At 63.9% G+C, this 57671-nt stretch carries 47 protein-coding genes and 2 pseudogenes (2 of these 49 cut by a window edge); 33 read left to right on the top strand and 16 right to left on the bottom strand.

The features are described 5' to 3' along the window. A protein-coding gene (locus OZ911_RS03215; protein WP_016484772.1) for a CoA-acylating methylmalonate-semialdehyde dehydrogenase crosses the window boundary here: on the bottom strand, nucleotides 1-965 show its 5' portion. It extends 529 nt beyond the left edge of the window; the window shows 965 of its 1494 coding nt (coding positions 1-965); its start codon is at nucleotides 963-965; its stop codon lies off the left edge, out of view. Between the two features lie 73 nt (nucleotides 966-1038). Then, a complete protein-coding gene (gene aptA, locus OZ911_RS03210; RefSeq protein WP_016484771.1) occupies nucleotides 1039-2385 on the bottom strand; it encodes an omega-aminotransferase AptA in 1347 nt (448 codons plus the stop codon). 115 nt (nucleotides 2386-2500) lie between these two features. Here aptA and OZ911_RS03205 point away from each other — a divergent pair, with 115 nt between their 5' ends. The 5 genes from OZ911_RS03205 to OZ911_RS03185 all read left to right on the top strand — a co-directional run bounded on the left by OZ911_RS03205 (nucleotide 2501) and on the right by OZ911_RS03185 (nucleotide 6859). Further along, nucleotides 2501-3421 (top strand): LysR family transcriptional regulator, encoded by a 921-nt coding sequence (locus tag OZ911_RS03205; protein WP_024717596.1) that lies wholly within the window; start codon nucleotides 2501-2503, stop codon nucleotides 3419-3421. A 90-nt stretch (nucleotides 3422-3511) separates the two neighbouring features. Next, entirely contained in the window at nucleotides 3512-4174 is a 663-nt protein-coding gene (locus tag OZ911_RS03200; protein ID WP_016484769.1) for a TetR/AcrR family transcriptional regulator, read from the top strand. A gap of 9 nt (nucleotides 4175-4183) precedes the next feature. After that, nucleotides 4184-4768, top strand: coding sequence for an IMPACT family protein (locus OZ911_RS03195; protein ID WP_016484768.1), 585 nt, complete (start codon nucleotides 4184-4186; stop codon nucleotides 4766-4768). 370 nt (nucleotides 4769-5138) lie between these two features. Continuing rightward, complete coding sequence (locus tag OZ911_RS03190; protein WP_023049035.1) at nucleotides 5139-5825, top strand: SDR family oxidoreductase; 687 nt, start codon at nucleotides 5139-5141, stop codon at nucleotides 5823-5825. A gap of 86 nt (nucleotides 5826-5911) precedes the next feature. Next, a complete protein-coding gene (locus tag OZ911_RS03185) occupies nucleotides 5912-6859 on the top strand; it encodes an adenosine deaminase (protein ID WP_016484766.1) in 948 nt (315 codons plus the stop codon). 19 nt (nucleotides 6860-6878) lie between these two features. Here the strand turns inward: OZ911_RS03185 and OZ911_RS03180 are convergent, their stop codons facing one another. After that, a complete protein-coding gene (locus OZ911_RS03180) occupies nucleotides 6879-7592 on the bottom strand; it encodes an ArsR/SmtB family transcription factor (RefSeq protein WP_016484765.1) in 714 nt (237 codons plus the stop codon). Between the two features lie 488 nt (nucleotides 7593-8080). Here OZ911_RS03180 and OZ911_RS03175 point away from each other — a divergent pair, with 488 nt between their 5' ends. Continuing rightward, nucleotides 8081-8278, top strand: coding sequence for a hypothetical protein (locus OZ911_RS03175; protein WP_080640992.1), 198 nt, complete (start codon nucleotides 8081-8083; stop codon nucleotides 8276-8278). On the opposite strand, the gene OZ911_RS03170 is transcribed toward OZ911_RS03175, so the two are convergent. Together OZ911_RS03170 and OZ911_RS03165 are read right to left on the bottom strand one after the other, a co-directional pair. After that, complete coding sequence (locus OZ911_RS03170) at nucleotides 8229-9410, bottom strand: multidrug effflux MFS transporter (RefSeq protein ID WP_016484764.1); 1182 nt, start codon at nucleotides 9408-9410, stop codon at nucleotides 8229-8231. The two genes, OZ911_RS03175 and OZ911_RS03170, sit on opposite strands and share 50 nt — an antisense overlap. Before the next feature lie 244 nt (nucleotides 9411-9654). Then, nucleotides 9655-9852, bottom strand: coding sequence for a heavy-metal-associated domain-containing protein (locus OZ911_RS03165; RefSeq protein WP_016484763.1), 198 nt, complete (start codon nucleotides 9850-9852; stop codon nucleotides 9655-9657). A gap of 145 nt (nucleotides 9853-9997) precedes the next feature. Here OZ911_RS03165 and OZ911_RS03160 point away from each other — a divergent pair, with 145 nt between their 5' ends. The 5 genes and pseudogenes from OZ911_RS03160 (at nucleotide 9998) to OZ911_RS28910 (ending at nucleotide 15353) form a co-directional block, all read left to right on the top strand. Beyond that, a complete protein-coding gene (locus OZ911_RS03160) occupies nucleotides 9998-10384 on the top strand; it encodes a hypothetical protein (protein WP_016484762.1) in 387 nt (128 codons plus the stop codon). Nucleotides 10385-10436: 52 nt separating this feature from the next. After that, entirely contained in the window at nucleotides 10437-12836 is a 2400-nt protein-coding gene (locus tag OZ911_RS03155) for a heavy metal translocating P-type ATPase (RefSeq protein WP_016484761.1), read from the top strand. Continuing rightward, nucleotides 12833-13243 (top strand): Cu(I)-responsive transcriptional regulator, encoded by a 411-nt coding sequence (gene cueR / locus OZ911_RS03150; RefSeq protein ID WP_016484760.1) that lies wholly within the window; start codon nucleotides 12833-12835, stop codon nucleotides 13241-13243. The genes OZ911_RS03155 and cueR overlap by 4 nt, the downstream gene beginning before the upstream one ends. A gap of 166 nt (nucleotides 13244-13409) precedes the next feature. Beyond that, a pseudogene (locus OZ911_RS28915) lies at nucleotides 13410-14447 on the top strand (cache domain-containing protein); the annotation flags it as partial. Between the two features lie 138 nt (nucleotides 14448-14585). Beyond that, entirely contained in the window at nucleotides 14586-15353 is a 768-nt protein-coding gene (locus OZ911_RS28910) for a methyl-accepting chemotaxis protein (protein ID WP_371855233.1), read from the top strand. Nucleotides 15354-15483: 130 nt separating this feature from the next. Here OZ911_RS28910 and OZ911_RS03140 read toward each other — a convergent pair whose 3' ends face one another. Both OZ911_RS03140 and OZ911_RS03135 read right to left on the bottom strand, forming a co-directional pair. Beyond that, the gene (locus OZ911_RS03140; RefSeq protein ID WP_016484758.1) at nucleotides 15484-16263 is read right to left on the bottom strand and encodes an AraC family transcriptional regulator; all 780 of its coding nucleotides are present in this window, start codon (nucleotides 16261-16263) and stop codon (nucleotides 15484-15486) included. Between the two features lie 118 nt (nucleotides 16264-16381). Further along, nucleotides 16382-17659, bottom strand: coding sequence for an acetyl-CoA C-acetyltransferase (locus OZ911_RS03135; RefSeq protein ID WP_070086866.1), 1278 nt, complete (start codon nucleotides 17657-17659; stop codon nucleotides 16382-16384). Between the two features lie 118 nt (nucleotides 17660-17777). On the opposite strand from OZ911_RS03135, the gene OZ911_RS03130 reads away from it, so the two are divergent. From OZ911_RS03130 to OZ911_RS03095, 8 genes are all read left to right on the top strand, one after another. Then, complete coding sequence (locus tag OZ911_RS03130) at nucleotides 17778-19130, top strand: 3-oxoacyl-ACP reductase (protein ID WP_070086863.1); 1353 nt, start codon at nucleotides 17778-17780, stop codon at nucleotides 19128-19130. 2 nt (nucleotides 19131-19132) lie between these two features. After that, on the top strand, nucleotides 19133-19984 hold the full coding sequence (locus OZ911_RS03125) for a MaoC family dehydratase (RefSeq protein WP_070086864.1): 852 nt from the start codon (nucleotides 19133-19135) through the stop codon (nucleotides 19982-19984). Nucleotides 19985-20048: 64 nt separating this feature from the next. Beyond that, on the top strand, nucleotides 20049-20354 hold the full coding sequence (locus OZ911_RS03120) for a MazG-like family protein (protein WP_016484754.1): 306 nt from the start codon (nucleotides 20049-20051) through the stop codon (nucleotides 20352-20354). Next, entirely contained in the window at nucleotides 20351-21100 is a 750-nt protein-coding gene (locus OZ911_RS03115; protein WP_016484753.1) for a methyltransferase, read from the top strand. The genes OZ911_RS03120 and OZ911_RS03115 overlap by 4 nt, the downstream gene beginning before the upstream one ends. Before the next feature lie 20 nt (nucleotides 21101-21120). Further along, nucleotides 21121-21756 (top strand): DUF4136 domain-containing protein, encoded by a 636-nt coding sequence (locus OZ911_RS03110; RefSeq protein WP_070086865.1) that lies wholly within the window; start codon nucleotides 21121-21123, stop codon nucleotides 21754-21756. 19 nt (nucleotides 21757-21775) lie between these two features. Beyond that, on the top strand, nucleotides 21776-22345 hold the full coding sequence (locus OZ911_RS03105; RefSeq protein ID WP_023048318.1) for a DUF4136 domain-containing protein: 570 nt from the start codon (nucleotides 21776-21778) through the stop codon (nucleotides 22343-22345). 317 nt (nucleotides 22346-22662) lie between these two features. After that, a complete protein-coding gene (locus tag OZ911_RS03100) occupies nucleotides 22663-23133 on the top strand; it encodes an A24 family peptidase (RefSeq protein WP_016484750.1) in 471 nt (156 codons plus the stop codon). A 119-nt stretch (nucleotides 23134-23252) separates the two neighbouring features. Then, on the top strand, nucleotides 23253-24029 hold the full coding sequence (locus OZ911_RS03095; protein ID WP_031312056.1) for a response regulator transcription factor: 777 nt from the start codon (nucleotides 23253-23255) through the stop codon (nucleotides 24027-24029). 141 nt (nucleotides 24030-24170) lie between these two features. On the opposite strand, the gene OZ911_RS03090 is transcribed toward OZ911_RS03095, so the two are convergent. Both OZ911_RS03090 and pbpC read right to left on the bottom strand, forming a co-directional pair. After that, nucleotides 24171-25835 carry a ShlB/FhaC/HecB family hemolysin secretion/activation protein gene (locus OZ911_RS03090; protein WP_023048316.1) on the bottom strand — a complete coding sequence of 555 codons (1665 nt, stop codon included), beginning with the start codon at nucleotides 25833-25835 and terminating at the stop codon, nucleotides 24171-24173. A 92-nt stretch (nucleotides 25836-25927) separates the two neighbouring features. Next, nucleotides 25928-28270 (bottom strand): peptidoglycan glycosyltransferase PbpC, encoded by a 2343-nt coding sequence (gene pbpC / locus OZ911_RS03085; RefSeq protein WP_060519225.1) that lies wholly within the window; start codon nucleotides 28268-28270, stop codon nucleotides 25928-25930. 77 nt (nucleotides 28271-28347) lie between these two features. On the opposite strand from pbpC, the gene OZ911_RS03080 reads away from it, so the two are divergent. Further along, nucleotides 28348-28641, top strand: a complete 294-nt coding sequence (locus OZ911_RS03080) for a hypothetical protein (RefSeq protein ID WP_016484746.1) — start codon at nucleotides 28348-28350, stop codon at nucleotides 28639-28641. Between the two features lie 164 nt (nucleotides 28642-28805). Here OZ911_RS03080 and OZ911_RS03075 read toward each other — a convergent pair whose 3' ends face one another. Continuing rightward, complete coding sequence (locus OZ911_RS03075; RefSeq protein ID WP_023047817.1) at nucleotides 28806-33707, bottom strand: alpha-2-macroglobulin family protein; 4902 nt, start codon at nucleotides 33705-33707, stop codon at nucleotides 28806-28808. Between the two features lie 278 nt (nucleotides 33708-33985). Between OZ911_RS03075 and OZ911_RS03070 the strand changes: the two genes are divergently transcribed. After that, nucleotides 33986-35323 carry an MATE family efflux transporter gene (locus OZ911_RS03070; protein ID WP_023047816.1) on the top strand — a complete coding sequence of 446 codons (1338 nt, stop codon included), beginning with the start codon at nucleotides 33986-33988 and terminating at the stop codon, nucleotides 35321-35323. 122 nt (nucleotides 35324-35445) lie between these two features. On the opposite strand, the gene OZ911_RS03065 is transcribed toward OZ911_RS03070, so the two are convergent. From OZ911_RS03065 to OZ911_RS03055, 3 genes are all read right to left on the bottom strand, one after another. After that, on the bottom strand, nucleotides 35446-35901 hold the full coding sequence (locus tag OZ911_RS03065; RefSeq protein ID WP_023047815.1) for an REP-associated tyrosine transposase: 456 nt from the start codon (nucleotides 35899-35901) through the stop codon (nucleotides 35446-35448). A gap of 166 nt (nucleotides 35902-36067) precedes the next feature. After that, entirely contained in the window at nucleotides 36068-37981 is a 1914-nt protein-coding gene (gene speA, locus OZ911_RS03060; RefSeq protein ID WP_016484742.1) for an arginine decarboxylase, read from the bottom strand. 151 nt (nucleotides 37982-38132) lie between these two features. Beyond that, a complete protein-coding gene (locus tag OZ911_RS03055) occupies nucleotides 38133-38504 on the bottom strand; it encodes a translation initiation factor Sui1 (protein WP_012270332.1) in 372 nt (123 codons plus the stop codon). A gap of 252 nt (nucleotides 38505-38756) precedes the next feature. On the opposite strand from OZ911_RS03055, the gene OZ911_RS03050 reads away from it, so the two are divergent. Beyond that, nucleotides 38757-39368, top strand: coding sequence for an LbetaH domain-containing protein (locus tag OZ911_RS03050; RefSeq protein WP_023047814.1), 612 nt, complete (start codon nucleotides 38757-38759; stop codon nucleotides 39366-39368). Here the strand turns inward: OZ911_RS03050 and OZ911_RS03045 are convergent. Continuing rightward, complete coding sequence (locus OZ911_RS03045; protein WP_016484740.1) at nucleotides 39359-39895, bottom strand: NUDIX hydrolase; 537 nt, start codon at nucleotides 39893-39895, stop codon at nucleotides 39359-39361. The two genes, OZ911_RS03050 and OZ911_RS03045, sit on opposite strands and share 10 nt — an antisense overlap. A 2-nt stretch (nucleotides 39896-39897) precedes the next feature. Next, nucleotides 39898-40965 (bottom strand): DUF2333 family protein, encoded by a 1068-nt coding sequence (locus tag OZ911_RS03040; RefSeq protein WP_016484739.1) that lies wholly within the window; start codon nucleotides 40963-40965, stop codon nucleotides 39898-39900. 248 nt (nucleotides 40966-41213) lie between these two features. On the opposite strand from OZ911_RS03040, the gene OZ911_RS03035 reads away from it, so the two are divergent. The 6 genes from OZ911_RS03035 to accC all read left to right on the top strand — a co-directional run bounded on the left by OZ911_RS03035 (nucleotide 41214) and on the right by accC (nucleotide 49370). Continuing rightward, nucleotides 41214-42572, top strand: coding sequence for a diguanylate cyclase (locus tag OZ911_RS03035; RefSeq protein WP_016484738.1), 1359 nt, complete (start codon nucleotides 41214-41216; stop codon nucleotides 42570-42572). Between the two features lie 154 nt (nucleotides 42573-42726). Then, nucleotides 42727-44688 (top strand): methyl-accepting chemotaxis protein, encoded by a 1962-nt coding sequence (locus tag OZ911_RS03030; protein WP_095116997.1) that lies wholly within the window; start codon nucleotides 42727-42729, stop codon nucleotides 44686-44688. A gap of 341 nt (nucleotides 44689-45029) precedes the next feature. Beyond that, nucleotides 45030-46802 carry a protein-disulfide reductase DsbD gene (locus OZ911_RS03025; RefSeq protein WP_268968571.1) on the top strand — a complete coding sequence of 591 codons (1773 nt, stop codon included), beginning with the start codon at nucleotides 45030-45032 and terminating at the stop codon, nucleotides 46800-46802. Between the two features lie 179 nt (nucleotides 46803-46981). Then, a complete protein-coding gene (gene aroQ / locus OZ911_RS03020) occupies nucleotides 46982-47437 on the top strand; it encodes a type II 3-dehydroquinate dehydratase (protein ID WP_003255330.1) in 456 nt (151 codons plus the stop codon). Between the two features lie 98 nt (nucleotides 47438-47535). Further along, complete coding sequence (accB, locus tag OZ911_RS03015) at nucleotides 47536-47997, top strand: acetyl-CoA carboxylase biotin carboxyl carrier protein (protein WP_016484735.1); 462 nt, start codon at nucleotides 47536-47538, stop codon at nucleotides 47995-47997. Between the two features lie 17 nt (nucleotides 47998-48014). Next, complete coding sequence (gene accC, locus OZ911_RS03010; protein WP_016484734.1) at nucleotides 48015-49370, top strand: acetyl-CoA carboxylase biotin carboxylase subunit; 1356 nt, start codon at nucleotides 48015-48017, stop codon at nucleotides 49368-49370. A 64-nt stretch (nucleotides 49371-49434) separates the two neighbouring features. On the opposite strand, the gene OZ911_RS03005 is transcribed toward accC, so the two are convergent. Next, nucleotides 49435-51288, bottom strand: coding sequence for a sigma-54-dependent Fis family transcriptional regulator (locus tag OZ911_RS03005; RefSeq protein ID WP_016484733.1), 1854 nt, complete (start codon nucleotides 51286-51288; stop codon nucleotides 49435-49437). Nucleotides 51289-51571: 283 nt separating this feature from the next. On the opposite strand from OZ911_RS03005, the gene OZ911_RS03000 reads away from it, so the two are divergent. The 5 genes and pseudogenes from OZ911_RS03000 to OZ911_RS02980 all read left to right on the top strand — a co-directional run. Continuing rightward, nucleotides 51572-52627 carry an ATP-NAD kinase family protein gene (locus OZ911_RS03000; protein WP_023049488.1) on the top strand — a complete coding sequence of 352 codons (1056 nt, stop codon included), beginning with the start codon at nucleotides 51572-51574 and terminating at the stop codon, nucleotides 52625-52627. A gap of 22 nt (nucleotides 52628-52649) precedes the next feature. Continuing rightward, nucleotides 52650-53627, top strand: a pseudogene (locus OZ911_RS02995) (thiamine pyrophosphate-dependent dehydrogenase E1 component subunit alpha). Nucleotides 53628-53660: 33 nt separating this feature from the next. Next, nucleotides 53661-54683, top strand: a complete 1023-nt coding sequence (locus OZ911_RS02990; RefSeq protein WP_013970705.1) for an alpha-ketoacid dehydrogenase subunit beta — start codon at nucleotides 53661-53663, stop codon at nucleotides 54681-54683. Continuing rightward, nucleotides 54680-55786: an acetoin dehydrogenase dihydrolipoyllysine-residue acetyltransferase subunit gene (locus OZ911_RS02985; protein ID WP_070086844.1), complete on the top strand. Its 1107-nt coding sequence runs from the start codon at nucleotides 54680-54682 to the stop codon at nucleotides 55784-55786. The genes OZ911_RS02990 and OZ911_RS02985 overlap by 4 nt, the downstream gene beginning before the upstream one ends. A gap of 457 nt (nucleotides 55787-56243) precedes the next feature. Beyond that, nucleotides 56244-57671 carry the 5' portion of a C13 family peptidase gene (locus tag OZ911_RS02980; RefSeq protein WP_016484728.1) on the top strand. Its footprint extends 306 nt past the window's final position, so only the first 1428 of its 1734 coding nucleotides appear in the window; its start codon is at nucleotides 56244-56246; its stop codon lies off the right edge, out of view.

Genomic DNA, 57671 nt, shown 5'->3' with positions numbered 1-57671 from the left:
GGGCCCATGTCCAGGCCACACGAGGTGCCGGCACCAATCTTCAGTGCCTTGATCTGCGGCTCCAGTTTGGCAATCAGGGCATCGGCCACCTGATCGCCCACGCAGACCGCCACCGAAATAGCCATGCAACGCTCGCCGCACGAACCGTAGGCGGCACCCATCAGTGCGCTGACGGCGTTGTCCAGGTCGGCATCCGGCATCAGTACTGCGTGGTTCTTCGCGCCACCCAAGGCTTGTACGCGCTTGCCGCGCTTGGTGCCTTCGGCATAGATGTATTCGGCGATCGGCGTTGAACCGACGAAGCTCAGTGCTTTTACTTCAGGCGCTTCGATCAGCGCATCCACCGCTTCCTTGTCGCCGTGCACCACGTTCAGGATGCCCTTCGGCAGGCCGGCTTCCAGCAGCAGCTGGGCGATGTACAGGGTCGAGCTCGGGTCACGCTCGGAAGGCTTGAGGATGAAAGCGTTGCCGCAGGCGATAGCCAGGGGGTACATCCACAGCGGCACCATGGCCGGGAAGTTGAACGGGGTGATGCCAGCGACCACGCCCAACGGTTGGAAGTCGGACCAGGCATCGATGTTCGGGCCGACGTTGCGGCTGTACTCGCCCTTCAACACTTCTGGTGCTGCGCAGGCGAACTCAACGTTCTCGATACCGCGCTTCAGTTCGCCGGCTGCGTCTTCCAGGGTCTTGCCATGCTCTTCGCTGATCATCTGCGAAATCTTGGCTTCGTTCTGCTCCAGCAATTGCTTGAAGCGGAACATCACCTGGGCGCGCTTGGCCGGCGGGGTGTTGCGCCAGGCCGGGAAGGCCGCTTTGGCGGAGTCGATCGCTTCTTGCACGGTCGCGCGGCTGGCCAATTCGACCTTGCGCACAGCCTGGCCGGTGGACGGGTTGAAGACATCGGCGGTGCGCTCACCCTTGGAAACCAGCTCGCCATGGATCAGGTGCTGAACAATGCTCATGCAAAACTCCAGATAAAGAAGGTAAATGCAGGCGCGGGACACGTGCACGCGCCTGGCATCAAAATCGGAAAGATCAGTCGATCAGGTTCAGGTTTTCGCCAACGGCGTCGAACAGGCGATCCAGTTGCTGCGGCGTGGTGTTGAATGTTGGGCCGAACTGCAGGGTGTCGCCACCGAAGCGTACATAGAAGCCTGCCTTCCACAACTTCATCGCCACTTCGTAAGGGCGGACAATGGCATCACCGTCACGGGCGGCGATCTGAATGGCGCCGGCCAAGCCGTAGTTACGGATATCAACGACGTTTTTGGTGCCTTTCACGCCGTGCAGCAGCTTCTCGAAGTGCGGCGCCAGCTCGGCGGCGGACTGCACCAGGTTTTCCTTCTGCAACAGGTCCAGCGCGGCGATACCGGCGGCGCAGGCTACCGGGTGAGCCGAATAGGTGTAGCCGTGCGGGAATTCTACGGCGTATTCAGGGGTCGGCTGGTTCATGAAAGTCTGATAGATCTCGCTGCTGGCAATCACCGCGCCCATCGGGATGGCGCCGTTGGTTACCTGCTTGGCGATGCACATCAGGTCCGGGGTCACGCCGAACGCTTCGGCGCCGGTCATCGCCCCCATGCGGCCGAAGCCGGTGATCACTTCGTCGAAGATCAGCAGGATGTTGTGCTGGGTGCAGATTTCACGCAGGCGCTTCAGGTAACCCTTCGGCGGCGGCAGTACACCGGCCGAGCCGGCCAGCGGCTCAACGATCACCGCAGCGATGTTGGAGGCATCGTGCAGCTCGATCAGCTTGAGCATTTCGTCCGCCAGGGCAATACCGCCCTCTTCTGGCAGCCCCTTGGAGAAGGCGTTCACCGGCAGTACGGTGTGAGGCAGGTGGTCGACATCAAGCAACTGGCCGAACATCTTGCGGTTACCGTTGACGCCACCCAGGCTGGTACCAGCGATGTTCACGCCGTGATAGCCACGGGCACGGCCAATGATCTTGGTCTTGGTCGCCTGGCCTTTCAGGCGCCAGTAGGCACGGACCATCTTCAGCGCGGTATCGGCGCACTCGGAACCGGAGTTGGTATAAAAGACGTGATTCAGTTCACCAGGGGTCAGCTGGGTGATCTTCTCGGCCAGCTGGAACGACAGCGGGTGGCCAAACTGAAACGCCGGAGAGTAATCCAGAGTACTCAGCTGGCGGGTCACCGCGTCGGTGATTTCCTTGCGGGTGTGCCCGGCGCCGCAAGTCCACAGACCCGACAGGGCATCAAAGATCTTGCGCCCTTGGTCATCGACCAAATAGTTGCCTTCGGCCGCCACGATCAACCGTGGGTCACGGTGGAAGTTGCGGTTGGCGGTGTAGGGCATCCAGTGGGCATCCAGCTTGAGCTGGCTGGCGATACCGACGGTAGCGGTTTCGGGCATGTTCATCGGCGGTTCCTCGAAAGACGATTAGGCAACGATGGATGTTGTTGCAGCTAAATTGGCACGGCGATAAAGTCTGAAAAAGCCAACATTTCTAATCTTCAGACAGGCCGTGACTAAACTGATGAGCCGACGCCCCGATCCACTCGCCCAAGTCAGCGATTTCGACATCCGCTTGCTGAAGATCTACCGCAGCGTGGTCGAATGCGGCGGCTTCTCGGCCGCCGAAAACGTGCTGGGCATTGGCCGCTCGGCCATCAGCCAGCAAATGAACGACCTTGAGCAACGCCTGGGGTTGCGCCTGTGCCAGCGCGGCCGCGCCGGTTTCTCGCTGACCGAGGAAGGCCGCGAGGTCTACCATTCGGCACTGCAACTGCTAAGCGCCCTGGAAAGCTTTCGCACCGAGGTAAACGGCCTGCACCAGCACTTGCGTGGCGAATTGAACATTGGCCTTACCGATAACCTGGTCACCCTGCCGCACATGCGCATCACCCATGCCCTGGCCGAACTCAAGGACCGTGGGCCCGAGGTGCGTATCCAGATCCGCATGATCGCCCCCAGCCAGGTCGAACATGGCGTGCTCGACGGCAGCCTGCATGTCGGTGTGGTACCCCAGACCAGCCCGCTGTCGGGCCTTGAGTACCAACCGTTGTACAGCGAACGCTCGCTGTTGTACTGCGCCGTTGGGCACCCGCTGTTCTATGCCGATGACCAGCAGGTCGACGACGACCGCCTCAACAGCCAGGAAGCCATTACCCCCACCTTCCGCCTGCCAGCCGACATCCAGGCCCATTACCAGGCGTTGAACTGCACGGCCAGTGCTTCGGACCGCGAAGGCATGGCGTTTCTGATCCTCACCGGGCGCTACATCGGCTACCTGCCCGACCACTACGCCACGTTCTGGGTGCAGCAAGGCCGCTTGCGTGCCCTCAAACCCCAACAGCGCTTCTATGACCTGAGCCTGAGCTGGGTAACCCGCAAGGGCCGGCGGCCGAACCTGGTCCTGGAAAGCTTCCTGGAGAGCCTGGCTGCGACACGTTGATGCCAGTCTCTGCCGCAAACGCTTGTCACTTCGGCGCAGGCAGGTAATCTTGTCCGACAGCCGCAGCCACTGACCCGTACGGAATCGTCCATGACCCTAGAAGTCCCTGCGCACCGCCTCTCCGCCTCGGGCAAGCCCGCGGGCCGAATCCGCCAGAAAAACGAACAGGCCATTATCCAGGCAGCCGAAGACGAGTTCGCTCGCCATGGGTTCAAGGGCACCAGCATGAACACCATCGCCCTCAAGGCGGAACTGCCCAAGGCCAACCTGCACTACTACTTCACCAACAAGCTGGGCCTGTACATTGCCGTGCTCAGCAACATCATCGAATTGTGGGACAGCACCTTCAACGCCTTGAGCGTCGATGACGACCCGGGGGAAGCCCTGAGCCAGTACATCCGCACCAAGATGGAGTTCTCCCGGCGCAACCCACAGGCTTCGCGGATTTTCGCCATGGAAGTGATCAGCGGCGGCACCTGCCTGACCGAATACTTCAGTGCCGACTACCGCGAGTGGTTCCGTGGCCGGGCTGCCGTGTTCCAGGCGTGGATCGATGCGGGCAAGATGGACCCGGTCGATCCGGTGCACCTGATCTTCCTGCTGTGGGGCAGTACCCAGCACTACGCCGACTTCGCCACCCAGATCTGCCAGGTCACCGGCCGCAGCCGCCTGACCAAGCAGGACATGGAAGAGGCGAGCAACAACCTTATCCACATCATTCTGAAGGGCTGCGGCATCAAGCCGGCTGTGTAACCGTCATTTATGCCTTCTACCCTGCTCGACCTCTGCGAATACCGCGAGGAAATACGCAAAAGCCGCTTCATCACCCTTGCCGGGCCGATCAGCAGTGCTGCCGATGCGATGAGTTTCATCGAACGCCACAGCGACCTGGCTGCCACTCACAACTGCTGGGCCTGGAAGCTCGGCGCGCAGTACCGCAGCAGCGATGACGGCGAACCCGGCGGGACCGCAGGCAGGCCGATCCTGGCTGCTATCGAAGCGCAGGACTGCGACCAGGTCGTTGTGCTGGTGATCCGCTGGTACGGCGGCATCCAGCTGGGCACTGGTGGCCTGGCCAGGGCCTATGGCGGCGGCGCCAACAAGTGCCTGCAACAGGCGCCCAAGCGGCTGCTGGTGCAGCGCAGCGAATTCACCTGCAGCTGCAGTTTCAGCGAACTTGCGCTGGTAAAACTTCGGCTGGCGGAGGTCGACGGCCTGGTACTGGATGAACAGTTCACTGCCAATGGCGTCGACCTGCTGATTGCACTCGGCGACGCCCACCTGGCGCCGCTGCAGCAGCAACTGGCTGACCTGAGCCGCGGGCGCATCCTGCTCGAAGCACGCTGAACATTGCCCACAACAACTGTGGGCCCGCCTGTGGATAAGCTTGGGGCAATCGCTTGCAGGCTACAGTTTTCATAGCCTGCAGAGCTTTGATCATATTTTGATCACCGTTTGATGACAGCCGCAAAGTGCTGAAAGCCCAAGAGTTATCCCCAGTACGCAACCCGACGGGCGGGCCTGCACCGCCCTGAGCTTGCACACAATAACTGTGGACCAGCTTGTGGATAACCCGTGCGCCAACAGGCGCAACGCCCGGCCAGGCAAGGCCCGGGGGCAGCTGATCACTTTTTATACAGCCATTGGCAAGGCAGTGACTGCCGCTGTGCATTATCCTCAATACCTTTCCTTACCACCGACCATGGAGCGCGTTCACATGGCTAACGCAAAAACCGCACTTATCATTGGCGCCTCGCGCGGGCTTGGCCTTGGCCTGGTGCAGCGCCTGAACGAAGACGGCTGGAACATCACCGCCACCGTGCGCAACCCGCAGCAACCCGGCGCCCTGGCAGACGTGCCTGGCGTGCGCATCGAACAGCTGGAAATGAACGACACCGCCCAGCTCGATGGCTTGCAACAACGCCTGCATGGCCAAGTGTTCGATCTGGTGTTCGTTAACGCGGGCGTCATGGGGCCCCTGCCGCAAAACCTGGAAACGGTACAGCGCAGCGACATCGGCGACTTGTTCATGACCAATGCCGTGGCCCCGATCCGCGTGGCCCGTCGCCTGGTGGGCCAGGTACGCGAAGGCAGCGGCGTGCTGGCCTTCATGAGTTCGATCCTGGGCAGCGTGACCATCCCCGACGGTGGTGAAATCTGCCTGTACAAGGCCAGCAAGGCAGCGCTGAACTCAATGATCAACAGCTTCGTGGTCGAGCAACAGCGCCCCGACCTGTGCGTACTGGCCATGCACCCAGGCTGGGTGAAAACCGACATGGGTGGCGAAAACGCCGAAATTGACGTGTTCACCAGCACCCGCGGCATGCTCGACCAGATCAATGCACAAAGCGGCACCGGCGGCCTGCGCTTCATCAACTACAAGGGCGAACCCTTGGTCTGGTGATTCACCGGGTCGCAGCCTGGCCGGGCGCAATGCCCGGCCAGGCCCTGTAGAATGGCGGCAACCGTACCTGATTGAGATGATCCACTATGTATGACTGGTTGAACGCCCTGCCCAAGGCCGAACTGCACCTGCACCTGGAGGGCTCGCTGGAGCCTGAGTTGCTGTTCGCCCTGGCCGAGCGCAACAAGATTGCCCTGCCCTGGGCCGATGTGGAGACCTTGCGCGGTGCCTATGCCTTCAACAACCTGCAGGAGTTCCTCGACCTGTATTACCAAGGCGCAGATGTGCTGCGTACCGAGCAGGACTTTTACGACCTGACCTGGGCCTACCTGCAACGCTGCAAAGCCCAGAACGTGATCCACACCGAACCGTTCTTCGACCCGCAAACACACACCGACCGCGGCATCCCCTTCGAGGTGGTGCTCAATGGCATCAACCAGGCGCTGAAGGATGGCCGCAAGCAGCTGGGCATCAGCAGTGGCCTGATCCTCAGTTTCCTGCGCCACCTCAGTGAAGAGGAAGCGCAAAAAACCCTCGACCAGGCCCTGCCGTTCCGCGAAGCGTTCATTGCCGTTGGCCTGGACAGCTCGGAAATGGGCCACCCGCCGAGCAAATTCCAGCGCGTTTTCGACCGTGCCCGCAACGAAGGCTTTGTTGCCGTCGCCCATGCCGGCGAAGAAGGCCCGCCCGAGTACATCTGGGAAGCGCTGGACCTGCTGCAAATCAAGCGTATCGACCACGGCGTACGCGCCATCGAAGACGAGCGCCTGATGCAACGCATCATCGATGAGCAGATCCCGCTCACAGTGTGCCCGCTGTCCAACACCAAGCTTTGCGTGTTCGACCATATGAGCCAGCACAACATCCTGGACATGCTGGAGCGCGGCGTGAAGGTCACGGTGAACTCGGACGACCCGGCCTACTTCGGCGGCTACGTGACGGAAAACTTCCACGCCCTGCACACCCATCTGGGCATGACTGAAGACCAGGCCCGTCGCCTGGCGCAGAACAGCCTGGATGCCCGGCTGGTCTGATTGCACGACGGCGTTGCGCTTACCCAACCTGCAACGTTGCCACGCGGGCTATGCGATTGATCTGCTGGATGCCCAGCGCCGAGATATGCAATGCCCGCGTGTCCTCGGCCTCACGCATCCAGCCCGATTGCAGGAATAGCCTGAACAGTGCCTGGCCCAGCACACCGCCCAAGTGCGGGGCCTGGTCGTCCCACTCGGTGCAACGGCAAATCACGCAACCACGTTGCTGGTGGGGCGCCAAGGCATCGATGTAGACCCCGACCGAGGCCAACTGTAAACGCCCCTCGTCACTGACCATCAACTGTCGACCGCTACCTTCCAGCCAGCCGGCCACCACCAGTCGATGGTACAGCTCGCTGGCCAGTTCCCCGCCAAGGTGATCGCCACAACGGCGCGCCCGGCGCATCGACATGGGCAGCGGTGAGACCGGCGCCTTGGCACGCGCCCCTCTGGCGCTCTCCAACTGAACGCTGGCCAGGGCCTCCACGGCTGCCCCCACCTGCGGTGTCGCCAGGCGAAAATATCGCTTGCGGCCCCGCGCTTCATGCCTGAGCAAACCGGCCGACGACAGTAACGAAAGGTGCGCGCACGCCGATGACGAGGTCAGGCCGGTCATTATGGCGAGCTCATTGGCCAGCCGCGGCGTACCATCGATCAGTGCCCACAACATGGCACTACGCTTGGGGTCGGCCATCAGGCTGGCAATCTGGCTGATACTGCTGGCTGCGTTCATATCCCTGTAACTCCCTGCAAGTTCACTGTGTGGATGCGATGGCCAACTCTGGCAGGGCAGCGCCTCTCGCTGTCACTGGCCCGGGTCGCCAGTATAGGCCGCAGAAAACGCCGTTCAGGCGACCAGGTACCGACGCACCTACGGCGTAAAGCCACTGGGTATGCCTACCCATGGCAACCAGTGAAACGGCCTTGCAAAACTGCCCGAAGCCCGGTCAGTCAACGCTCTCACATACGCTCGCAATGGGGCTGAAATATCTTGATAAAAACAGACGCCCTGCAATTTCAGATACGGCCTACAGCGATGTTCCACAAATAGCGCGAAACGAAGCGAAGGTTCTGCAGATTTGCGGGCATTACGCCCAAAGCAGGAAACGTGGTGTGGAAAATGCGCCTGTCGACCGTCAGTCAGGACACGGATACAGCTCGTGGCAGGCTAGAGGGGCAGCGCTACACTTGAGCGGCTCCCCCTTCTGGAGGTATGCCGCGATGAAAATTGTCGTCAGCGCATCGAGCCGAAACCCTGCCTGCCCCTGGCAGGTCCAGCTCGATCAACACGTGGTCAGTTTCCGCAGCGAGGCTGAGGCGCGGGCCTTTGTCGCCACGCTGGAAACCCGCCTGCAAGCACCTCACCCGCTTATGCGGGACGCCTGGCCTGCAAGCGCCGGGTCAGCAGCGCGACACTGACCGCCAGTGCACCGCACACGCTGATCACCATCGCCATCGGTACCGCACTGCCATCATGCAGCACACCGACCAGTGCCGCCGCCCCTGCGGCGACGCTGAACTGCAAGCAGCCCATCAGTGCCGAGGCGCTGCCAGCCCGCGCACCCTGCCCGCTCATCGCGCATGCAGAGGCGTTAGGGATGATGCAGCCCAGGCTGGCGATGCAGATGAATAGCGGTACCAGCAGCGGCCACAACTGTGTCGGCTGCAAGGCAGCCACACCCAACAGCGCCAGGCCTGCCGCCAGGTACACCCACACCCCGCGCGCCAACAGAAACGCCGGCCCACGCTTGGCCAACAAACGTGCATTCACCTGCGCCACCAGGATAAAGCCGGCAGCGTTGGTGCCGAACAGCCAGCCGTAGTGCTCGGCCGGCACGTCATACAGCTTGATGAACACGAAAGGCGAACCAGCGATGTAGGCAAACATGCCGGCAATGGCGATGCCGCCGGTCAACGCATGGCCAAGGAACAACCGGTCAGCCAGCAACCGCAGGTACTGGCGCAAAGCGCCAGACAGCGGCTGACGCGGCATGTGCGCAGGCAGGCTTTCCGGCAGGCCCAGGCTGACCGCCAGCAGGCAGCCGGCACTGAACAGGCTCAAGGCCAGGAAAATCGACTGCCAGCCCGCGAGGTTCACCAGCACCCCGCCCAGCATCGGTGCCAGGATCGGCGCCAGCCCCATGACCAGCATCAGTTGCGAAAACACCTTGGCCGAGGCCACCGGGTCGCACTTGTCGCTGACGATGGCCCGCGACAGCACCATGCCGGCACAACCACCCAAGGCCTGGACGAAGCGTGCCAGCACCAGGGTGTCGAGGTTGGGGGCATAGGCACAGGCCAGCGACGCCAGGGTGAACAGGGTTACCCCGAACATCAGCGGTATGCGCCGGCCAAAGCGGTCGGCTACCGGGCCATAGGCCAACTGGCCGATAGACAGGCCGAGGAAGTAGGCGGCCAAAGTGGCCTGGATGTGTTTTTCATCGGTGGCGAACGCCTGCGCCATGGCCGGGAAGGCGGGCAGGTAAAAGTCGATCGCCAAGGGCCCGAACGCACTGAGTGCACCCAGGATGAGCACCATTCGCAGGTTCATCAGGAATCCATAGCAGGCTAAGCAAGTGCACAATTCTACCTGCTGTGGGGCCTACCAGGCTGAAAACATTTGCAACAAACCTGCGCGTTGCGAGGACAACTGCCTCGCTCGGAACCTGAAAACTGCCGTAGTCCCTGTGGGACCGGGCGTGCCTGCGAATCAGGCAACGCGGTGGATGGCACCGGTTACGCCGGTGTTCGCGGGCACGCCCGCTCCCACAGGTGAGTCTCCCACTGGCAAGTCTTCAGGCGAGTTCGGCCTGATAACCTTCATCACGAATGGCGGTAAGGATCTGCTCCTGCCCCAGTTCACTCTGCACTCGTACCTGCTTGGCCGCCAGGTCGATCTCGACCTTGGCCGCTGCATCCTGCTCCTGCACCGCGCGGGTCACGGCTTTCACGCAATGGCCGCAGGTCATGCCTTGTACATTGAACACTTGCATGGGGGTTGCCTCCTTCAGGTTTTCAACGAGTCTCAAGCTTGCCATCGGGGCAAGGTCAAGCCCTGCCAGCAACACCTGGGCTGGAAATCCGCGCCCGCGTCGGCCAAGCTTCGCGTTTGACGATCAGGCAAGCAGGAGATTCTTCATGTTCAGGGCAGCATTGGGCGTGGTCGGGCTATTGAGCACTCTGGCTGTGGTGCCACCGGCCAGCGCCGAGGGCAACTCGGACTACAGCGTACTGATCATCTCCCGGGAACGCCTGGAAGTGGCCACCAACTGCGAAATCGGCGTCTACCTCAACGATCAGCTTTCCGGGCGCGTGTTCCAGGAGCAGTCCACCTCCTTCAACCTGCCACCCGGCCCGGTGGATGTGCGCCTGCGCCTGCTACCAGGACAGGTGCCAGGCTGTGCACAGGGTATCGAAGATCAACGCAGCACACGTTTGAACTTGCAGTCGGGCCAGATCAACAAATACCGCATCGCCATGGGGCAATATGGGTTGGAGTTGAAGCGAGCCGGCCTGGGCTATTGACCTTACCTGCATGGCAAGGTTGATGCTGGAGGCCTGTCCAAGGAGGAGAGCCATGCCCGCATCCACCACGTATGACCTGCCGATCGCCGGCATGACCTGCGCCAGCTGTGCCGGCCGGGTCGAGCGCGCCCTGCGCAAGGTCACCGGCGCTGAACAGGTCAGCGTCAACCTCGCCACCGAACAGGCCCGGGTCCAGGCCCCGGCCAACAGCCTGCCCGCCCTGGTCGACGCCGTGCGCGAAGCCGGCTACAGCGTGCCCAGCCGTACTGTCGAATTGCAAATTGGCGGCATGACCTGCGCCAGCTGCGTCGGCCGCGTGGAGCGCGCCCTGGGCAAGCTGCCCGGGGTCGAGCAGGTCAGCGTCAACCTCGCCAGCGAACGCGCGCACCTCAAGGTGCTCGAGGCCCTCGACGATAACCTGCTGATCGACGCGGTGCAAAAGGCCGGCTATAGCGCCAGCCTGCCGCAAACGGTCAAAGACGAACAAAACGCTGCCCAGCGCAAATTGCGCAATGAGCGCCTGGCGGTCGGCGCCGCCTTGCTGTTGGCCCTGCCACTGGTACTGCCAATGCTGGTGCAGCCGTTCGGCCTGCACTGGATGTTGCCCGCGTGGGCGCAGTTCCTGCTGGCCACACCCGTGCAGTTCATACTCGGCGCACGCTTCTACGTAGCGGCCTGGAAGGCCGTGCGCGCCGGTGCCGGCAACATGGACCTGCTGGTGGCCCTGGGCACCAGCGCAGGCTACGGCTTGAGCCTGTACCAGTGGGCGCAGGCGCCTGCCGGCATGGTCCCACACCTGTACTTTGAGGCCTCGGCCGTGGTGATTGCCCTGGTGCTGCTGGGCAAGTACCTGGAGAGCCGTGCCAAACGCCAGACCGCGAGTGCCATCCGCGCTCTTGAAGCGCTGCGACCGGAACGCGCCGTGCGTATCGTCGACGGCCAGGAGCAAGATGTGGCCATCGCCCAGCTGCGCCTGGGCGACCTGGTACTGGTCAAGCCCGGCGAGCGGTTCCCGGTCGATGGTGTGGTCGAGGACGGCAGCAGCCATGCCGATGAAGCCCTGATCAGCGGCGAGAGCCTGCCGGTGCCCAAGCAACCCGGCGACAGTGTCACCGGTGGTGCCATCAATGGCGAAGGCCGGTTGCGGGTGCGCACCCAGGCGCTGGGCACCGAAACCGTGCTGGCCCGTATCATCCGCCTGGTCGAAGACGCCCAGGCCGCCAAGGCGCCGATCCAGAAGCTGGTCGACCGGGTCAGCCAAGTGTTCGTCCCGGCTGTGCTGGTGCTGGCACTGATCACCCTGATCGGCTGGTGGCTGGCCGGCGCACCGCTGGAAACCGCGCTGATCAACGCCGTAGCGGTGCTGGTCATCGCCTGCCCCTGCGCCCTTGGCCTGGCCACGCCTGCAGCAATCATGGCCGGCACCGGGGTTGCCGCCCGCCATGGCATCCTGATCAAGGACGCCGAAGCCCTGGAGCGTGCCCATGCGGTCAACTGCGTGGTCTTCGACAAGACCGGCACGCTTACCTCCGGCAGCCCACGGGTGGTCCACAGCCAGGCGCAAGTAGGCAGCAGTGCCGACCTGCACCGTCTGGCCGGTGCCCTGCAGCGCGGCAGCGAGCACCCACTGGCCAAGGCGGTGCTGGATGCCTGCGCCGATCAGGGGTTGGAGGTGCCAATTGTTACCGGCAGCCAGTCGCTGACCGGTCGCGGCATCGCCGGGCGTGTAGAGGACCGCGAGCTCGCCCTGGGCAACCGCCGCCTGCTCGACGAAAGCGCTCTGCAGCCCGGTGACCTGGCCGCCAAGGCCCAGGCCTGGGAGGCAGAAGGGCGCACCCTGTCGTGGTTGATTGAACGCGGCACGCAACCTCGTGTGCTGGGCCTGTTCGCCTTTGGTGACAGCCTCAAGCCCGGCGCGGCGCAGGCTATCGACACCCTGCGCGCACAGCACATCAGCAGCCACCTGCTGACCGGCGACAACCGCGGCAGCGCCAACGTGGTGGCTGACGCCCTGGGCATCGATGATGTCCATGCCGAAGTGCTGCCCGCAGACAAGGCCGCCACCGTGGCTGCGCTCAAGCAAAATGGCGTGGTCGCCATGGTCGGCGATGGCATCAACGACGCCCCGGCCCTGGCCGCCGCCGATATCGGCATTGCCATGGGTGGCGGTACCGACGTGGCCATGCAGGCCGCCGGCATCACCCTGATGCGAGGTGACCCGCGCCTGGTGCCTGCAGCCCTGGAAATCAGCCGCAAGACCTACGCCAAGATCCGCCAGAACCTGTTCTGGGCGTTCATCTATAACCTGGTCGGCATCCCGCTGGCGGCGCTGGGTTACCTCAACCCGGTACTGGCCGGCGCCGCCATGGCCTTGTCCAGCGTCAGCGTGGTCAGCAACGCACTGTGGCTCAAGGCATGGAAACCCACCAGCACCACCGAGGAGGCGCCATGAACATCGGCCAGGCCGCCCGCCGCAGCGGGCTTAGCACCAAGATGATCCGTTATTACGAATCCATCGGCCTGCTCAAGCCTGCCACGCGCAGCGACAGCGGCTACCGCCTGTACCAGGCAGAAGACTTGCACAGCCTGGCCTTCATCAAGCGGTCACGCGACTTGGGCTTTTCCCTGGAAGAGGTCGGCAAGCTGCTGACCCTGTGGCAGGACCGCCAACGTGCCAGCGCCGATGTGAAAGCGCTGGCCATGCAGCACATTAATGAGCTGAACCGGCGCATCGAAGAGCTGGTGAGCCTGCGCGACACCCTCGGCGAGCTGGTTTCGCATTGCCAGGGGGACGACCGCCCGGACTGCCCTATCCTCAAAGACTTGGCCAATGGAGCTGCTGAAAGCTGCTGTCGCTGATCGTTCACCCGCGTTTGGTATGCCAAAAGTGTCCAAACACGACCGAATAGTCACCAACTGCGACTTTATCCAATAAATACGGGGGTTTTGCTTCATAAAACCGGGATGCTGCCGATGTATTGGCTACCTGCCTCGTGGGTCGACAATAAAAATTCCGGGAGCGTCGATGAGCATCAAACAGAAATTGACCTGGGCATTCGCGGTCATCGCCGGCTTGCCCATTGTCCTCGTGGCCACGCTGGTGGTCCTCAACCTGCGTGGCGAAGCCCGCGACGGATTCCTCGACGGTAGCAGCCGGGAAATCCGCCAGGTCAGCAACGCGATGAACATCTTCTTCCAGGGCATCAACCAGAACGTCGAGTACATGGCTTCCCAGCCAATGGTCGCCGCCACCGGCAGCGAGCTGAACAAGTACATGAGCGCCGCCCCGTCCTACGAACTGGGCGAGCAAGCCGGCAAGCTCCTTGATTTCATGACCCGTCTGGCCAACGCACACCCCTCCTATGCCTACCTCTCTTACGGGGTGAACGATGGCGGCTACACCGGCTGGCCAGCCGGGCAAAAGTTCGTCAATTACGACCCACGCACCCGCCCCTGGTACCAATTGGCCATGGCCAACCCGGGCAAGACCGTGCGTACCGGTGCCTACTACTGGGCCGCCGACGACGCGGTGCTGGTCAGCACCGTGCGGGCCGTGGCGAACCAGCTGGGCAACCCCGGCGGCGTGGTCAACATCGACGTATCGCTCAAGGGCCTGACCGAGATCGTCAAACAGATCAAGCTGGGTGAAAGCGGCTACCTGATGCTGGTTGAAAGCAACGGCAACGTCATGGTCGACCCGCGCGACGCCGCTCACAATTTCAAGCAGCTGGCCAGCTTCGGCGACGGTTATGCCGCACTGGCCAAGGCCGGCAAAGGCCTGGTGGAGGTCGAGCTCAATGGCGTGCGCTACATGGCTAACGTCTACCCCGACGAACAACTGGGCTGGACCTTCATCGGCCTGATCGAACAAAGCGAAGTGATGCAGAACACCACCCGGCTGACCTGGCTGATCGGCGTCATCGCCTTGGTGCTGGCCGTGCTGTTCGCCGTGGTCGGTGCGGCTTTCGCCAAACTGATCGTGCGCCCGATCAACAGCGTCACCAATGGCCTGGAAGACATTGCCCAAGGTGAAGGCGACCTGACCCGCAACCTGGAAATCCGTGGCCGCGACGAAACCGCGCAACTGGCCAGCTGGTTCAACCAGTTCCTCGGCGCCATTCGCAGCCTGATCCAGCACATCGGCGCTGCTGCCGGCAAGATCCTCAGCACCTCCAGCAGCTCCACCCGTGTTTCCAGCGACATGGCCGAAGCCGCAGGCCGCCAGCGCGAAGCCGTGGACATGGTGTCAACCGCCTTTCACGAAATGGTCGCCACCGCCAACGAAGTGGCGCGCTCCTGCAGCCAGGCGGCGCAGTCGGCCGACAGCGGTCAGCAGCAAGCCCGCGAAGGCCAGCAGCAGATCGATGCCGCGGTGCAAAGCGTCGACCGCCTGAGCCAGGAAATCGAACAATCTGCGCAGTCGATCCAGCAACTGGAGCGTGACAGCAACGCCATCCAGTCGATCCTCGGTACCATCCGCTCGATTGCCGAACAGACCAACCTGCTGGCCCTCAATGCTGCCATCGAAGCCGCCCGTGCCGGTGAACAGGGCCGTGGCTTTGCCGTGGTGGCCGACGAAGTGCGGGCCCTGGCCAAGCGCACTGCCGACTCCACTGCCGAAATCGACGGCCTGTTGGGCAACCTGGCCAGCCGCACGGCCGAAGTGGCCGAGCAGATGCATGCCAGCCTGGAAGTGTCGCAGCAGTCGGTGAGCCGTATCGGCCTGGCCCGCGACAGCTTCGGGCAAATCCGTGAGTCGGTGGATGTGATTCGTGACATGAACACGCAGATCGCCACGGCGGCCGAGGAACAACACCAGGTGGCCGAAGACATCAACCGGCACATCAGCCAGATCCACGGGGATGCGCAACTTGTGGCCGAACTGGCCCAGGCGGCGCGACAGGACTCCGAGAGCCTGGCTGGGCTGTCCAATGAACTGGACTCGCTGGTGCGCAGGTTCCGCACCTGATTGATGCATTGCCTGTACCGGCCCTGTCGCCGGCAAGCCAGCGCCCACTGGACCCCGCTGCCCTCAGGGGCTTTGCAATCCCAGTGGCAGCTGGCTTGCCGGCGAGAGGGCCGGTACAGGCAGACCATGCCTAGAGTTTCAACTCGCCAGGGGTAGCCCCAAACAGCTGCTTGAACGCCGCAATGTAAGCCGAGGTGGAGTCATACCCACACCCCAACGCCGCCTCGGTCACATTCTCCCCCGCCTCCAGCAACGCCAGCGACGACAACAGCCGCATGCGCTGCCGCCAGTTGCGAAAGCTCAACCCCGTCTCCCGCTGGAAAAGCCGCATCAGCGTCTTCTCCGAACACGCCAGCTCCCGCGCCCATTGCTGCAAGGTCTGCGATTGGTCCGGTGCGGCGATCAAGCCATTGCACAGCGCCAGCAAGCCCGGGTGGCGTGGCAACGGCAGCGAAAACCCGACTTCCGGCAAGGTACGCAGCTGGTCCAGCAGCACTGCCACCAGACGCGCCTCGGCGCTATCGCCCTCTGGGTAGTCAGCCGGGAACAGGCAGAACTGCTTGATCAGCTCGCGCGCCAGTGGTGTCACCTCCAGCACCCGGCATTGCTCCGGTGCCCATGGGCAGGCATCGCGGCGCACATACAGGCTGCGCATCTCCGCCTGCATCGAGGTGACCACCTCGTGCTCGGCATCGGCAGGGATCCACACCCCCCACTGGGGCGGCGCAAAGTAGCTGCCGTCGCGCGTGTACACGCCGAGTACGCCGCTGATGGCGTAGGAAAACTGTACCCAGTCGTGCTGGTGGCGGGTGGTCCAGGAGCCGGCGCCGAGGCTTTCGGCACGGGCGTAAAGAGGCCTGGGCAAGTGGTCCAGCGCCGGGAGAGCGCGGGGGCGTCCGATGATCGGCATGGCGGTTTCTTATCGTTCTGAGCAGACAAGCCTAACAGCTCGGGGATATGACTGTGGCACCTGCGCTGCCTTCTTCGCGGGCTTGCCCGCGAAGCGGTCAATGCAATTTCTCTGGTACTCACCGCTCTACGATAACAGTCACCCCCTGCCCACCTGCCGCACAAATCGAAATCAGCCCGCGTCCCTTCCCCGCCGTCGCCAGCACCTTGGCCAGGTTGGCCAATATCCGCCCACCGGTCGCGGCGAACGGGTGCCCAGCCGCCAGCGAGCTGCCCTTGACGTTGAGCTTGCTGCGGTCAATCGCCCCAAGCGGCGCATCCAGCCCCAACCGCTCGCGGCAGTAGTCGGCATCCTCCCAGGCCTTGAGCGTGCACAGCACCTGGGCGGCAAAGGCTTCATGGATCTCGTAGTAATCGAAGTCCTGCAGGGTCAGGCCATTACGCGCCAGCAAGCGTGGCACGGCATACACCGGCGCCATCAACAGCCCTTCTCGACCCGTGACGAAATCCACTGCTGCAGTTTCACCATCGACCAGGTAAGCCAACACCTCAAGCCCTTGCTGCGCAGCCCATTGCTCCGTGCCCAGCAACACCACCGAGGCGCCGTCGGTCAGCGGCGTGGAATTACCCGCCGTCAGCGTGCCTTGGCCACTGCGATCGAAGGCGGGCTTGAGCCTGGCCAACTGTTCAAGGGTCAAGTCGGGACGCAAGTTGTTGTCCCGTGTCAGCGACAGAAACGGCGTCAGCAAGTCATCCTGCCAACCCTCGGCATATGCGGCGGCCAGCTTCTGGTGGCTGAGCAATGCAAGCTCGTCCTGCTCTGCACGGCCAATGCGCCAGGCCTGCGCCATGCGCTCGCAATGCTCGCCCATGGATAACCCTGTGCGCGGTTCGCCATTGCGTGGTAACTCGGGTTTCAGATGGTGAGGCCGCAGCTTGAGGAAAGGCTTGAGTCGCTCGCCCAGGCTTTTGCCACGATTGGCCTGCAGCAGGATGTGGCGCAGGCCTTCGTTGACGGCAATCGGTGCATCGGAGGTGCTGTCTACGCCGCCGGCAATACCGCAGTCGATCTGCCCCAGGGCAATCTTGTTGGCCACCAGCAGCGCAGCCTCAAGCCCGGTGCCGCAGGCTTGCTGGATGTCATAGGCCGGGGTCTGCGGCGACAGGCGCGAACCCAGCACACATTCCCGGGTCAGGTTCATGTCACGGGAATGCTTGAGCACCGCGCCAGCCACCACCTCCCCCAGCCGCAGCCCATGCAGGCGATAACGCTCGATCAGCCCTTCGAGGGCGACGGTGAGCATTGCCTGGTTGCTGGCGGTGGCATAGATGCCATTGGAGCGGGCAAAGGGAATTCGATTGCCGCCCAGGATCGCGACCCGGCGAGGTGAACGCATGTACATGTTCCTCCTGTAACAATTTGATCCGTACAGCCTAGGTGTTTTTACCGCATTCGAACGACCTTGCCACAAAGTTGGTCCACACTTTCATGCTTGCCTTTGCGGAGACCCAGTCATGAGCGATCGCTACCTCGGTTTTGCCAACTCCAACCTCGGCCGCCGCCTCGTGGATGCCCTTGGCCTGCCACGCCCGGCGCCGCTGGAGCGCTGGCAGGCCGGCCGCCTGCGCCCGGTTGAAGGGGCCCTGGTACTGGGTGGCGGGCCGTTGGCAGGCCAGGTCGAAGCCATTGCCCCGCGCCTGACCGACGCGCTTTACAGCTTTAACGCCGAGCACCTGCAGGCCGAACCCTGGGTAGCCGGCCTGGGGCCGAAAATCAAAGCCGTGGTGTTCGATGCCAGTCATCTGTCCGACAGCGATGCGCTGAAGCAGTTGCGCGAGTTTTTCCAGCCACTGCTACGCAGCCTGGCCCCATCCGCCCATATCGTGGTGCTGGGGCGCGCTCCGGAAAGCCTCGCCAACCCGTTGGCCAGCGTGGCCCAACGGGCCCTCGAAGGCTTCAGCCGCTCGCTGGCCAAGGAACTGCTCAACGGTGCGACCGCCCAGCTGCTGTATGTCGGGCCCGGTGCCGAAGACCAACTGGAAGGCGCCTTGCGCTTCTTCCTCTCGCCCAAGAGTGCCTTTGTTTCAGGCCAGGTACTGCGCCTGGAAGCCTGCACCCGCCAGGTAGGCGACTGGACCCGCCCGCTGGGTGGCCGTCGCGCCCTGGTCACGGGTGCAGCGCGCGGCATCGGCGCGGCCATTGCCGAAACCCTGGCGCGGGACGGCGCCGATGTGCTGCTGCTCGATGTGCCGCAGGCCAGCCAGGACCTCGACGCCCTCGCTGCACGCCTCGGTGGCAAGGCGTTGCCACTGGACATCTGCGCCAGCGATGCGGCAACGCAACTGCTCGCGGCCCTGCCGGACGGCATCGACATCGTGGTGCACAACGCCGGCATCACCCGCGACAAGACCTTGGCCAACATGACCCCGGAATACTGGGACGCGGTCATGGCCGTCAACCTCAAGGCACCGCAAATACTGACCCAGGCGCTGTACGACAACGGCGCACTGGGGGAAAACGCGCGCATCACCCTGCTGGCCTCGGTCAGTGGCATCGCTGGCAACCGTGGGCAGGCCAACTATGCCACAAGCAAGGCCGGGCTGATTGGCCTGGCCCAAGCCTGGGCGCCACTGCTAGCCGCGCACGGCGGCAGCATCAACGCGGTCGCCCCCGGTTTCATCGAAACCCACATGACTGCGGCCATGCCCATGGGCCTGCGCGAGGCCGGGCGGCGCTTGAGCTCGCTGGGCCAGGGCGGGCGGGCGCAGGACGTCGCCGAGGCCATTGCCTGGCTTAGCCAGCCAGGCTCCGGGGCGGTCAACGGCCAAGTGCTGCGCGTATGCGGCCAAGCCTTGATGGGGGCGTGAACATGAGCAGAAGCTGGCACGACCTGCAAAGCCCGGCTACCCGCGCCAGCCTGTACCTGCGTGCAGCCAGCAAGCGCGGCATCAGCGGTGACCGCTTGCCGGACGATGGCCTGCGCTGTTTCATTCCGGTTCAGCCGGGCAACCTGGCAGCTTATCGACGGCTTTGCCACTTCACCGACGATGGCCGCTTGCCGGGCACGTATCCCCATATCATGGCATTCACGCTCCAGCTGCAGTTGATGACCGCCCCAGGCTTCCCTTTCCCGCTGCTCGGCCTGGTGCATCTGCACAACCGCATAGAGGTGCTGCGCCCGCTTGGTGGTATCGAAGGGCTGCGCTTTGCCGTGTATGCACACAACCTGCAGGCACATGCCAAGGGCGGCACCTTCGACCTGGTTACCGAGGCAAACGACGGCATTGGCCTGCTCTGGCGCGAGACCAGCCGCATGCTGGTGCGCGGCTTGAAGCTGGAGGGCGAAGCAGGCGAGCCTGCCGACGTTGAACCTGAGCCATTGCCCGAGGCCACCCGCTGGTACGCCGACAGTGACATAGGCCGGCGTTATGCCAAGGTGTGCGGTGACTACAACCCTATCCACCTCAGTGCCGCCAGTGCGCGACTGTTCGGCTTTCCTACGGCCATTGCCCATGGCATGTGGAGCAAGGCCATGGCCCTGGCGGCACTGCGCGGGCACCTGCCGCACAGCGGCTATGCCTTTGAAGTGGATTTTCGCAAACCGGTGAGGCTGCCTTCGGAGATGGTGCTCAGTGCCAGTGAGGCAGGGCCTGTGGGGGCGTTGCGGCTGGATGGGCATGCCGGGGTGCTGCATATGGTCGGGCGCTGGGCTCCCCTGTAGAAGCGGTCTGCGCTTGCTTTGCATCGGGCCTGGGCCGAAGCTATGCAGCATTAGGAGACCCCCGATGAACCTGCAAGAACTCACCCAACGCCTGCACAAGATCCGCGACGAGAATGACTGGCGCGGCTTCCACAGCCCAAAGAACCTGGCCATGGCGGCCAGCGTCGAAATGGCCGAGCTGGTGGAAATCTTCCAGTGGCTGAGCGAAGACCAATCGCGCCAGCTGCCTGCCGACAAACTCGCCCACGCCGGCCAGGAAGTCGGTGATGTTGTGCTCTACCTGTTGCTGCTGTGCAGCGAGCTGGGCCTGGACATGGACCAGGTGGTGCGGGCCAAGCTGGCCGACAGCGAGAGGCGCTTCGCCCGATGAACGACCGTCACTTCGATGAGCTGGCCACCCGCTTTGCCGAGAAGATCTACGGCGGCGCCAAGGGCGCGATTCGTCTGGCCGTGCTGCAGGCCGACCTGGCCGAGGCGCTGCCCGATCGCCCGCTGCGCATCCTCGATATCGGCGCAGGGCTGGGCCACATGGCCTTGTGGCTTGCCCAGCGCGGCCACCACCTGACCCTGGCCGAACCCGCCGCCCCTATGCTCGACAGCGCCCGGGCGCGCTTTGCCGAGGCCGGCCAAAGCGCCACGTTCATCCAGGCCCCTTGGCAAGACCTGCTCGGCCAACTGACCGAGCCCTACGACCTGGTGCTGTGCCATGCTGTTCTCGAATGGCTGGCAGAGCCCGAAAGCATCCTGCCCGTGCTGCACCAGCTCACGGCCCCTTCGGGGTGGCTGTCACTGGCCTTCTACAACCGCGACGCGCTGGTTTATCGCAACCTGCTCAAGGGCCATTTCCGCAAATTGCGCAGCAACCGGCTGGAAGGTGAAAAGCAGAGCCTGACCCCGCAAAAACCCCTTGATCCACGCGAGCTCAAGGCGCAACTTGATTCTATGTGGCAGGTTGAAAGTGAGAGCGGCGTGCGGGTGTTCCACGATTACATGCCCAAAGACTTCCAGGGCAAGGCCGAGCTGCTCGACCTGCTGGAAATGGAACTGGCTTACCGCCGCCACCCCGGCTTCGCCGGGCTTGGCCGTTACCTGCACTGGGTCTGCCGCCCCCGTTGACCCGCCCGCCGGGAGGATACATGCCGTACCGTCTGCTGTGCCTGGCCCTGCTGCCGCTTGCCTTGGCTGCCTGCCAGGGCAGCAACCCCTATGTGGCCAGCAGCCGCCCGTTGCCCCCCGCCCCCGCCCAGGCGGCGACCACCTTCGACGCCAGCGCCTACCCGGCGCCCGCCCGGGATTACGGGCACTACCGCAGCTGGAGCTGGCGCAACGGCCAGCTGCCCAGCGGCTCGGCCAATGCCGACCCGGCGCAACTGGCCGATGCCGTCAGTGGCGCACTCGACCAGCATGGCCTGCGCCCTGCCCGAGGGGCCTCCGGCGATTTGCTGGTCAGCGCCAACATGCGCCTGGAAAAACGCTTGCGCCAGGTGCGTGACTACGACACCTACGACCCCTACTACGGCCCCTACCCCTACGGTGGTGTCGGCTATGGCGGCTATCGCCATGGCTACGGCGGCTATGCCAGCGTGCCCATCGTGCGCACCTATGAGGTTGAGGTGATGGTGGTGCGCATCGACCTGTACGACGCCCGCAGCGGCCAGCCGGTGTGGAGCGCCAGTGCCGAAAGCAGCAGCGACAAGGACTCGCCCCGTGAACGCGAAAGCGCCTTGCGCGATTCTGTGCACAAGGCGCTCAGCGGCTATCCTCCCAGTTAATCGCTAACGGAGAACCATCATGTTGCGCCGTCTCCTTCTACTGTCATTCGCGTTATTGCTTGCCGCCTGCTCCAGCAATAATGTCCAGCAGGACTTCGATGCCAGCCGCGATTTTGCCGCCTACCGCAGCTGGGCATGGCAGGAGCCGGGCCTGCAGTACCGCCCGGACGACCCACGCATAAAAAGCGACCTCACCGAACAGCGCATCCGCCAGGCGGTGGCTGGCCAGCTCGACCAGCGCGGCCTGCGCCCGGTACAAGGGGGAGCACGGCCTGACCTGACCGTACGCACATACCTGATCGTGGAGCAGCGCCAGCAACAGATCACCACCAACTACGGCGGTGGCTGGGGGGGCTACTGGGGCGGCTACTGGGGCGGCCCGATGTACAACGAAACCCGCAGTGTCGACTACAAGGTCGCCACCATTCAGGTCGACATGTTCGACGGGCGTGACGGCAAGCTGGTGTGGCGGGGCAGTGCCGAGCAAATCATGAACAACTACCCGCCAAGCCCGGAAGAACGCAACAGCGCCATTCAAAACACTGTGAGCAAGGTGCTGGCCAACTACCCGCCGGGTAGCAAGAAGTAACATTCAAACGCGGCTTTAGCATGCACCGCAACGCCTGTGGGAGCGGGCATGCCCGCGAAGCAGACACCGCGGTGCATGGCACGGGCTTCGCCCGTTTTCGCGGGCGCGCCCGCTCCCACTGTGACCGCGCCAGCTTTTGAATGTCGAACAAGGCAGTAGCACCCACCGGAACGGTGTCATGAGCGACAAAATCCATTTTGACCCCGCCTTTTTTGCCTTTCCAACGCCACTCGTGCGCAGGTTCTTGTCTATCTTCACATAAGGAAACCTGACTGACCGGGTAGATGTGTTCAACATTTGGGAAAGGCGACCTGCCAATGCAAAGCATTGTTCTCCTGCTGTGGCTTGCCTTGTGCTCCGAACAGGATGTGCGTCAACGCCAGATATCCAACCTGCTGACCCTGGGCGTGGCTGCCGGCGCCCTGGTCTGGCTGTTCGCCACCGGCCACAGCTGGATCGGTGCCGAGCCCAGCGATGCCGGCTGGGCGCTGGCCATCGTCATGCTGCTGACCTTGCCCGGCTACATGCTCGGCCGGTTCGGTGCCGACGACGTCAAGCTGATGGGCGCCCTGGCGCTGGCCACCAGCCCGCAATACGTGCTCGGTACCTTCATCGGTGCCGGTGTCAGCGTGCTGGTCTGGCTGCTCACCCGTCGGCGCCTGTGGACGCTGCTCAACCCTAAGGTGAAAAAGCGATTACAGGCCCTGACCGAAGAAATGGGCGACAAACAGGCATTTGTACCCTATGTGTTAGCAGGTTTTCTTCTAACGGCTGTGTGGATCCAATAATCCCTCCCGTGGTCCCATGCCTTGTACATAACTTGTACATAAACGCAAAGTGCGACTATTTTTAAACTGCCAGCGTGTCTGGCACGGGAGCAGGGCCGTATAAGAACAGGGAGTTGATTGTGTCCAGACCAGTGAGTGAAGTGAAGGTATTGGTGGTTGATGACCAACCGGTCATTGTCGAACAGCTGAGTGAATTCCTCGAAACCAAGGGCTATGTCTGCGTAGCAGCCCACTCAACCGACGAAGCCATCGAGCACTATGTGTCAGACCCGGCTATAGGCCTGCTCATCTGTGACCTGCACATGCCGGATCGCGATGGCATCGAGCTGGTGCGCGCCTTGAAGGAGCTCAACGGCAGCCAGCGCATGTTCGAGGCCATCATGTTGACGGGTCGTGCCGATAAACAGGACGTGATCCGGGCGCTACGCGAAGGCTTTGCCGACTACTACCAGAAACCGATGGACCTTGATGAACTGCTGGAAGGCGTACGCCGGCAGGAAGAGGCCTTGCTGGAGCGCCAGCGCAACCTCCGTGACCTTGGGGGATTGAACCAGCGTTTGCAGGAGCTGGCCGAGTCGGTGGACGAACTGTATCAGGACCTGGAAAAAGCCCGTGGTCAAGGGACGCACCGGCGTGCCACTGATGCTGAAGAAAGCGAAAGTGAGCTGCCAGCAGCGTTCGAGAAACTGTCACCACGCCAGCTGGAGGTGGCGCGCCTGGTAAGCAAGGGCAAGACCAATTACCAGATCGCCTGCGAACTGGGCATTACCGAAAACACCGTCAAGCTGTATGTGTCGCAAGTCTTGCGCCTGACCCACATGCACAACCGTACCCAGCTGGCATTGGCGCTGACGCCCAGCTCATCGCCGGTACATCTGAGGTTTACTACCCATTGAGGGGTTTGCTTGGAGATTGCCGGGGCTGCTTTGCAGCCCATCGCGACACAAGGCCGCTCCCACAGGCACCGCGCAACCCTCAGGATAGCGGGGGACCTGTGGGAGCGGCCTTGTGTCGCGAAAGGGGCGCAAAGCGCCCCCCTACATTTGAAAAGCCAAACTCAGGGTCAGCCGGGGGCCGCGGTCCAGGCTGTCCAACGCCACATCCGCCAAAGGCTTCGCCACCTCCAGCGCAACGTTGAAGTAGCGTCCATCCCCCAACCGTACGCCAAGTGCCGCCGAAGCCAAGTGCGCATCCTCCACCGCGCCCCGGTTATGCCAGGCCTGCGCCATATCCACTGCCGCATAGGGCTGAACCAACCCAAGCCCGTGATCTCGCAGGCTGTAGTTCAGCTCGTAAGATACGCCCCAACCCTTGTCGCCCTCTGCCTGGTCACGCGGGTAGCCACGGCCGAAATGCTGCCCACCAAAGCCAGCCCGTTCGCTGTCGGGCAGCCGGTCGTCACTCCAGTACAACGCCCCCGACACTTCGCCCTGCCAACGCGGCGACAGCGGGTCACTTTGCAGCCCCGACAACCTGAGCCGCAGAAAGTCCATGTCGTAGCCGGCGTCGCTGCGCGCGCCCAGGTAATCCAGCCCCTGATAGACCCCGGCACTGACAATACGCAGGCGCCTGCCTTCCACTGTGCGCCAGTCACCCTCAAAGGAAACCGCGCGCACACCGGTGTCGTAGTCCCGTACCGAAGGCTGCCCACCCAGTGCGTCTTCGACGTGCTCACTGACCGCATACAAGTGCCCCTGCACAGCCATCCATTCATCCGCCCTGACAATCACTGGCTGGCGCAGGCCCACCGCATAGCGTTCACTGTCGCGCTTGCGGGTAATGTCACGGCCATCGTCCAGGCGAATACGCGTGCCCGGATCACTGCGGTAGCGCGAAGCCGACAGCAGCAGTTGGCTACCGGCAGCGTCAAGGTACTGGCTGTAGTCCAGCCGCTGGTAATGGACCTGGTCATCCCCCGGCGGCAGCAACAGGCTGGCCTTGAACTGTTCGGCCAAGCGGGTCTGGGCATTGCTGCTTGCCGTCAGCAGCGCCTGTGGATCGTCGCGACTGGAGTCGGTCACGATAACGGCGGCGTTGAACGCCTTGCGCCGCGCCTGCACGTTCAGGCGGGCTGCACCGTCAGCGGTTTGCGCCACGGCCAGCTCAGCCTCTATGGAGACACCTGGCAGGCGTTCGGCGAGCCCCAGGTAGCGCTCCAGCGTTTCCTGGGTCAGCGGGCGCTCGGCTTTCAGCCGCGCCAGCAGCTGCTGCAAATAGTCACTGGCCGGGCCGATATCGCCGGCCACGTGATAGTCCCGAATGTAACCTTCGACCAACACGACATTGACCCGGCCATCGGCCAAGTCCTGAGGGGGCAGGTAGGCGTAGGAAAGCAGGTACCCCTCCTGCCGATAGCGCTCGGTCAGGCGCTCGGTGTACTGCTGCAACTCACCAAGCGTGATGAGGTGCCCGATCAGCGGCTGGTAGTGCTCGCGCAAGTCGCTCAGGGGGAACACCGTACCGCCTTCGAAACGCACCTTGTGCAGCATCACGCGCGTATCCGCAGGCGCCCAGGCCAGGCTATCGGCGCTGGGCCCAGGCAATCGCAGGTTGGGGCTGACGGGCCGGTAGGTGTCCACCGGCAGATCAGTGTCGGGCAGGCGCCGTTCGTACTCATGGCTGTCGAGAAAACCCGGCAACGACCCGGCTTGGGCCGCAAGCGCCCAAGGCAGCAACAACAAGGGCACGGCCAGAGGACGCATAGGGCGCTCCACGTTCCCACGGGTTGCGGGGCACCAGCCGGTCACACCCGTCATTTGCAAGCGTAGGTGCTGGCCCGGCTGCCGTCGAACGCCTACTCGCTGACCTGGAACGCCACCCTCGCCGTCTCGCCGCTTTCATCCAGCGCACTGAGCTCGGCCTGCCCGGCCTGCGGCAAGCGCACCAGCAGGCTGTCCTGCCCCTGGGTCTCGCCCAGTGGCTGACCATTGAGGAACCACCAGCGTCGGCCGCCACCGCCCAAGGCCGACACATGCAGTTGCAACGGCTCGCTGCTGGTAGCCGGTTGGCGCAGGTTGTCACCCGGGCGCACGCCGACGATCGACAGCGGCGGCGCGCTGGCCGGCACCTGCGGTGGGCAGGTCGGGTCGATGGCCGGCAGCCGCGCCGCGCGCCGCTCGACGCGGGGCAACCAAGGTTCCAGCGGGGCCGGCCACAAGGCGATGTCGCGAGCCTTGGCGCCTGGGCAGCCGCCATCGACGCGCAACCCCTGCTCGTTGACCCACACGCTTTCACGCAAGCCCAGGCCAAGCGGCTGGTCGGCGGCTTGCAGCGTCGGGGGCGTGGTGCCGTCCAGGGTCCAGGCAAAACGCTGACGCCGGCAGTTGGGGTCCTGTTTGCTCATCGGCTGGCCCAGCGGCCAGCAGATCGCCGCCACACCGACATTCGCCGGCACCCGCTCCACCGGTGTGCTGATGCCGCGCTGGCTGTCGCGGTTGCTCAGCAGGTCATGCACCTGCAGCATCAGCGGCGCCGCCGACGCCAGGCCGAACTGGCCGGGTACCGGCGTGCCATCGGGGCGGCCGATCCACACGCCGATCAGATAGCGCGGGCCCACGCCAATCGACCAGGCATCGCGAAAGCCATAGCTGGTGCCCGTTTTCCAGGCCAGTTGCGGGCGCTGTACCAGCTCGGCATGCGGGTCGCGGTCGGGGCGCGCCTGGCCACTGAGGATGCGCCGGATGATCCACGCCGCCCCGGGGGACAGCAGCCGGCGTTCCACCAGTGGCTCCTGTGGCTGCAAGCGCACCCGTGCACTGTTGCCACCCCGCGCCAGCGCCGCGTAGCCACCCACCAGGTCCTCCAGGCGGCTGCCCGCACCGCCCAGGATCAGCGACAGGTTAGGCTCGGCCAAGGGCGGCAATGCCAGTGGCATGCCCGCCATGCGCAGCTGCGCGGCAAAGCGTTTCGGGCCATAGGCCTCCAGCAATTGCACTGCCGGCAGGTTGAGGGACAGGGCCAGCGCCGAGCTGGCCGACACGGGCCCGCTAAAGCCCATCGAGAAGTTACCGGGGCGATAGTCACCATAACGGCGTGGCACATCCTGCAACAACGATTCGGAATGGATCAGGCCATCGTCCAGCGCCATACCGTAAAGAAACGGTTTGAGCGTGGAACCGGGCGAGCGTAGCGAGCGCACCATGTCGACGTGCCCGAAACGGCGCTCGTCGGCCAGCTCGATCGAACCCAGGTAGGCACGCACCGCCATGGTCTGCGCCTCGACCACCAGGATGGCGGCAGAGGTGCGCTCCGGCAGCCGCGCGCGCCAGCCCAGCAGCAAGTCTTCCAGGCGCCGCTGTAACGCTGCATCGAGCGTGGTGCGGATCAGCGGCGGGCTGTCGGCGCTGTTCAGGCGCCGGGCGAGCAAGGGTGCCAGGGCTGGCTCCTGGCGTGGCGCCAGCACCAGCGGCTCTTCGGCTGCCTCGCGGATTTGCTGCGCAGGCCACACCTGGTATTCGGCCAGGCGCTGCAGCACCTTGTCCCGGGCACGCTGGGCACGCTCGGGGTGGCGATCCGGGCGCAGCCGGCTGGGTGCCTGGGGCAGCACCGCCAGCAGCGCCGCCTCGGCCGGGGTCAAGTGCATGGGTGACTTGCCCAGGTACGCCCAGCTGGCTGCGGCCACACCCTGCAAGGTGCCGCCGAAAGGCGCGCGGTCCAGGTAAATCTGCAGGATCTCGCGCTTGGACAGGTGCCACTCCAGTTGCAGCGTACGCCACAGCTGGCGCAGTTTGCCGGCCAGGGTACGGTCATGCGGATCAAGCAGCCGTGCCACCTGCATCGACAGCGTACTGCCACCCGACACCACACGCCCACCCCGCAGGTTCAGCCAGGCCGCACGTGCCAAGGCCAACGGGTTGACCCCAGGGTGACGGTAGAACCAGCGGTCTTCGTAAGTCAGCAAGGCCTGCAGGTACAACGGCGATACCTGGTCGGGGCTGACCGGGTAGCGCCACACCCCCTCGGCATCGGCAAACCGCCACAAGGGCGTGCCGTCTTCGGCCAGCACTACCCGGGCCAGATCGTCGCCCGGCAACGGCAGCGGCCAAAGGCGGTCAGCCAGCCACAACAGGCCGCACAACACCAACAGGCCAAACAGCGTGGCGCGCAACAGCCTGCCCGCACGCGCTAAGCTTGGCATCGGGAACCGACCTGGCCAGGTAATGGCCAAAGGCTTGGGAACGGCAACCTCGCCAATTCGTTCATCAGGAAGCAACTATGCATGTAGAAGGTTTTTTCGAGTGGCTGGGCCAGGCACTGGGGTCGTTGATCCGCGTCATCGTCGACGCATTGAGCGGGCTGTTCAACCTGCTGGCCAATGCCGGTGGCAATTTCATTGACGGCCTGGCGCGCACGCTGGGCATGGATACCTCGCTGGTCAGCATCCTGGCCCTGATCATCGGCCTGATGCTGCTGTACTCGGCAATCCGCGCGTTCATGCGCGCCTCGATCATCCTCGGGATTATCTGGCTGGTGCTGGGGCTGTGGGTGATGAGCTGGGTGATTCACTGAATGACTCAGCTGATCTGCGCGGTGTTTGTGGGAGCGGCCTTGCGTCGCGAAAGGGCTGCACAGCAGCCCCAGGCTTTCAGCTTCGCCGCTTGAATTGCCGGGGCCGCTTTGCGGCCCTTCCGCGACGCAAGGCCGCTCCCACATGGTCCGTGTAGAGCGGGTCTCTAGCGGGCTTTTACGGTCATTTCACCCTGCCCATCCCCCACGGCCTGCAGGTTCGGCCGGTACATCGACTCGACCTGCGGCGGCGGCACACGGTAAGTGCCCGGGGTTACTGCCCGCGCCAGGTACAGCAGGTGGGTGGTGCCGTAGCGATCGAGCTTGAGCGCTGCAACATAACGGTCATCACGGTACTCCTGATGCACCACGCTGGCGTTCTGCATCGACTCGCGCCATTCCTTCACAGCGCTGCTGGCATTGTCCAGGCTCGCGGCGCTTTGCGCCAGGTTCTGGTTTTCCAGCTCCAGGCCGGCCGGCAGCAGGTCGACCACCAGTGCATCTGGCACTCGGTCTTCGGCCTTGAGCGCCAGGTGTACCAACACCAGGTCGCCACTGCGCAGGTTGTGCAGGTCCAGCGCCTGGCCGTTCATGCCCAGGTACTCACGACGAATCTGCATACCATTGCCGCCGGCCGCAGGTGCCTGGCGTGGGTAACCGGACAAGGTCAGTTGCTGGTACAGCGTCCCGCTGCCTTCGTTCTGTACGCTCAGTGGCGAGGCCAGCAACGGGCCTTCCAGCTTCATGCCGGCCTCGGCGTTGTTGAGCGCGCGGACCTCGCCCGCACTGTCCAGGCGTGCCTGCCACTTGCCTTCCGGCTTGCCCAGCAGGCCACGGCCGGCCAGGAACAGTGCATTGCGCTCCTGGGTCGACAGCCAGCGGTTGGCCGCCAGTTCATCCGACAAGGCGAACAGGCGCTGGTCGACCTGGCTGCTGGCCAGGTTGCTCTCCTGCAGCAATGCCAATATCAGCGCCTGGTCACGCAGGGCGCTGCCGTAATCGGCCATCCAGCCTTTGCCACGGCTGATGCCCAGGCCCGCCTGCAAAGCTTGCTCGGCGCGCGGTTTGTCGCCCATCTTGTCCAGCGCCACCGCCAGTTGCACCAGCGGCAAGCCCGAGCGGGCATCGGCACGGCGCTCGAACAGGCCACGCAGCGCACCCAACGGCGCTTGCTGGCTGCGCGACAGCACCAGCGCCGCGTAGGCCTGCACGGCAAAGCGGGTATGGTCGGCGTTTTCGCTGTAGTCGACTTCGATCAGGTTGCGCTCCTGCAGGTAGCGCAACAGGCGCTCGCTGGCTTTCTTCAGCGCTTCGGCCGGCACGCCATAACCCTGGTCACGGGCACGCAAGAGGAAGTCGGTAACGTAGGCGGTCAGCCAGTACTCCTCTTCGCTGTCCGAACTCCACAGGCCAAAGCTGCCGTTGTAGCGCTGCATGCCCAGCAGGTGCTCGATACCCATTTCAATCTTGCGCTTGCGCACATCCGCCGGCTCGCCCTTGATACCCAGGCGCTTGAGGCTGTCAGCGTCCGCGTACAGCGACGGATACAAGCCGCTGGTGGTTTGCTCCAGGCAACCGTAAGGGTACGCCTCCAGCGCACGGATCTGCTCGGCCAGGTTCAACGGCGGCCGGCTCGACAAGGCCAGGCTGGCCTCCAGGCCAGCGGGTTCGAACGCAGCCAGGTCTGCTTCGGGCAGTGTCCATGGCTGATCCTTCAAGGCCACGCGGTAGTGCTTGAGCATTGCCGGGTAGGCCGGGCGCACGCCCAGCGTCCACTCACGTTCGAACGCGGTGGTCGGCTCGTTCGGCAGTTGCAGGCCAGTGACCCGCACATGCACCTTGCCCTGCCCCAGACCACCCTGGGCCTGCACCGGAATCATCAGGGTCGAACGCTGCCCCTCGGCCAGGGCGACGGTCTGCACGGCATTGGTGGCCAGGCTCAGTTGCCCTTCGGTGGTGATTTCAACGTTCAGTTGCTGGGCACGGCCCGACAGGTTGGCCAGGTCCAGTGCCAGGCTGGTGCGGTCGCCACCGGCCAGGAAGCGAGGGGCCGAAAGCTCGGCAATCAGCGGCGCAGCAACCACGGTCTTGCCTTCGGCCATGCCGAAGTGCTCTTCGGTCCAAGCCTGGGCCATCAAGCGCAGCTCGCCGTTGAAGTCAGGGATATCGACCGTGGCCTGGCCCTCACCCTTGTCGTCCAGCGTCACCGGCAGGCTCTGCTGGGCGACGATGGTGACCGTGGTGTTAGGCCGCTTGCCGCCCTTGGCCATCGCCGCATCACCACCAAACGCCAGGCTGGCAAGGCGGCCCTGCCCGGCTTCGATCAGCTGGCCGTAGATGTCCAGTTGGTCGGCACCGTACGCCTTGCGCACGAACAGGCTGGCAAACGGGTCGGGGGTTTTGAAATCGGTGATGTTGAGGATGCCCACATCCACCGCCGACAACAGCACATGCACCTGCTTGGGTACGCTGCCATCAGCATTCGCGGCCTTGACCTTCACGGTCAGCGGCTGTTTCGGACGCATTTTCTCAGGTGCCTGCAGGCTCACCGCCAGCTTGCGCTCGGCGCGGTCCAGTGGCAGGTGCAGCACGCCTACTGAACGTTTGGGGGTGGCGTTGGCCTTGCGCTCACCCGGGCGGATCACCAGCGCGCTGATGTACAGGTCGTGGCGTGCCCAGGCTTTGTCCAGTTGCACATCGAAAGCCTTACCCTCGGCGGGCACTTCGATTTCCTGCCACCACAACGGGCCATCGCTGGACTCGATCATCAGGTAGCCGCTGCCAGCGGCGGGTGGGGTGACGGTGACCTTGGCCGTGGCACCGTCGGCGTATGACGGCTTATCCAGGGCCAGCTTGACCTGATCCGGGCGCACGGCGCCGCCTTCAGCGTTGTCCTGGGCGCGATAGCCGGCCCAGAACCGCTCGCTGGACACAAGGCCGGTCTGCGGGTCTTCCACTTCGACGCGGTACGGCCCCCATTCAACCTGGAAGCTCAGCTTGGCCGTGGAGCCCGCCTTGACGCTGACTGTCTCTTCGTTCTGGGTCAGGAACTTCTCGTTGTAGGCGTAGCTCCAGCCGTCGCTCTGCGAGTAGTTCCAGTAGTAGTCACGGCGCTCGCGGATCAGCCGCACCTTGAGGTCGTTGGCCGCCAGTTTGTTGCCATCGCGGTCGGCCACCAGGAACTCGAATTCCACCGGCCCGTCGCTATTGGTTTCCTCGCCATCGAACAGGCCACGCAGGCCCGGCAGGCGCTCGGCTGGCCAGACAGGTTGCTCCAGACGCCGGGTGATTGGCCGGCCACCCGACTCCTGCAGGCTGGCCTGCACGGTCAGTTGCAGCGGCGAGCGGGCTTCGGCCCAGCGGCTTTCGATGTCGATCACCGCCTTGCCGGCCTGATCGAGCGTCACTTCGTCCAGCTCAAGGTCCTGGTTCAGCTCGGTTTCGGTGACCGAGCCAAACTGGTAGCCAGGCAGCGCCGGCACCGCCTCGCGAAGGGGGCGCACATAGGCCTGGCCACTCAGGCGATTACCGGCAGCCGGGGCGCCATAGAGGTAACGGCCATTGACCTGGATGCGCGCATCCTCCTCGGGCGACAGCGGCGTGCTGCTGCCCTTCAGTTCCAGCGCCAGGCGCTCGGGCAGGAAGTCTTCGACAAGAAACTCATACACCTGCTTGCGCCCGCCCCCCAGGTCCAGCAGCAGTTGCCAACGCCCAGTGGGTGCCTCGGTGGCCAGTTGCAACTGGTATTGGTACAAGCCATTGCTGTCGGCTTCCCAGACAAACTTGCGGCTTACCTGCTCATCCGGGCGACGCACTTCCACGCTCACCGGCTGGGCTTTGACAGGCTTGCCGTCCTGGTCACGCAGCAGGCCGTTGAGCAGTACTGTTTCGCCTGGGCGGTACAGGTCACGCGGGCCGAAGATGAAAAACTGCAGCGGGTTGGCCTGGGGCCCAGTGATGTCGAACTCGGCCAGGTCCAGGCCGGCGGTGTTCAGGCGCAACAGCGTGGTGTGCACACCTTGGGTGGCGATCAGGGTATCGGCTTTGGGCGTGATCGGCAGCTGAGCGTGGCCTTTGCCGTCAGTGCTTGCCTGGGCCAGCAACTTGCCCTTCTCGTCATGGATTTCGAGGTTGACGCCGTTCAGCGCCTTGCCGCCTTCCAGCGCCTGGGCGAACACGTCAATGCGGTCGCGGTACCGGTGCGCCGATACGCCGATGTCGCTGAGGGTAAACAGGGTCGCTGGCTGCGAGTAGTCATAGGTGCCCGAGGCACGCATCACCGCCAGGTACACGCCCGGGTCCTGCAGCGGCTTGATGCCGGCGATGGGCAGCAGCACGGTTTCGCGGGTGTTACGGGCGGGGTTGAGGTCGAAGCGGCCGCTGTAGACCAGCTCGGCCATGTCCAGGGTTTCCTTGGACTGGTAGTAGTACAGGCTGCTGTTGCGCCCCCAGCTGGCGAGGAAGGTCGAGAGCATCTGCGGCTTGACGCGGAAGAACTCGACATCGACTTTGTCGACGTTCAGGGCAATCACCGGCAGGCCTTCGGCCAGGCGCGTGGGCAGCAGCGAACCGCGGCTGGCAAAGCCGATGGTCGGCTGCATGTCGCGGGTTTCCAGGCGGGTGACCGACTCGCTGTCCAGTTGCTTGCCGTTGACCGCGAGCAAGCCCTTGTCGACGGTCAGCACCAGCTTGCGCTGCGGCTCCAGGTGGCGCAGGCGCAGCTCCATCTGGTTGTCGGAGAGTTCCCAGGCGCCGTCGAGCTTACCCTTGACGGTGTCGACCAGGTGCACCTTGGTGGCGAAGTCCTGCTTGGCATCCAGCGGTGCGGAGAAGCTGATCGACAGCGTTGCCGCGCCATCGAGCTGCACTTCAGAAACATCCAGCACCGCAAGCTCGCGGCCCTCGTAGCGCTTGGCGAGCACAGCAGGGTCTTCGCGCTTGGGCGCTTGGGTTTCGACGGGCGCTGTAGCTACGGGTTTCTCGACCGGCGCCGGTTTGTCCGGCGTCGAAGAGTCACAGGCACTGAGCAAAGCCAGCGCGCAGGCCAGCAACAATCCTTTGTTGAACATGGAGTAGGAACTCTTAGGCAGCGTGTACGTGAGGGCAGCAACTATAGCTCAACGTCAGGTGCAGCACCCGGGCGTTGCGCGGCAAGTGAGACCATGGTCGCGCTAAATGGTTGCCGGTCGTTACACTGTGGCATTCGTTAAAGGGGGCCGCTGTGCGCCCCTTCGCGGGCCTGCCCGCTCCCACAGGTTTGGCGCCGGCCGCAAGAGCAACACTTTCCTGTGGGAGCGGGCAAGCCCGCGGAGGGGCGCACAACGGCCCCAGGTCTCATGGAATGCAAATGCCCCAACTCGCTGCCGACTGGCGCCACCGCCCCACCCATCACAAGGTCTGGGCGCTGGCTGCGCCGATGATCCTGTCCAACATCTCTGTGCCGCTGGTGGCGCTGGTCGACAGCACGGTCATCGGCCACCTGCCCCACGCCCACCAGCTGGGTGCCGTGGCGGTGGGCGCCACGCTGTTCACCTTCATGGTCGGCCTGATGGGCTTCCTGCGCATGGGCTCCACCGGCTTCGCCGCTCAGGCCGCTGGCCGTGGTGACGGTGCAGCGTTGCGCCAGGTGCTGGTGCAAGGGTTGCTGCTGGCGGTCGGTTTTGCCGTTGTGATCGGCCTGCTGGCCCTGCCGTTCAGCCAGCTTGCACTTCATGCGATGCAACCCAGCGCAGCCTTGCAGCAATCCACCGAAGACTTCTTCCACACGCGCCTGCTTGGGCTGCCTGCAGCGTTGGCCAGTTACGCGCTGGTTGGCTGGTTTCTGGGGACCCAGAACGCCCGGGCACCGCTGGCCATCCTGCTGACGACCAACCTGCTGAACATTGTCTTGAACCTGTGGTTCGTCCTGGGGCTGGATTGGGGTGTACTGGGTTCGGCGCGGGCATCGGTGATCGCCGAGTGGAGTGCAGCCCTGCTGGGCCTGGCCCTGACCCGCCCGGCCCTGCGGGCCTACCCGGGGCAAGTCGTATGGGCGGCGCTCAAACGCTGGCAGGCCTGGCGCCCGCTGCTGGCGGTAAACCGCGATATTTTCCTGCGTAGCCTGGCGTTACAACTGGTGTTTCTGCTGATTACCGTGCAGGGTGCGCGCCTGGGTGAAGCCACGGTAGCGGCTAACGCCCTGCTGCTCAACGGCCTGTTGCTGACGGCCTACGCACTCGACGGCTTGGCGCATGCTGTGGAAGCGCTGTGCGGCCATGCCATTGGCGCCCGCGACCGCGACACCCTGCGCCGTTCGCTGGTGGTGGCCTGCGGCTGGTCGCTGATCACCAGTCTGGGGTTTGCCGGGTTGTTCCTGCTGGGTGGGCACCTGTTCATCGACTTGCAGACCGACATCGACGGTGTAAGGGCGGCGGCTTATCCGTACCTGCCGTACCTGGCGTTGCTGCCGCTGATTGCGGTGTGGAGTTACCTGCTGGACGGCCTGTTCATCGGCGCGACCCGGGCGCGGGAGATGCGCAATGCGATGTTGGTGTCGGTGCTGATTGCACTGCCGGTGGCGGTGGCCATGAGCGGGTTCGGCAACCATGGGTTGTGGTTGGCGTTTCTCGGGTTCATGGGGTTGCGGGCGGTGACGTTGGGCTGGGTGGGGTGGCGGTTGCAGCAGAAGGGTGAGTGGATTCGGTGATGTTGGGGCCGCTTTGCGGCCCATCGCGACACAAGGCCGCTCCCACAAAAGGCCTGCATACGCCGGTCAATGTGGGAGCGGCCTTGTGTCGCGAAATGAGGGCGAAGCCCTCACCTGCGGTTTCACAGCCACACACAATCCCAATGCGGATACTCGCCCGCTCGCCGGACCAGGCCAGCCCGAATGGGATTGGCGATGATGTAGCGGGCAACCGCCCGGACATCCTCCTCACGTCTCAGAGCCCGGTCATGAAAGCTGGTCTGCCAGATATGTCGCCTGTCAGCGCCCACCTTGTACAAAGCACAACTGCTTCTGGACTTGAACCCACACATCAGCGTCCCCAGGTTCGTCGGGCCAAGCTCGATAAGCCAGTGAAGATGATCAGGCATCAAGACCCAGGCCAGAGATCGACAAGCCTTGCTCTCTTCACTGAACCGCAATTGCTGGACCACGGTCCTGGCGAATCGAAAATTCTTGAACAACGGCGTTCGGTTACGAGTGGTTGTGGTGAGCAGATAAAGGCGCCCGGATTCAGACACTCGACCGCCACGTAAACGATGGGAGCCTGGACGTTGCATGTCGTCCTCCTTTGAACATTGCATTCAAAGGTAGCGGCATTGGTGCGATGGACCAGGGCCGGATATTTACCGGTTGTGACGCTGGTGAGGGCTTCGCCCTCATATCGCGACGCAAGGCCGCTCCCACAAAAGGCAGCACAGGCTTTTGCAGGAGCGGCCCTAGCAATTACGACGACAGGTACGAAGACCGGGTCAGCCCAAGGCGCAAGGCATCCAGGTACTGCGTGCGCTCACGCGCAGTGATTTTGGCGCTGGCCACCTTGTCGCGGTAGTGAGTCATCAACTCCTCCGGCGACAGGTGCACGTAGCGCAGCATGTCTTCGATGGTGTCGTGGGTCTCGATACCGGCGTGGTACACGCTGCCGTCAGCGTTCTGGTAGATGTTCACCGAGTCGGTGTCACCGAACAGGTTGTGCATGTCGCCCAGGATTTCCTGGTAGGCACCGACCAGGAACACGCCCAGCAGGTAGTCCTCGCCCTCCTTCAACGCATGCACCGGCATGCTGGTCTCGATGCTCTGCTCGTCGACGTACTGGTTGATCTTGCCGTCCGAGTCGCAGGTCAGGTCCTGCAGTACGGCGCGGCGCAGCGGCTCTTCGTCCAGGCGGTGCAGCGGGATGATCGGCAGCACCTGGCCAATGGCCCAGGTGTCCGGCAGGCTCTGGAACACCGAGAAGTTGCAGATGTACTTGTCGGCCAGCTTGTCGTTCAGCTCGTCGAGCACCTGGCGGTGCGAGCGCTGGCGGGCTTTGAGCGAATTATGCAGGCGGCGGCACACGGCAAAGTAGCACTGCTCGGCCAAGGCTTTCTCGCTCAGGCTGATCTTGCCATCGGCGTACTGTGCCGCCACGTCACCCATGTAGTGGGTGGCGCGCCAGTAAGTCTCGGTCACCATCTCGATGTCAGTCGGGCCAAGCAGGTCGGCCAGCCACTGCACGGTCTCGGGCAGGGCTTCTTTGTTCTCGATGGTGGGTACGTCGTCGTTGTGTTTCTCGACGTCGGTGACCTGGATCACCAGCATGGCATGGTGCGCGGTCAGCGAGCGGCCACTCTCGGAGAAGATGTGCGGGTGCGGCAGGCCCTGCGCGTCGCAGAACTCCTTGAGCATGCCCACCACCACGCCAGCATAGTCGTCCATGTCGTAGTTGATGGAGCTGGCATTGCGCGAGTGGGTACCGTCATAGTCCACGCCCAGGCCACCGCCAACGTCGATGTGGTCGACCGGCAGGCCCAGCGCACGCAGCTCGCCGTAGTAACGGATGGCTTCCTTGAAACCGTGCTGGTAGTCGGCCAGGTTGGCGATCTGCGAGCCCATGTGGAAGTGCAGCAGGCGGATGCCCTGGTCCAGGCCGGCATCGCGGAAGCGCTGCACAACCGAGATCAACTGGGCAGCCGACAACCCGAACTTGGACTTCTCGCCACCGGTGTCGGCCCATTTGCTGGAGGCCAGCGACGACAGGCGCACGCGCAGGCCGACCTGGGGTTTCACCTTGAGCTCGGCGGCCTCGTCGATCACCAGGGCCACTTCCGACTCTTTCTCGATGACGATGAACACGTTGTGGCCAAGCTTCTGGCCCATCAACGCCAGGCGGATGAACTCACGGTCCTTGTAGCCGTTGCAGACGATGGTACCGCCCTTCGGTGCCAGCGCCAGCACTGCCAGCAGCTCGGGTTTGGAGCCGGCTTCCAGGCCGATGGAGACGTTTTGCGTGGCGATGATGTTTTCCACCACCGCTTCCTGCTGGTTGACCTTGATCGGGTACAGCGCGGTGTACTGGCTCTGGTACTCCAGGCGCGCGATATTGGCATCGAACGCACCGGTCAGCTGGCGTACGCGGTCCTGCAGAATGTCGGGGAAGCGCACCAGCAAGGGGAGCGACAGGCCGCTTTGGCGCAATTCGTCAACCTGCTCGTACAGGTCGATCGGCGCGCTGTCGGGGCCGTTGGGGCGCACTTCGACGCGCCCCGCTTCATTGATGGCGAAATAACCAGCGCCCCAATGGCGGATGCCATAAACACTGCGGCTGTCGGCCACGGTCCACTGGCTACCATCGTCTTTGCGTGTGCGTCGTACGGACATTCAAGTCCCCTATAGATAAGTCGAAGACACTGCCCCGCAGGCAGCGGAGCGAGTGTAAAAGCTGAAAATGACGATTCATCCGTGCTCAGGCATAGACCCTGACCACGGGAACGAGTTTAGAAAGCGCTGGGCAAAAAATCGCGCGATGGCCTCAGCCGCCGGACTTTTTCGCCTTGAAACCCTGTTTGGTCAGCTCGCCGATCAACAGCTCGACATGGTCGCCCTGGATCTCGATAACCCCGTCCTTCAGGGCGCCGCCGGTACCGCAGCGGCGCTTGAGCGTGGTCGCCAGCTCTTTGAGCTGGTCGGGCGGCAGCGGCACGCCGGTGACAGTGGTCACGGTTTTGCCGCCACGGCCTTTGCTCTCACGGCGCACACGGGCAATGCCGTCACCTTCGGGGATGATTTGCTGCTTGCAGATGCATGCATCCACCGGCTGGCCACAGTCGGGGCAGTGCCGACCGGCATCGGTGGAGTAAACGAGACCGCCAAGGGCGGAAAAGGAAGAAGCTTTCTTGGCCACTTTTGTTCCTCTGTGCTGAGGACAAAAACTGGTCGTGCCCTGGGGTTGAGGCCGACCGCGAAGCCCCACTCTGGCAGGGGCGGCGCTACTGCCGCAAGACTTGCGACAGCCCGAAAAGGGCGCGCAGTGTAACGATAAATCCGGCTGTTGCTAAGTACTGGAATGCGCCATTTTGCGAATGTTTTGCGACTTCAGCGCCTGTCGTCGCCCGCGCGGGTGCAAACTGGGGCGCCTTCCTCAGGAGACAGGCCCGTGACGATACCTCAAATCGGCGCATTCATTGCCAAGTGGCCCAAGCTGGGCGTAGCGCACGCGACATCATGGCAGGTAACCCTGACATGTGAAAGCAACGTCCTGTCGCTGATTGAGCAGCTCGAAAGGGGCTATCGGCGCGAAGGCGATTGCGCCATTCACGAAACGGCCATCGTCGAACCCGGTGCAGTACTGAAAGGGCCGATTATCATTGGTCCGCAGGCTTTCGTGGCTGCGGGCGCCTACCTGCGCGGCGGGGTATACATCGCTAGCAACTGCATTGTCGGACCAGGCTGTGAGGTGAAAAGCAGCTTCATGCTCAGCTCAAGCAAGTTGGCACACTTCAACTTCGTCGGCGACTCGCTGATCGGCGAAAACGTCAATATCGAAGCCGGGGCAATCATCGCCAACTACCGCAATGAACTGGACGGGGCAATGATCAGGATTCGCCATGGCCAGGCGGTCATCGACACTGGCGCAAACAAGTTCGGTGCGTTGATAGGCGATGGCTGCAAAATTGGCGCGAATGCAGTCATCGCGCCGGGTGCGTTGCTTCTGCCGGGTACCCGCGTGCCGCGCCTTGGGCTAGTCGACCAGTTTGCCTACGACTGACTGGCCTTGTAGCGCTGCAATGCCACTAAAGAGTCCGGACAGTAGGATTGGGTCTGGCTTTCTGACTCTGCCTGCTCCAACCCGATGAAGCGCGCCTCGATTACTTCTTCTGGCTGCAAACGCAAAGGCGCATCCGACACCGCCGAATACACAGCACACCACAGGCGGTTGTCGGGCTGGTCAAAGTAGAACCGCTCGTGAAAACGCAACTCGACACCTTCGATTCCCAGCTCTTCGGCCAGCTCACGGGCCGCCGAGTCGGCATAAGCCTCCCCGGCCGACACCATGCCGCCGGCCGCCACATCCCAGTAACCGGGGTATAGCGCCTTGCTCAGGGTACGCCGATGCACGCACAGCTCACCGGCACTGTTGAACAGCAGGATGAACGTGCAACGCCCGATCAGCCGTCGCTCACGCAGTTCGGCGCGGGGCAAGGCCCCCAGCACCTGGTCGGCTTCGTCCACCCAGGCAACCAGCTCGCGGTCGGAGGCCGCCCGGTGGGCGGCCTCGCTTGGGCTGATGGCCATTCTCAACCCTGCGACAGCAACTGACGCAGGTCGATGACCGCAGCGTTGGCCCGGGAAATGTAGTTGGCCATGACCAGCGAGTGGTTGGCCCACATGCCAAAGCCACTGCCATTGAGCACCATCGGGCTCCATAGCGGCTCTTGCGAGGCTTCCAGTTCACGGATGATCTGACGCACGCTGACCGTGGCATTCTTCTTCGCCAGCACGTCGGCGAAGTCCACCTCAATGGCGCGCAGCAGGTGCGACAGCGCCCAGGCTTGGCCGCGGGCTTCGTAGAACACGTTGTCGATCTGCAGCCATGGGGTTTCCACCACCTCCTCGTCCACCTGCGGTGCCTGGCCGGCAACGACCGACTCGGTCTTCAACGTGGTGTTGAGCTTGACCCGGCCAACGCTGGCCGACAGGCGCTGCGACAGCGAGCCAAGGCGAGTGGCCACGTCACCCAGCCAGTTGTTCAGGTTGTCGGCGCGGGTGTAGAAGATCGCACCCTTGTCGCCAGAAGCCAGACGCGTCTGGTAACGGGACAGCGACTTGATGCCCTCTTCGAACTCCGACTCGCTCGATGGCAGGATCCAGCTCTTGTTGTCGAAGTTGAAGCGCGGCTCGGCCTTGGCCAGGTCGGCATCTTCGGTGGACTGCGACTGCGAGCGGGCAAAGTCCTTGCGCAGGGCGCGGGACAAGTCGCGTACCTGGACCAGCACGCCATATTCCCAGCTCGGCATGTTGTCCATCCACAGCCCTGGCGGGAAGCGGTCGTTGGAGATGTAGCCACCAGGCTTGTTCAGCAAGGTACCGGCCACGGTCTTGAGGGTTTCGATGGTGGTGTAGCCCACCACCATCTGCTGGCCACCGCGCTCAGCGGCAGACTGGGCATTCTGCTGCACCGGGAACAGGTCCGGCTCCTGGCTCCAGTACCAGCCCAGGCCGATGCACACCAGCAGGTACAACCCGATCAGGGTCCCCAGGGCACGGCTCCAAAGGCCGCCCAGGTAGCTACGGGCGGCAGCACCGCGGCCGTCGACACGCTCACGGGGCTCGGCTTTGGCCTCGCGGTTTTTCCAGTCCAGCATGGCTTTGTCCTTAATCAGTCACGACGGTTCTAGGGCTTGGACCACAGGCCTGCGCCAGGGTGCCACGGCAAGCCCGCATGGCAGCACTATAAAGCAGACACCACCGTACGCATAAGCGACCTGTCAGTCAGCAACTGAATATTCGTTCTGGCCGCTTTGTTGATACAGGGCAGTCACGTCTTTGAAAAGAGCTGCTAGCATAGAGCCATCATCGCCCCTGCACACCCCAACCTATAAGTAGCCAGGACATGAGCCAAGCAGTCGAGCCGAGCCCGCTGTGCCCCGCCCAGCAGCTGACGCGTAGCGGCCTGCGCAAGGATGACCCACTCGATCAGGTGCTCAAGCCGCCCCTGCGCAAACCGGTGTACATCCTGCTGCAGGACCACGAGCGTGCCCAGCGCCTGGCTCAACAACTGGAATTTTTTGGTCTGCTAGTGCAAGCGCTGCCCAGCGCTGCGGCGTTTCTCGCCTCGATCAGCGAATACCCGCCCTCGGCCGTGATCATGGATGTCGACTTCACCGGTGCCGGCCAAGGCCTGCTGCTGGCCACCCAGCTGCAGAAGGGCGTGGCGCAACCTGTTCCGCTGCTGTTCTTCAGCCACCATGAAGCCGACACCCCGACCCGCCTGGCGGCCGTGCGCGCCGGTGGCCAGGACTTTCTCACCGGCAGCCTGGAGGCTTCCAGCCTGCTGGAAAAGGTCGAGTTGCTGACCAACGCCGCCCCGCACGACCCCCTGCGTGTGCTGATCATCGACGATTCGCGCACCCAGGCCCTGCATACCGAGCGCGTGCTGGCCAGCGCCGGCATGGTCACCCGTAGCCTGACCGACCCGATCCGCACCATGGCAGAGCTTGCCGACTTCCAGCCCGACCTGATCATCCTCGACCTGTACATGCCAGCCTGCACCGGCCCGGAACTGGCCAAGGTGATCCGCCACAGCGACCGCTATGTGAGCGTGCCGATCATCTACCTGTCTGCCGAGGACGACCTGGACAAGCAGCTGGATGCCATGAGCGAGGGCGGTGATGATTTCTTGACCAAGCCGTTTCGCTCACGCCACCTGATCACCACCGTGCGCAACCGTGCCGCCCGCGCCCGGCACCTGAAGGCGCGCATGGTGCGCGACAGCCTGACCGGGCTGTACAACCACACCCACATCCTGCAACTGCTGGAAGACTGCAGCTTCCGCGCCCGCCGTGAGCAGCAGCCGTTGAGCTTTGCCATGCTCGACATCGACCACTTCAAGAAGATCAACGATCGCCACGGCCACCCCATGGGCGACCGGGTAATCAAGAGCCTGGCGCTGTTCCTCAAGCAACGCTTGCGCAAGACCGATTTCATTGGCCGCTATGGCGGTGAAGAGTTCGCCATTGTCATGCCCAATACCGCGCTGGACGCGGCGCACAAGGTGCTGGACGAGATTCGCCGGCGCTTTGCAGAGATCATCTACCCGGCGCAGCCGCGGGATTTGCAGTGCACCTTCAGTGCCGGGGTGGTGCAGCTGGATGAGGTGCTGGACGCGCTGACCATGGCCAGTGCAGCGGACGAAGCGCTTTACCGGGCCAAGCATGCGGGGCGTAATTGCGTAGTGCGAGTGGAGCCTTGAAACAGATTTACCCGCGAAGAGGCCGGAGCAGGTGAAACAAATGAAGGCACTGTGCCACTTTTTTCTGGCACCAAGCCCCTGTCGTCATCACCCCGTCACAAAATCGCAATAACTTCAGGCGCCTACCTCTCCCCTGCGCAGGAAGTTCGCGGCGATGCGCCTGAAGTGGCTGACCAATTTCAACACCCTGTTGCTGGTAACGGTGTGTCTCGCCCTGGGCGCCACCCTGTGGTGGTCGCAGCGTGCCCTGGAGCGCCCCTACCAGATGATGGAGCGCTACCTGGGCCTGTCTCAGCAGTTCCAGAACCAGGCAGCACGTAATATCCAGGTCTACCTTGGCAGCGGCGATGCCCTGCGCCATGCCGCCGCCATGGAGGCCAACCAGCAGCTTCAGGCCACCCTGACCGAGTGGCCCACTGAGCTGGCTGGCAAACTGCGCCCCAGCCTCGACAGCCTGCAGGCCTTCACCGCCAACGAGCTGCTGGCCGCCGGTAAACTGGCTGGTGACCCGCAAGCCCTGCTGTTGCAGGCCGAGCGGGAGCTGGGGGCCAACCTCGAACAACTGGCCGGCTACGCCCGCGACAGCGGCAGCGCCGATGCCAACCGCTACCTGTTGCCAGTGCTCGACGCCACCGTGCACCTCGGTCGCCTGTCGCTGGCAAGGGACAAGCTGGTCAGCAGCGGCCGCCCGGAGCTGGCCGACGAAGTAGAGCGTGAACTGCAACTGATCCGCACCCAGGCGCAAGCCATCGACAGCTTGCCGTTGTTGGGCGTGACCCGCGCAGCCGAATCCGTTGCCGACGACTTCGCCGCCATGATGGGCCTGGAAACCCAGGCCAGCGCCCAGCAGGAAGACATTGCGGTGGGCCTGAAGCGTGAACTGCAAAGCCTGCTAAGCCGCTACCCGGCCGAACTGCAACGCACCCGCGAACAGATCGAACGCCGCGCCGCCCTGGCCGCCAGCACCAGTCAGCGCCTGGAGGCGGTGCAGCAAGCCATTGCCGCGCTGGAACCCGAAGTACGCGGCGAGCATGCAAAGATCGCCGCCGAGGTGCGCATCATCCAGGGCCTGATGATCGGCCTGATACTGCTCATCGCCTTGCTGATCGACACCTTGCAGCGGCGCCTGACCCGCACCCTCACCAGCCTTGCCCCAGCCTTGTCATGTTGGGCCGAGGGCGACTTTGCCCAAGCCATCTCCCTGGGCAAGACCAACCGCGAACTGCACGATATCCAGGAGTCGCTCAACCGCCTGCGCCAGTACCTGGTGGAGCTGGTCGGTACCATCCGCCACAACGCCGAGCAGGTGGCTGGCAGCAGCCACGCCCTGGCCGGCATGAGCGCTGCCCTGCACGACGGCGCCGAGCGCCAGGCGGGCGATACCGGGCAGATCCGCGACGCCTTGGGTGAACTGGAGGCGACCATCCAGCAAGTGGCGGGGGATGCCAGCGCCGCCGCCGATGCCAGCCGCGATGCCGGGCGCGCGGTGGAGCAGGGCCAGGCGGTCATTGGCCAGAGCCTGTCCGGCTTGCGCGAGCTGGTTGATGAAGTGCAAGGCAACGCCCGCATGATCGAGCAATTGGCGGAAGAGTCGGCGACCATCGGCGGGGTGCTGACAGTGATCCGCTCGATTGCCGAACAGACCAATTTGCTGGCGCTGAACGCTGCGATCGAAGCGGCACGAGCGGGGGAAATGGGCCGTGGCTTTGCTGTGGTAGCCGATGAAGTGCGTTCGCTGGCGCAGCGCACCACGGGGGCGACCGGCGAGATTCAGGCACTGATCGACCGCCTGCAGCAAGCGGCGAAAGGTTCGGTGGCAGGGATGCGCGCGCAGCTTGAGCATGCCGAGGCTACGGCCAGCCAGGCTCAGGCGGCGGATGGCGCGCTGGACGAGATTGTCTGTGCCATCCGCACCATTTCCGACACAGCGGTGCGCATTGCCGATGTCACGGCGCAGCAGAGTGGTGCGGTGAGTGACATTCGTGACCACAGCGAGCGGATTCACGAGCTGGGCGAAGACAACCTGCAGCGCATTGGTGAAGGGCGCGTGCAAGGCGAGCAGTTGCTCAGCCTGGGCGGTGAGCTGAACCGGGCGGTGCGAGCATTCAGGGTTTAAGTTGGGCCTTTCAGCGCCTGTGAGATCGAGCGCCGCCCGCGCGGCGCATCGCGAGCTGCGCTCGCTCCTACGTTTGTTTCGGGCCAGTTATGCCTGCGACAGGCGCGCGCGACCGCCTTGTTTATACGACTCGATATCGTGCCATGCGCCAAGGGGGTCGCGCGCAAATCCCACAGAAATGATTGGCCCGAAACAAACGTAGGAGCGAGCGCAGCTCGCGATGCGCCGCGCGGGCGGCGCTCGATCTGCCAGGCGCCAAACATGTCACGGCAAGCGCTGCTGGCCCCAACCCGCACCAACTCCGCTATCATGCGCAGCACGTTCCACCTCGCGAGTCCGCCATGCGCCGCCTGTTTTTCCTGCTGTTCCTGCTGCTGGCCAGCCCTGCCTTCGCCACGGGCCTGCTCGACAACCGCCCCAGCGCTACCCTCGGCGCCGCTTCGCTGGCCAACAACGCCGACTTCCTGCCGGTTCACGACGCCTTCAAGCTCAGCCTGGTCCAGGCCGACGCGCACACCCTCAAGCTGCGCTTCGTCGCCACCGAGGGCTACTACCTCTACCGCCACCGCTTCCAGTTCCACACCGAGCCGGCAGACATCACCCTGGGCGCGCCGAACATCCCCAAGGGCGAGGCCAAGCACGATGAATTCTTCGGCGACGTCGAGGTGTACCACGGCGTGCTCGACATCGAACTGCCGCGCACCGACCCGCGTGCCTTCACCCTGCTGGTGGGCTACCAAGGCTGTGCCGATAAAGGCCTGTGCTACCCACCGGAAACCGCACGCCTGAGTATTGATGGCGAAGGCGGTGCCAACGCACCCGCAACGGCCGAACACGGCTGGAACTGGAAATCGCTGCTGTTGTTCTTTCTCGCCGGGGTCGGCCTGACCTTTACCCCGTGTGTACTGCCGATGCTGCCGATCCTGTCGGGCGTAGTGCTGCGCGGCCAGGTGGGTGGGCTGCGCGGGCTGGCGCTATCGCTGGCGTACGTGCTGCCGATGGCGGCCAGTTTCGCAGCGCTCGGCGCGCTCATGGGCCTGTTCGGCGCGGGCCTGAACCTGCAGGCGCGCCTGCAGTCGGCCTGGGTGCTGGTGCCCTTCGCCCTGTTCTTCGTGGTATTTGCCTTGGCCATGTTCGGCCTGTTCGAGCTGAAGCTGCCCCAGGCCCTGAGCAACCGCCTGAACAACGTCGCCAATCACACCCGGGGTGGCTCGCTGCTGGGTGCGGCAGTGCTGGGCGTGCTCTCCAGCCTGCTGGTTTCGCCTTGCGTATCAGCCCCCCTGGCTGGCGCCCTGCTGTATATCAGTGCCAGCGGCGATGCCCTGGGTGGCGCACTCAAGCTGTTTGCCCTGGGCCTGGGCATGGGTGCACCCTTGTTGCTGGTGGCCACCGGTGGCGCGGCCTGGCTGCCAAAAAGCGGCCCGTGGATGAACACGGTGAAAAACGCCATCGGGGTGCTGCTGCTGGGGCTGTCCATTGGCTTGCTCAGCCGCGTGCTGCCGGGCCCTGTGACCTTGCTGCTGGTGGGGTTCCTCGCAGCCGGCGTGGCACTTTTCCTGGGCGCCCTGGAGTTCGTCGTCAAGACCGCACGCCAGCGCCTGGCCCAACTGCTAGGCCTGGCTTTGCTGGTATACGCCCTGGCCTGCTGGTACGGCGCCCTCAGTGGCCAAGGCGACCCGCTTCGCCCGCTGCCCGTTGCAGCACTTGCGGCCACCGGCAGCAGCCAGGCGGCAAAGACGGATGCCTGGCAGACCATCACCACCCCCACCGCACTGGACGCCGCACTGGCCCAGGCCAAAGCGGCCGGCCAGCCGGTGCTGCTGGACTGGTATGCCGACTGGTGCATCAGCTGCAAGGTGATCGAGCATGAAGTGCTCAACGCGCCGCAGGTGCAGGCGCAGCTGGCCGGCTTCAAGCTGTTGCGTTTCGACATCACCGAGAGCAATGCCGAGCAACGCAAACTGCTCGATCGCTACCAGCTGTTCGGCCCACCTGCCCTGCTGTTCTTTGCCGCGAACGGCAGCGAAATTACCGCTGATCGGGTGATTGGCGAGATAAACGCCGGTGAATTCGCGCAAATGCTGGCCCGCGTGCGCGGCAAAGTAGGTCTATAACTTCCCGCGTGCCGGGAAAAATCCTGAAATAGATGACCAGATTTAATTATTTGGTCACATACTTCGCGCGAATCTCGGACATCGTGCTGGCTATTGCCGGGAACTGGACACTTGCCGTCGCTTTACGGCACACTCGCCGCGCTGTGTCGAATTGCCCTACAAATCCAAGGAATCCGCAGATGGCAACGCTACTGGTGCTCCACGGCCCCAACCTCAACCTGCTCGGTACTCGCGAGCCAGGCCATTACGGCGCCGTGACCCTGGCCCAGATCAACCAGGACCTGGAGCAACGTGCCCGCGCGGCAGGCCACCATCTGCAGTACCTGCAGAGCAATGCCGAATACGAACTGATCGACCGCATTCACGCCGCACGCAACGAGGGTGTGGACTTCATCCTGATCAATCCGGCTGCTTTCACCCACACAAGCGTCGCATTACGTGACGCATTGCTTGCAGTGAGCATCCCATTCATCGAAGTGCACCTGTCCAACGTGCACAAACGCGAACCGTTCCGTCACCACTCCTACTTTTCCGATGTTGCCGTAGGGGTGATCTGCGGTCTGGGCGCCAGCGGTTATCGCCTGGCCCTGGAGTCCGCGCTGGAACAACTGGCTGCCAACGCACAGCCCAAATGATGAAAACCCTGGCCTCAGTGGGCCAGGGTTCGATAGAAACGTATCGATACGTTTTTTAAATTTCGCCCCCTGACCGAACCTTTGGGAGTTGATGATTAATGGATATCCGTAAAGTCAAGAAACTGATCGAGCTGCTGGAAGAGTCTGGCATCGACGAACTGGAGATCAAGGAAGGCGAAGAGTCGGTCCGTATCAGCCGTCACAGCAAGACCCCAGCTGCCCAACAGTTCTACGCACCAGCACCGATGGCCGCTGCACCTGCTGCTGCCCCGGTTGCCGCTGCTGCTCCAGTCGCCGAAGCCGCTGCCGCAGCCCCGGCCCTGAAAGGCACCGTGATCCGCTCGCCAATGGTAGGTACCTTCTACCGCAAGCCTTCGCCGACCTCGCCGAACTTTGCTGAAGTTGGCCAGACCGTGAAGAAAGGCGACACCCTGTGCATCGTCGAAGCCATGAAGATGATGAACCACATCGAAGCCGATGTTGGCGGTGTCATCGACGCCATCCTGGTAGAAGACGGCCAGCCGGTTGAGTTCGACCAGCCGCTGTTCACCGTCGTTTGAATCGCGGAGAGCCAACGATGTCTGGGAAGCTCGAAAAAGTCCTGATCGCCAACCGTGGGGAAATTGCCCTGCGGATCCTGCGTGCCTGCAAAGAGCTGGGCATCAAAACCGTCGCTGTGCACTCCACCGCCGACCGTGAACTGATGCACCTGGGCCTGGCAGACGAGTCGGTCTGCATCGGTCCTGCATCGTCCAAGGATTCCTACCTGCATATCCCGGCAATCATCGCTGCCGCCGAAGTCACCGGCGCCACCGCGATTCACCCGGGCTACGGTTTCCTGGCAGAAAACGCCGACTTCGCCGAACAGGTTGAAAAATCCGGTTTCGCCTTCATCGGCCCGAAAGCCGATACCATTCGCCTGATGGGCGACAAGGTTTCGGCCAAGGACGCGATGATCAAGTCGGGCGTGCCGACCGTACCGGGCTCTGATGGCCCGCTGCCAGAAGACGAAGAAGTCGCCCTGGCGATTGCCCGTGACGTCGGCTACCCGGTGATCATCAAGGCCGCCGGTGGCGGTGGTGGTCGCGGCATGCGCGTGGTGCACAAGGAAGAGGACCTGATTTCCTCGGCCAAGCTCACCCGTACCGAAGCCGGTGCTGCCTTCGGCAACCCGATGGTCTACCTGGAGAAGTTCCTGACCAACCCACGCCACGTGGAAGTACAGGTTCTGTCCGACGGCCAAGGCAACGCCATCCACCTGGGCGACCGTGACTGCTCGCTGCAGCGCCGGCACCAGAAGGTTCTGGAAGAAGCACCAGCCCCGGGCATCGACGAGAAAGCCCGTCAGGAAGTGTTCAAACGTTGCGTCGATGCGTGCATCGAGATCGGCTACCGTGGTGCCGGTACTTTCGAGTTCCTGTACGAGAACGGCAGCTTCTACTTCATCGAGATGAACACCCGTGTGCAGGTTGAGCACCCGGTGTCGGAGATGGTTACCGGTATCGACATCGTCAAGGAGATGCTGAGCATCGCCGCTGGCAACAAGCTGTCGTTCCGCCAGGAAGACGTTGTGATCCGTGGCCACTCGCTGGAGTGCCGGATCAACGCCGAAGACCCGAAGAAGTTCATCCCGAGCCCAGGCAAGGTAAAACACTTCCACGCCCCGGGCGGCAATGGCGTACGCGTCGATTCGCACCTGTACAGCGGCTATTCGGTTCCGCCGAACTATGACTCGCTGATCGGCAAGCTGATCACCTACGGCAAGGACCGCGAAGAAGCCATGGCGCGCATGCGCAATGCCCTGGACGAGATCGTCGTTGACGGCATCAAGACCAACATCCCGCTGCACCGTGACCTGGTACGTGATGAAGGTTTCTGCAAAGGCGGCGTGAACATTCACTACCTCGAGCACAAACTGGCTAACCAGGACTGATCGAGCAGTGCGATGTCGCAAAACCCCGGACTGGTTCCGGGGTTTTTTATTGCCTGCCGGGGCCCTACCCCTTCATCCGCGGCATCTCGATGCAGTGCTCATGCACACGCCGATACAAGGTAGCCCGCGATATCCCCAACGCCCGCGCCGCATCGGCCGGTTTCCAGCGATGGCGGATCAGCGCGTCCAGCAGCAACTGCCGGGCCGGGCACGATACACCGCTGTCACTCGAAACGACTGCCTCGCCCCGCACCGCTTGTGGCAAATCCAGCAAGCGAACCTGCCCGACTTCACTCACCGCGCAGGCATAGCGCAAGACCTGCCGCAGCTGGCGCAGGTTGCCCGGCCAGCGATAAACCAGCAACGCCTGTAGCGCATCATCGGCCAGCACCACGTCGACCCCACAGGCTTCGGCTTCTTCGGCCAGCAACTGGTGGATCAGCCCCAGGCGGTCCTCGCGCTCACGCAAGGGCGGCAGCTCGAAGCGGGCATTGGCCAGGCGGTAGTACAGGTCTTCACGAAAACGCCCGTCCGCCACCATCGTTGCCAGGTCACGGTGGGTGGCGCAGATCACCTGAATGTCCACGCGTTCGCGCCGTGCAGCACCCAGCGGCGCCACTTCGCCTTCGGCCAGCACGCGCAGCAGGCGGGTTTGCAGGTTCAGCGGCATGTCGCCGATTTCGTCAAGGAACAGGGTGCCGCCATCAGCCTGCTGCAACAGCCCCTGCATGCCTTTGCTGGAAGCCCCGGTGAAGGCCCCGGCCACGTAGCCAAACAGCTCGCTCTCAATCAGGTTTTCCGGGATGGCGGCGCAGTTCAGCGTGACAAACGGGCCGTCGCGGCGCTGGCTCTGCTGGTGCAACTGACGGGCGAAAACTTCTTTGCCGACCCCCGTCTCGCCTTGTACCAGCACCGCCAGGTTGCAGTCCTTGACCCGCGTGGCCAGCCGCAAGTGCTGCTCGATGCGGGGGTCCTGAGCCTGACGCAAGGGCTGCACGCGCGGGCGCTGCTGCGGGGCGCTGACACGGCCATACAGCCCGCCCAGGCCCGGCAGGCGCTGGGCGGACGAGGTGTTGACGCGCCGTAGCTGCCCCATGTCGAACAGTTCGCCAATGTGCTCAGGCAAGCGCCCCAAGTGCTGTACCAGCCGCTTGCGCGCCAGGCTGTTGATGGCTTGCAAGCGGCCGTCGGCATCCCAGGCCAGCAGGTAGTCGGGCTGGCTTTCCACATAACCCGGTGTGCCATGGGCACGCATCACCCAGTGGCCCTGTGCACTGTGCATGAAGAAGGCGTTTTCGATTTCACGGGCAGTCTGCTCGACCAACTGGCGGATCAAGTGTTGGCTGCGGCGATCATCCGGTGACTGCAGGGCCGAAACATCCACCACGCCCAGCAACTCGCCCTGCGGGTCGAACACCGGCGCTGCGGTGCAGGTCAGGCCGATGAAGGCTGCGCGGAAGTGATCGCGCTTGTGCACCGTGACCGGCGCCTTGCTGGTCAGCACCGCCGCCACACCGCAGGTGCCCTCCTCACCTTCCGACCAGCAAGTGCCCAGGTACAGCCCGGCCTTGCGGCAGTCATTGCGGATGGCCGATTCGACCCGGTAATCAATGGTGCGCCCCTGGGCATCGGTCAGCAGCACGCAGTAGTCGGCGCCGCGCACCCGCTCGTGCAGGCGTGCCACGGCATCGCCAGCGATGCGCAGAAACAGTTCGGCGCGTTCGCGGCATTCGTTCAGCAGGCTTTGGGACAGGATGCGCGGCCCCTGTTGGGACCCGGGGTCGAGGCGGTACAGCTCCATGGAACGGCGCCATGAATCGAGGATCAGCGCTGGCACCGGTGCCTGGGGCAGGCGGTCGGCATTCTTCAGCACCCGGCTGACGCAGTCGACATGGGCTCGGGAGTTCGCGGCAAGCATTCAGGCCCTCCGGTTCTCGTTGCTGTTTTTATCGTTGTCCGGCCATTAAGCGCTTCCACGCATGCCCCGACAAGCACTGTGTGATTACCGGCTGGCTTGAGACGCTGCGTCTCAGCGTCTCGTCAACCAACGCCCCCCGTTGGCACCCAGCGTCTCGTGGACGCCACCAGGGGCACGTACTGCCGTGCAAGCAAACCGCTCTGGCACGGGCGCTTCAGCCAAGCCATGAAAAGCTGGCACCGGGCTTGCTCCTGCCCTTGCAAACAAAAATACGAGGTGCGCCATGCCGCTACCCGCCCCGATCGTCGGGATCATTGCCAACCCTGCCTCTGGCCGCGACCTGCGCCGCCTGACCGCCAATGCCGGGCTCTATTCGAGCACCGACAAGGCCTCGGCGATCCAGCGGCTGCTGGCTGCCTTCGGTGCTACCGGCGTCGGCCAGGTGCTGCTGCCCAGCGACATGACGGGCATCGCCGCCGCCGTGCTCAAGGCCAGCCAGGGTCCGGTCGCCCGTGACCAGCATTGGCCAACCATCGAAATACTCGACCTGCCGTTGACCCAGACCGTTGCCGACACGCATCTGGCTACCCGCCGCATGGTCGAGCGTGGTGTGGCGATGATCGCCGTGCTCGGCGGCGACGGCACCCACAAGGCGGTCGCTGCCCAGGCGGGTGACGTACCGCTGCTGACCTTGTCCACCGGCACCAACAATGCTTTCCCCGAACTGCGTGAAGCCACCAGCGCCGGTCTGGCCGGCGGCTTGCTCGCCTGCGGGCGGGTACCGACCGATGTCGGCCTGCGCCGCAACAAGCGCCTGCTGGTCAAAGTGCCCGAACAACAGCTTGCCGAGTGGGCACTGGTGGAGGTGGCAGTCTCGCCCCAGCGCTTCATCGGCGCCCGTGCGCTCAGCCGCAGCGAAGACCTGTGCGAGGTTTTTGCCTGCTTCGCCGAGCCCCATGCCATTGGCCTGTCAGCCCTGTGCGGGCTGTGGTGCCCGGTATCGCGCCAGGCCCCCCATGGCGTCTGGGTGCGCTTGAACCCCGGTGCCGAACAGGCGCTGCTCGCGCCCCTGGCGCCCGGCCTGCTGCAAGGTTGCGGCATCACCGCCAGCGGCACGCTTATGCCTGGCGTCGCCCATCGCCTGAGCCTTTCCAGCGGCACCTTGGCCCTGGACGGCGAGCGCGAAATCGAATTCGCCGAACACGATACACCCACCATCACGCTCGACCACCAAGGGCCGCTGAGCGTGGACGTCGAGGCGGTCCTGGCGCATGCCGCCCGCCATCACCTGCTGACCGTGCCGCGTGGCCATCGGCTGCACCCTGCAACCCCGCGTTGAGACAACCCTGGAGAACAACAAGATGTCCAATCAACTCAGTACCGAACAACTGCTGCATGCCTATGAAGTGATGCGCACCATTCGCGCCTTCGAGGAACGCCTGCACGTGGAGTTTGCCACGGGCGAGATCCCCGGCTTCGTCCACCTGTATGCCGGCGAAGAAGCCTCCGCCGCCGGGGTCATGGCCCACCTGCGCGACAGCGACTGCATTGCCTCGACCCACCGCGGCCATGGCCATTGCATCGCCAAGGGCGTGGATGTGTACGGCATGATGGCCGAAATCTATGGCAAGAAAACCGGCGTGTGCGGCGGCAAGGGCGGCTCGATGCACATTGCCGACCTGGAAAAGGGCATGCTCGGTGCCAACGGCATCGTCGGCGCCGGTGCACCGCTGGTGGCCGGGGCGGCATTGGCGGCCAAACTCAAGGGCCGTGATGACGTGTCGGTGGCCTTCTTCGGCGATGGCGCTTCCAACGAGGGTGCTGTGTTCGAAGCCATGAACATGGCGTCGATCATGAACCTGCCGTGCATCTTCGTGGCCGAGAACAACGGCTACGCCGAGGCCACCGCCTCCAATTGATCCGTCGCCTGCGACCACATTGCCGACCGCGCCGCCGGCTTCGGCATGCCGGGTGTCACCATCGACGGCTTCGACTTCTTTGCCGTGTACGAGGCCGCCGGGGCCGCCATAGAGCGCGCCCGTGCGGGGCAAGGGCCGTCACTGATCGAGGTCAAGCTCAGCCGCTACTACGGCCACTTCGAAGGCGATGCGCAAACCTACCGCGCCCCGGATGAAGTGAAGAACCTGCGCGAATCCCGCGACTGCCTGATGCAGTTCCGTAACAAGACCACCCGCGCTGGCCTGCTCACTGCCGGGCAACTGGACGCCATCGACGGGCGCATCGAGGACCTGATCGAAGACGCCGTGCGCCGCGCCAAGTCCGATCCCAAGCCACAGCCCGCCGACCTGCTCACCGACGTCTACGTCAGCTACCCCTGAGCCGCGGATTACAAGAACAACAGGAGAACCACCATGGCAAGAAAGATCAGCTACCAGCAGGCCATCAACGAAGCCCTGGCCCAGGAAATGCGCCGCGACAACACCGTGTTCATCATTGGCGAAGACGTTGCCGGCGGTGCCGGTGCACCCGGCGAAGATGACGCCTGGGGTGGCGTGCTGGGCGTGACCAAGGGCTTGTACCACCAGTTCCCCGGCCGCGTGCTGGACGCACCGCTGTCGGAAATCGGCTACGTCGGCGCTGCCGTCGGTGCCGCCACCCAAGGCCTGCGCCCGGTGTGCGAACTGATGTTCGTGGACTTTGCCGGCTGCTGCCTGGACCAGATCCTCAACCAGGCCGCCAAATTCCGCTATATGTTCGGCGGCAAGGCGGTCACCCCGCTGGTGATGCGCACCATGTACGGCGCTGGCCTGCGTGCGGCCGCCCAGCACTCGCAGATGCTCACCTCGCTGTGGACGCACATCCCCGGCCTGAAAGTGGTGTGCCCGTCCTCGCCTTACGATGCCAAGGGCCTGTTGATCCAGGCTATCCGCGACAACGACCCGGTGATCTTCTGCGAGCACAAGTTGTTGTACAGCATGCAGGGCGAGGTGCCGGAAGAGGTGTACACCGTGCCGTTCGGCGAGGCCAACTTCCTGCGCGATGGTGACGACGTGACCCTGGTCACCTATGGCCGCATGGTCCACGTGGCACTTGAAGCAGCCAACAACCTGGCCCGCCAGGGCATCGACTGCGAAGTGCTGGACCTGCGCACCACCAGCCCGCTGGACGAGGACAGCATTCTTGAAAGCGTGGAAAAAACCGGCCGCCTGGTGGTGATCGACGAAGCTAACCCGCGCTGCTCGATGGCCACCGACATCAGCGCGCTGGTGGCGCAAAAGGCCTTCGGCGCACTCAAGGGCCCGATCGAAATGGTCACCGCACCGCACACCCCGGTGCCGTTCTCCGATGCCTTGGAAGACCTGTACATCCCTGACGCGGCGAAGATCGAAGCAGCCGTGCGCAAGGTGATAGAAGCCGCAAGGAGTGCCGCATGAGCCAGATCCATACCCTGACCATGCCCAAGTGGGGCCTGTCGATGACCGAAGGCCGGGTGGACACCTGGCTCAAGCAGGAAGGTGACGCAATCAACAAGGGCGACGAGGTGCTGGACGTCGAGACTGACAAAATCAGCAGCAGCGTCGAAGCCCCGTTCAGTGGCGTACTGCGCCGCCAGGTGGCCAGGCCGGATGAAACCCTGCCGGTCGGCGCGCTGCTGGCAGTGGTGGTGGAAGGCGAAGCCGAAGAAGCGGAAATCGATGCGGTGGTGCAGCGCTTTCAGGCCGGGTTCGTCGCCGAAGGGGGGGCCGATCAGGCACAGGGGCCGGCCCCACAAAAGGCTGAAATAGGCGGCCGCCTGGTGCGCTGGTTCGAGCTGGGAGAAGGCGGCACGCCGCTGGTGCTGGTGCACGGTTTTGGTGGCGACCTCAACAACTGGCTGTTCAACCATCCGGCGCTGGCCGCCGAACGCCGCGTGATCGCCCTGGACCTGCCAGGGCACGGCGAGTCCGCCAAAGCACTGCAACGTGGCGACCTGGATGAGCTGAGCGAAACCGTGCTGGCGCTGCTCGACCACCTGGGCATCGCCAAGGCCCACCTGGCCGGGCACTCCATGGGCGGCGCGGTAAGCCTCAACGTGGCGCGCCTGGCGCCGCAGCGGGTGGCAAGCCTGAGCCTGGTGGCCAGCGCCGGCCTGGGCGAAGCGATTAACGGGCAGTACCTGCAAGGCTTTGTCGCCGCCGCCAACCGCAACGCCCTTAAACCGCAGATGGTGCAATTGTTTGCCGACCCGGCGCTGGTGACCCGGCAAATGCTGGAGGACATGCTCAAGTTCAAGCGCCTGGAAGGTGTTGATACCGCATTGGCCCAGCTGGCATCGGCCATCGCCGACGGCAACCGGCAGCGCCACGACCTGCGTGGGGTGCTGGGGCAGCATCCGGCGCTGGTGGTGTGGGGCGGGAAGGACGCGATCATCCCGGCCAGCCATGCCGAAGGCCTGGAGGCCGAGGTGCTGGTGCTAGCCGACGCCGGTCACATGGTGCAGATGGAGGCGGCTGAAGAAGTGAACCGCAGGATGGTGGATTTTTTGCGGGGGCATTGAAGGGTATGACTTGAGTTGTGCATCGCCTGTGAGATCGAGCGCCGCCCGCGCGGCGCTTCGCGGGGCAAGCCCGCTCCCACATTTGTTTCGGGCCAGTCACTCCTGCACCCTAGGCGCGCGCCCCCTGGATGTATGACATGAGATTAATGAAGAGCAGCTGCTTACCCTTCGATATCGAATGGAACAAACAAGGGGCCGCGCGGAAAAGGGTCAGGTAGTACTGGCCCGAAACAGATGTGGGAGCGGGCTTGCCCCGCGAAGCGCCGCGCGGGCGGCGCTCGATCTCACAGGCGATGAACAACTCAAGGCATGCACTTGTCTGCCCACCCTCGATCCCCCGACATTCACCCCACAGCCATCTCGCCGCGCCGGTCCGTTGCCTCATCTACTTGTGCCCTATCTGTCTCGGCCCCTTATTCTGCGTCATACTCGGCAAACCTATTGCCCGGTCCTCGCCATGCGTCCACTGCTCCCCATTACCTTGGTCCTGCTGCTCGCCGCCTGTGGCGATGGCGAATCGCTGCTTGCGCCGGACGCACGCCTGCCTGACGGGGGGCGTTACCGGGGGCAAGTGGTCGACGGCCTGTTGCAGGGCGAGGGCCGTATCGACTACCCCAACGGCAGTTGGTACGCCGGCGGCTTCAAGGACGGGCAGTGGCATGGCCAGGGCGAGTGGCATGGCCAGAACGGCGAGGTTTACCGTGGCCAGTTTGCCGAGGGGCTGTTCGAGGGGCTGGGCGACCTGACCACCCCGGGCAGCCACTACAGTGGCACCTTCAAGCACGGCCGCCGCGACGGCGAAGGCACGCTCAAGCAAGCCGACCAGACCTACCGCGGCCAGTTCAAGGACGACCTGTACGAAGGCGCGGGCGAGCTGGAGCTGGCCGACGGCAGCCGCTATCAAGGCCTGTTCGCCAAGGGCAAGCCCAACGGCGCCGGCGTACGCAGCGATGCCAGCGGCAACCAGTTCAGCGGGCGCTTCGTCAACGGCCAGCTGCAAGGCAGCGGTACTTACGACAGCGTCGACGGCGAGCAGTACATCGGTGAGTTCAAGGACAACCGCCTGGAAGGCCGTGGCCGCTATGAAAGCGCCGATGGCGATGTGTGGATCGGCGAGTTCAAGGATGGCTCGCTGGTGGGCGAAGGCGAACTGCTGGGCAGCGACGGCAGCCACTACAAGGGCGAGTTCATCGACTGGCGCCTGTCGGGCCAGGGCAGCCTGCAGCTGGCCGACGGCAGCACGTATGTCGGCGGCTTCCTGAACGATGCCTACCATGGCCATGGGCGGCTGACCCTTGCCAGTGGCCAGGTCGAAAGTGGCACCTGGGCCAACGGCGTTCGCGTACGCGACCAGAAAGGCAAGCTGCTGCCCGACCCTCTCGACCTGGCCCTGCTCAACCAGGGCCGGCTGCTGGAAGAGGCGCTTGCGCGCGTACCGCGCTCGGCACCGCCCATTCAGCTTTACAGCCTGGTAGTGGCCGGCGATGGCCAGCAAAGCGTGTTTCTGCGAGAAGCCGACTATGTCAGCAACATGCTCAAAGTGCGCTTTGGCGCCCGTGGCCAAGTGACCTTGGTCAATCACCGCGACCACATGGCCACCCGACCTATGGCCACCCGCGAGACCCTCACCCGTGCCGCCATCACGCTGGCCGAACGCAGCGGCCCCGAAGACCTGGTGTTCATCTACCTCACCAGCCACGGCAGCCAGGACCACCAGTTGGTGCTCGACCAGCCGCGCCTGCAACTGGCCGACCTTACTGCCGACGAGCTGGCCACCGCCCTGGCGCCACTGAAAAACCGCGACAAGGTAATCGTCATCTCGGCGTGCTATTCAGGCGGCTACATTGCCCCGCTCAAGGATGAGCGCACGGTGATAATGACCGCC

Origin of the sequence: Pseudomonas fortuita (genome assembly GCF_026898135.2) — a bacterium.
GTDB classification, from domain to species: domain Bacteria; phylum Pseudomonadota; class Gammaproteobacteria; order Pseudomonadales; family Pseudomonadaceae; genus Aquipseudomonas; species Aquipseudomonas fortuita.
This window is presented reverse-complemented; position numbering and strand designations above follow the sequence as displayed.

Excerpts from the sequence above, each read along its gene's own strand:
- aptA (WP_016484771.1), bottom strand. The coding sequence starts at position 2,385 with ATGAACATGCCCGAAACCGCTACCGTCGGTATCGCCAGCCAGCTCAAG.
- OZ911_RS03200 (WP_016484769.1), top strand. The coding sequence starts at position 3,512 with ATGACCCTAGAAGTCCCTGCGCACCGCCTCTCCGCCTCGGGCAAGCCC.
- OZ911_RS03195 (WP_016484768.1), top strand. The coding sequence starts at position 4,184 with ATGCCTTCTACCCTGCTCGACCTCTGCGAATACCGCGAGGAAATACGC.
- OZ911_RS03190 (WP_023049035.1), top strand. The coding sequence starts at position 5,139 with ATGGCTAACGCAAAAACCGCACTTATCATTGGCGCCTCGCGCGGGCTT.
- OZ911_RS03185 (WP_016484766.1), top strand. The coding sequence starts at position 5,912 with ATGTATGACTGGTTGAACGCCCTGCCCAAGGCCGAACTGCACCTGCAC.
- OZ911_RS03180 (WP_016484765.1), bottom strand. The coding sequence starts at position 7,592 with ATGAACGCAGCCAGCAGTATCAGCCAGATTGCCAGCCTGATGGCCGAC.
- OZ911_RS03175 (WP_080640992.1), top strand. The coding sequence starts at position 8,081 with ATGAAAATTGTCGTCAGCGCATCGAGCCGAAACCCTGCCTGCCCCTGG.
- OZ911_RS03170 (WP_016484764.1), bottom strand. The coding sequence starts at position 9,410 with ATGAACCTGCGAATGGTGCTCATCCTGGGTGCACTCAGTGCGTTCGGG.
- OZ911_RS03165 (WP_016484763.1), bottom strand. The coding sequence starts at position 9,852 with ATGCAAGTGTTCAATGTACAAGGCATGACCTGCGGCCATTGCGTGAAA.
- OZ911_RS03160 (WP_016484762.1), top strand. The coding sequence starts at position 9,998 with ATGTTCAGGGCAGCATTGGGCGTGGTCGGGCTATTGAGCACTCTGGCT.
- OZ911_RS03155 (WP_016484761.1), top strand. The coding sequence starts at position 10,437 with ATGCCCGCATCCACCACGTATGACCTGCCGATCGCCGGCATGACCTGC.
- cueR (WP_016484760.1), top strand. The coding sequence starts at position 12,833 with ATGAACATCGGCCAGGCCGCCCGCCGCAGCGGGCTTAGCACCAAGATG.
- OZ911_RS28910 (WP_371855233.1), top strand. The coding sequence starts at position 14,586 with ATGGCCGAAGCCGCAGGCCGCCAGCGCGAAGCCGTGGACATGGTGTCA.
- OZ911_RS03140 (WP_016484758.1), bottom strand. The coding sequence starts at position 16,263 with ATGCCGATCATCGGACGCCCCCGCGCTCTCCCGGCGCTGGACCACTTG.
- OZ911_RS03135 (WP_070086866.1), bottom strand. The coding sequence starts at position 17,659 with ATGCGTTCACCTCGCCGGGTCGCGATCCTGGGCGGCAATCGAATTCCC.
- OZ911_RS03130 (WP_070086863.1), top strand. The coding sequence starts at position 17,778 with ATGAGCGATCGCTACCTCGGTTTTGCCAACTCCAACCTCGGCCGCCGC.
- OZ911_RS03125 (WP_070086864.1), top strand. The coding sequence starts at position 19,133 with ATGAGCAGAAGCTGGCACGACCTGCAAAGCCCGGCTACCCGCGCCAGC.
- OZ911_RS03120 (WP_016484754.1), top strand. The coding sequence starts at position 20,049 with ATGAACCTGCAAGAACTCACCCAACGCCTGCACAAGATCCGCGACGAG.
- OZ911_RS03115 (WP_016484753.1), top strand. The coding sequence starts at position 20,351 with ATGAACGACCGTCACTTCGATGAGCTGGCCACCCGCTTTGCCGAGAAG.
- OZ911_RS03110 (WP_070086865.1), top strand. The coding sequence starts at position 21,121 with ATGCCGTACCGTCTGCTGTGCCTGGCCCTGCTGCCGCTTGCCTTGGCT.
- OZ911_RS03105 (WP_023048318.1), top strand. The coding sequence starts at position 21,776 with ATGTTGCGCCGTCTCCTTCTACTGTCATTCGCGTTATTGCTTGCCGCC.
- OZ911_RS03100 (WP_016484750.1), top strand. The coding sequence starts at position 22,663 with ATGCAAAGCATTGTTCTCCTGCTGTGGCTTGCCTTGTGCTCCGAACAG.
- OZ911_RS03090 (WP_023048316.1), bottom strand. The coding sequence starts at position 25,835 with ATGCGTCCTCTGGCCGTGCCCTTGTTGTTGCTGCCTTGGGCGCTTGCG.
- pbpC (WP_060519225.1), bottom strand. The coding sequence starts at position 28,270 with ATGCCAAGCTTAGCGCGTGCGGGCAGGCTGTTGCGCGCCACGCTGTTT.
- OZ911_RS03080 (WP_016484746.1), top strand. The coding sequence starts at position 28,348 with ATGCATGTAGAAGGTTTTTTCGAGTGGCTGGGCCAGGCACTGGGGTCG.
- OZ911_RS03075 (WP_023047817.1), bottom strand. The coding sequence starts at position 33,707 with ATGTTCAACAAAGGATTGTTGCTGGCCTGCGCGCTGGCTTTGCTCAGT.
- OZ911_RS03070 (WP_023047816.1), top strand. The coding sequence starts at position 33,986 with ATGCCCCAACTCGCTGCCGACTGGCGCCACCGCCCCACCCATCACAAG.
- OZ911_RS03065 (WP_023047815.1), bottom strand. The coding sequence starts at position 35,901 with ATGCAACGTCCAGGCTCCCATCGTTTACGTGGCGGTCGAGTGTCTGAA.
- speA (WP_016484742.1), bottom strand. The coding sequence starts at position 37,981 with ATGTCCGTACGACGCACACGCAAAGACGATGGTAGCCAGTGGACCGTG.
- OZ911_RS03045 (WP_016484740.1), bottom strand. The coding sequence starts at position 39,895 with ATGGCCATCAGCCCAAGCGAGGCCGCCCACCGGGCGGCCTCCGACCGC.
- OZ911_RS03040 (WP_016484739.1), bottom strand. The coding sequence starts at position 40,965 with ATGCTGGACTGGAAAAACCGCGAGGCCAAAGCCGAGCCCCGTGAGCGT.
- OZ911_RS03035 (WP_016484738.1), top strand. The coding sequence starts at position 41,214 with ATGAGCCAAGCAGTCGAGCCGAGCCCGCTGTGCCCCGCCCAGCAGCTG.
- OZ911_RS03030 (WP_095116997.1), top strand. The coding sequence starts at position 42,727 with ATGCGCCTGAAGTGGCTGACCAATTTCAACACCCTGTTGCTGGTAACG.
- OZ911_RS03025 (WP_268968571.1), top strand. The coding sequence starts at position 45,030 with ATGCGCCGCCTGTTTTTCCTGCTGTTCCTGCTGCTGGCCAGCCCTGCC.
- aroQ (WP_003255330.1), top strand. The coding sequence starts at position 46,982 with ATGGCAACGCTACTGGTGCTCCACGGCCCCAACCTCAACCTGCTCGGT.
- accB (WP_016484735.1), top strand. The coding sequence starts at position 47,536 with ATGGATATCCGTAAAGTCAAGAAACTGATCGAGCTGCTGGAAGAGTCT.
- accC (WP_016484734.1), top strand. The coding sequence starts at position 48,015 with ATGTCTGGGAAGCTCGAAAAAGTCCTGATCGCCAACCGTGGGGAAATT.
- OZ911_RS03005 (WP_016484733.1), bottom strand. The coding sequence starts at position 51,288 with ATGCTTGCCGCGAACTCCCGAGCCCATGTCGACTGCGTCAGCCGGGTG.
- OZ911_RS03000 (WP_023049488.1), top strand. The coding sequence starts at position 51,572 with ATGCCGCTACCCGCCCCGATCGTCGGGATCATTGCCAACCCTGCCTCT.
- OZ911_RS02990 (WP_013970705.1), top strand. The coding sequence starts at position 53,661 with ATGGCAAGAAAGATCAGCTACCAGCAGGCCATCAACGAAGCCCTGGCC.
- OZ911_RS02985 (WP_070086844.1), top strand. The coding sequence starts at position 54,680 with ATGAGCCAGATCCATACCCTGACCATGCCCAAGTGGGGCCTGTCGATG.